Genomic DNA, 57290 nt, shown 5'->3' on the forward strand with positions numbered 1-57290 from the left:
ATGCACAACCTCACCCTCGCCGGATAAGCGAGCAGGCCGCACGGCAGCCCGCCATGCCCGAGGCCACTCGAAGATCATTTACGGGACAACCCTTAGGCCGTTCCGGCCCGGGAGGCCGGGCGGCGCTCACCGCAGCGCGGCCGGTGACGAGCCGCCCGGGACGGCGATACGGGGGTGCGGCCCTGCCGTCCGCCGGGACGGTCCGGATGTCACTCGCACGGCCCTGCGCACCCGGCAGCGCGTAGGCGAGCGTGCCCTCGTCCGGCCAGGCCGCCCGGTCGTCCATGCTGCGCGTCTCGGCGAGCGGGGTCTCGAACGTCACTCCCCCGTAGTTGACGTCAGGGGAGTGGTGGCGGACGCCGTCGATGGTGAGGGGTACCTGCTCCATCGAGGTGACGAGGTCACCCGTACGCAGGTCGGGGATGGCCGTCCGGGTGGAGAAGGCGGTGGTGGCGTACGAGTCCCCGGTCGCGAACCCCGTCCAGGACAGCATCCGCCGACCGAGGTGAGGAGCAGGGCGTACGCGGCGAGCAGCGCGAGGTGCCCGTACAGGAACGACAGCCGGCGCCCGACCCGGTCCCGAGCGCGGCGGTGGCGCCGCCCGCGAGCAGCAGGGTGGCGCGATGCATGCGCCTACGCCCGGCCGGAGTTGCGGGTCCGGCCGCGAGCGCCGAGGGTGATGCCGTGCGGGTGTTGCCGACACGGCCGGCGCCGACCACCGGCCCCCGGGGCAGCGCCCCGTCCCAGAGGAGCGAACATGGCTGAACCGGCCAACGGAACCGCTTGCGAGTACAAGACCGAACACTTCACGGCGACGGAACACCGGACGAGCCACGGCCGGCGCACGGTCAGGGTGAAGGGCGTGGCCGCCTGCCCCACTCCGGGCTTCCGGCTGGCGCTGGAGCTCGCCAGTCCGCCGATCGTGGCCACGCCCGAGGTGCTCCACCTCAACCTGCGGGAGCAGGACCCGACGGGCACCGTCCCCCAGGTCGTGACCGACACCGACGTCGAGGCCGAGTTCCCCGTGGGGGACGAGGTCGAATGGGTGCTGATCCGGAATCTGGGCATCAACATCCCGGTCACCGGCCGGCCCGGACAGCACGGCTAGCCGGTGCACGTGCGCCTCATCCCCCGGGCTGGAGCGCCCCGTTGCCGGTGAGCCGGTACGGCGCGGCCGATCCGATCGTCGCCGTCGGCTCGCAGCGGTCGACGATGGCGAACACTGTCTCGGCCTCCGCATGCACCAGGCGGCGCAGCCCGCGTTCGTCCAGCACCGCGTGGTGGTCGGCGTCCAGCGGTACGCCGGCCGCCCAGGGGCGCTTGTGGTCGTCGGCCCAGGCGACGACCACAAGCTGATCCCGGGCAGCCGGGCCGAGCAGCGGATGGTCCGTCAAATGAGCGGAACGGTGCCCTCTGGCATCGCCGTGCCGGTGCGTGTCGCGGTGACCGCCACCGTGGCGTACGACATCGTGAACCCGCCGCCCATCACGTCGATCGCCGCCCCCACGCGGGCCAGCACCTCGTCCACCGCAGCCGGCGGAAGGCGGGTGAGGGCGCCCAGGGTGGGCATCTGGCCCAGCCACGCGTCGCGCGTGTACGTCCATTCCCAGTCGAACCTCCACTCCTGCGGCGTACTGAACCCGCCCGCCTCGCGGATCCCGCCCGCGGCCTTCGCGAACAGCACCCGGTACCCGTCCAGGGCCCCCGTCATCGCCCGGACGTCGAACGGCGCGTCCGGCGCCACCCTCAGGTACGCCGCCGCAAAGGCCTCCGCCAGTGCGGGCGGCAGCCGAAACACGTTCCAGAACGCCGCCAGGCTGCCACCGGCCCGGAGCACCCGGGCGGCCTTCGCCGCTGCGGCGACCGGGTCCATCCAGTGCCAGGCCTGGGCGGAGACCAGCGCGTCGAATTCCCGGCCGGCCGGGTCCCAGGCTTCGAACGTCGCGACATCGACCTCGACCCCGAGATGCCGCGCCCGGGCGGCCATCCGCGCGTCGGGCTCGACACCGAGCACCCTGCAGCCGACCGCCTGGAACTGCCGGGCCGCGATTCCGGTACCGCAGCCGGCGTCGAGGAGGTCGGGGCCGGGGCTGCCGGCGACGATCCGGCGCACCAGGGCGTCGGGGTAGCGGGGCCGGGCCCGGTCGTAGCGTTCGGCTTCGGAGCCGAACGACTCGGCAGCACGGCGGTGTTGATGGGGCCGGCTCGCGGGCGGGAGCGAGGGCTCCGGAGGTAAAGTGGGCATGCGCCCACTATGAGTGGGCACATGCCCACTCGTCAACGGGTGGGTTCGACGAGGGAAGGCGGGATCCGCAGTGCCGACAGGGGTGGCCTTGCACGACGTACGCGAGCAGCTGTTCGGCGCCGCCGAGCGCGTCCTGCTCCGGGACGGACCGAACGCGCTGACCAGCCGGGCCGTCACGACCGAGGCGGGCTGCGCCAAGGGCGTCCTGCACCGGCACTTCACCGACTTCGACGCATTCCTCGTCGCACTCGTGCACGACCGCATCGCCCGCGTCGAGGGCCAGGCCGCCGCCCTGCGCGAGGGCGCCGGTACCGGCACCGTGGCCGGCCGCCTCACGGACGCGCTGACCAGCCTGTTCGAATCGGTCGCCGTGGCGATCGTCGGCCTCGTCACCTCCCGGGACGACGTCCGCGCCCGGCTGCGCGAGACCACGCCCACCGGCGTCCCGGTACTGACGGAGGCCACCGCCGCGATCGCCTCCTACCTCGCCGCCGAGCGCGACCTGGGCCGCATCGCGGCCGGGGCCGACGTGGAGGTCCTCGCCCCCACCCTGGTCGGTACGGGACACCTGCTCTTCGCAGACCGGAACGGCACCCCGCCGGACCCCGAAGCCGTCCGCAAGGTCGTGACCGCGGTCCTCGCCGGCGCCGTACGGGAACCGGCGCCCGGGAGCACCCCCGAGGCCCGGCCGTAGCCGCCCCCGCCGGCCGAGGGTCGGCGGGGGCGGCTTACGGTGAGGATCTGTCGGCTCAGAGGCCGGCCCTCGGGCCCGTACGGCCGCTCTGGGGTTCCACCTGCCGCAGTTCGGCGAGGAGTTCGCTCTGACCTGCCAGGAGTTCGGTCAGGATGCGGCGGGCCGCACGCAGGAGCTCGGCGACGTCGCCGCCGGCGAGGGCGTAGTTGACGGTCGCGCCGTCGCGCGTGGAGATGACGATGCCGGAGCGGCGCAGGACCGCCAGCTGCTGGGACAGGTTCGACGGCTCGATGTCGATCTCGGCGAGGAGTTCGCGTACGGGCCTCGGACCGTTCTGCAGGAGCTCCAGAACGCGGATCCGGACAGGGTGTCCGAGCATGCGGAAGAACTCGGCTTTCGCCTGGTACAGGGGTACCTGCATGCCCACAAACGCTCCCGCCGTTGCTTGGACCCGCGCTCTCGGCCCGGATCCGTGAGTTCCTGTCCTCCGGCACCCATCATTCCGCCCAATGGGCCCACGCGCGCCCTTGCTTGACCAAATTCGGATGTGCCGGATTGAAGACTTCTTCAATTCGTGGGCATGCGTGGGCCCGAGAGCGCACCGGCTAAACCTCCAGGGCGGATTCGATGCGCTTGAGCTGGTGTCGGGCCATCGCCAGATTGGAGTTGGACTTGGACAGTACGACGTACAGGAACAGCCCGTTGCTCCCCCGGCCCTTGAGGAGCCGGATCAGGTGGTACTGATTCCCGAGCGTGATCAGGAGGTCCTCGATCTCGTCTTTCAGACCCAGCAATTCCATGGTGCGGACCTTGGCCCGGATCACGTCGGTGTTGCCCGCCGCGGCGACCGCCAGGTCGAGATCCTTGCCGCCGCCCAGAGTTCCGAGTGCCATTCCGCTGGTGTAGTCGACCAGCGCGACCCCCAGGGTGCCCTCGATGGAGGTCATCGTCTCCTTCAAGGAAACTTCCACATTTGCCATCGGCGCGCGCTCCCTCATCTCTCGTCCATGCCCGGCGCCCGCTCGCTCGCTTGCCTGCTCGCTCGCCTGCTCCACCGGACCACTTGTGAGGCTGACGTTACTGAGCGTGTGGGGCAGCGCGAGGAGAATGGGAGATTTGACGAAAAACACGCCCCCTTCCGTCTAAGATCCGCCCAGCACCCCTGGCCCCACCCGCCGCACCCGCTCAGCGGCTCCCGGACCGGCCGACGTCAAGCGGGCGGGCTGCTAGAATGACGGTGTCGGCCTTCGGCGCCCCCCAACGGGTGCGTTCGGAGGCTTTTTTCATGCCTTCTGACACGTCAACGTCCACCACGTCCACGTCCCTCACGCCTCCCACCTCTGGTTACCGTGGCCTGCTCCGCAACCGTGAGTTCGCCGGGCTGTACGCCGGCTTCACGCTCACCGTCGCTGCGAGCACCTTGTCGGGCTTCGCGCTCGGCACGCTGGTCAACCAGCAGACCCGGTCCCCGTTCCTGACAGCCGTGAGCATGTACGGCGCCACGTTCGCGACGGTGCTCGGCGCGTTGACGCTGATGTCGGTCGCGGACGGGAGCCGTCCTCGCCGGACCCTCGTCGCGCTCCAGTGCGTCTCGTTGGCGGGTGCTGCCGCACAGGCGGTTCCGGGGCTGCCGCTGGCTGCCCGGTTCGGTCTGCTCCTCGTCGTGGGATTCTTCCAGTCCCTGGGCACCGGAACGCGGATGGGGCTGCTCGCCGAGGTGGTGCCGACCTCTGTGTATGCGCTGGCACGGTCGCTGATGAACATCACTTCGGGCGGAATGGCCATCCTCGGCTACGCCATTGGCGCCGCACTGCTGCGGTACCTGAGCTCGCAGGAGGTCTTCACCGCCTCGGCGGTCCTGACCGGAGTCGGGTTGCTCGTCGTGGCAACGACCGTCCGGGAGCGATCGATCCGTCTGACGCGTCGCCCCGGACTGCGTCAGACCTGGGCTACGAACACCGCGCTCTTCTCCCACTCCGGCCAGCGCGCGCTGTTGCTGAACCTGTGGGTCCCCAACGGCCTGGTCGTCGGCTGCGAGGCCCTGTTCATCTCCTACGCCCCGGAACACGCCGGCGCCCTCCTGGCCGCCGGCTCGGCGGGCATGCTCCTCGGTGACCTGGCGGTCGGGCGACTGCTCACCGCCGACGGGCGACGCCGCTGCGCCTTCGCCCTGCGACTGCTGCTCGCCGTTCCCTACCTGCTGTTCGCCGTCCACCCGCCGATATGGGCGACGACGGCCGCGGTGTTCATCGCCAGTGCCGGGTTCGCCTCCACCCTGCCGCTCCAGGAGCAGCTTCTCGCACTGACGCCCGATCCGGTCCGCGGGCAGGTCCAGGGGGTCGAGTCCGCCGGCCGAATGACGTGGCAGGGCATCGGAGCCGCGATCGCCGGCGGCCTTGCCCAGTACCTCACCCCCGGCACGGCCATCACCGCCGCGGCCGCGGTCTCCGTCGCCGTCACCGTCTCCTCCCGGCGGTTCGTGGTCCGTGCCCGAGCCGCCCGCGTCGAGACGGCCGGTGCACAAGCGGCACCGGGTCGGTAGCCGCTGCACGCACCCACGACGGCATGAGCGGCGGGCGCGGCCGGACGCGCCCGCCGCGCCCCGCCACGCGTCGCCCTCCGGGTGCTACCGCCTCCGGTCCAGCACGGCCAGCAGCTTTCCGCTCGTTTCCGTACGGGCCAGACCGGCTCCGTCCACCCTCTCGACCGTGAAGTCGAGCAGCTTCTCCGCCACGGCCGACCGCACCTCGGGGTAGGCGGCCAGGAAGGCGTCGCGGGCCCTGTCCGGGTCCGGGGCGTGGGCGCTCTCCATCCGCAGGGTGAGGACCTCGCGGGCGGCCCCGCCGGTCAGGACGGCCTGGATCTCGCCGCCGTAGCCCAGGTGCTCCTCCGCGATGGCCACGAAGCGGCGGTAGTTGAGGAAGTACGTCGCCACCCGCATCACCTCGCCCAGCCGGCCCAGCAGCTCGAAGCGCGGGGCGTGACTGCCGCAGGGGCAGCGTCCGGGGAGCGCGCGTCCGAGGTCGCCGATGACGTACCGGTCGAGGTGCTGGCCGCGGCGGGCGCGCGTGGTGAAGACGAGCCGGCCCGTCTCCCCCGGTGCCACGGGGCGGTCCTCGTCGGCGTCGACGATCTCCAGGGTGTGCAGGTCGGCGTGGAGGTGGTGCACGCCGCCGCTGCTGTGCGCGCACTGGTAGCCGAGGGGGCCGAGGTCGGTGCTGCCGTAGGTGATGGAGTGGACGACCTCGATGCCGTAGGTCTCCGTGAGGGTCCGGCGCTGCTCCGCCGTGAAGTGCTCGCCACCGTAGTAGATCTTGCGCAGGCCGCCGTACGAGAGCAGGAGGCCCGCTTCCTCGTGCAGGAGCTGCCAGAGGTAGGAGGGCATGCCGAAGAGGGTGTCGACCTCGTACGCCACGATCATCTCCGCGGTGGCCCGGTGGTCGGAGCCCGCGGCCATCGGCATCTGGATGCCGCCCAGGCGCTCCAGTATGGAGAAGAAGCTGATGAACCCGCCGTACATGCCGCCGCAGTAGAAGAGGTTGGCCGTGCGGTCGCGGGCCGGGTCGTAGCCGGCGGCGAGGAGCCCGCGGGCCGCGGCGTGCATCTGCGTGTCGTAGTCCTCGTACGTGAACAGCGAGAGGGCGGGCGTACCAGTGCTGCCCCCGCTGCGGAAGTACAGCTCGGCGTCGCGGCGGTCGACGCCGCGGTTGAGCTCCTGCACGGCGGCCTTGTCCAGCAGCGGCCCCGCGGCCTGCGGGAAGACGGCCGGGCGGGCGAGGTCGTCGAGGCAGGCGGTGGCGGCGAAGCGCTCGTCGGCCTGGACGGCGACGCGGCGGCTGTAGCGCTGGAGGGCGTAGACGCCGTCGTGCGGTTCACCGGCGTAGCCCGCCGTCATGGCTCCGACGGGGGTGACCCGGGTGGCCCCGGCGGCCAGGACCAGGGCGGAGAGCTCTGCCGTGTCGGTGCGGCTGCCCGCGATGCCCGCCGTCTGGAGGTAGCGGCGCATGGGGCGCAGCGTCGCGATGAGGTCCTTGCGCGGCAGCGGCTTGACCCACACGCTGCGGTGCAGCGGCGAGGCGGTGAGCGCCGGGCGGGTGTCGGCCATGACGCGCCACGTGCCGTCGGGGGCAGCGAGCACGCGGGTGAGGCCGAGGTGCTCTTCGAGGCGGGCGAGGTGCTCGGTGGTGGTCAGTTCCGCGTACTCGGCCGGGTCGAGCTGCGTCTCGGCGGGCGCCGGCTGCGCGGCCAGGGCCGCGGCGAGGCGTTCGGCGAACGCGTGCAGTGCGCCGGTGTTCCCGGTCTCGGTGTCGAGGTAGACGACCTGGGGGCTGGAGCAGGCCTGCTGCTCGAAGAGGCAGATGTCCCGGGCCAGGGCGGTCAGGGTCGCCTCGTCGGTCCAGGCGTCCTGCGTGAGGAAGGCGAAGGAGATCTTGTGGCCCCATTCCACCAGGCGGCAGCCGGCCGGGACATGGGCGGCGACGCCCTCGACGGCGGTCTCGCCGCCCCATACGGCGACGGCGTCGGCGGGGGCGCACATCAGGCGCAGCCAGTCCTGGCGGGAGGAGGGGAAGCGCAGCACGACGATGCGTTCGGCGATGGCGCCGGTGGGGTCCTGCGCGGCGAGTTCGGCGAGGAGGTGCTGGGCGAGGAAGGTGTCGGCGCTGCTGGTCTTGAGGACGTTGACGTTCCCGGCGAGGAGTCCCTCGATCAGGCTGAGCGGGGCGACGGTGGCGGCGTTGCCGGGGGCTATGTGGGCGACCAGGCCGACAGGGGCCCAGGCCTCGTAGACGGTCTCCTTGGCGTCGGGGCGGTTCAGCCGCTGCGGGGCGGTGCCGCCCAGCTCGCGGCGGAGCTTGCGGGTGAGGGAGCTGCGGGCGAGGAAGCCGGCGAGTTCGGCGAGGATCTCCTCCGCGTCGGCGTCGCCGCCCGCGGGCAGGTGCGGGACCAGCCGCTCCCGTACGCGGTGGCCGGGGTCGCGCAGCGCGCGGGAGAGGGCGTCGCAGGCGGCCAGGACGGTCTCGGTGTCCAGCGGTGCGGCGAGGGCGGCCTCGACGGCGGCGGGCAGCGTGGCCAGGCGGCGGGCCGCCTCGTCGTCCCCGATGAAGGTGCCCTGCCAGTAGTGGTGGTTGATGGTGTCGGTCATGACATTCCCTTCATCAGTTCGGCGGCGGCCACGGCACAGCTGCGGTTGCGGCTGACGCCGGCGCGGCCGTGGATGGTGAACCACGGGGTGGTCAGCTCGCAGCCGCACTCCTCGCCCGGGTGGAGCGAGGCGAGGTCGCCCATGACGACGCTCTGCGCCGGTACGGAGGTGATGTACGGGGACACCAGGTGCAGGTAGCCGCGCTCGCCGTACGGGAGGGGTTCGAGGGTGCGGGTGGAGCGGATGAAAACGCGGGACCAGACCGGCGCGTGGAGGTTGTGGTGCGCGCACTCGATGTAGGGGACGCAGTGCTCGACCGAGCCGAAGGTGTCCCGGATCCGCTCCGAGGGGACGCCCAGCTGCTCGGTGACGCGGGCGTACAGCTCGTGCTTGCCGATCTGCCGGTCCGTGTGGCCCTTCCAGCCGCCGCCGAGGATGATCAGGGAGCCTTCCGGGAGCTCCAGCGGCGCCACGCCCATGGCACGCATCCGCTCCAGCGTGAACCAGAGGAAGGCGGGGAAGCCGAGGATGCGGACGGGGACGTCGTCCTCGGCGAAGCGGCCCAGTGCGGCGACGCATCCGAAGGGGTCGAACTCGTGCCCGTTGCCGGTGTTGCGCAGGGCGTACTCGACCTGCCGGGCCGGGGCGAAGTCGCAGAGGTAGTTGTCGGTGAACGAGGTGCCCAGGTTGAGGTCGCGGGCGGGCTCGTAGCTGTAGAGCAGGTAGTTGACGGGCTGGTCGGGGGTGATCCAGCCGTTGTGGTCGAAGATGCGGGCGACCATGCGCTGGGCGGAGCGGATGGTCCACTCGTCGAAGAACATCTGCGACTTCTGTCCGGTGGTGCCGGAGGAGGTCAGGTGGAGGTGGACCTCGTCCTCGGGTATGGACAGCACTTCGTGGCGCTTGAAGAAGTTCGCGTGCACCAGCGGCGCCCGGTACGGGGTGTCCGGCCGGTCCCCGTCGTACAGGCTGCGGAAGAACGGGGACCGGTCGCGGTGCCAGGCGTTGATCTCCGCCATGGCCGCGGTGAACAGCTCCTCCTCGGCGGGACCGGAGGTGTACGGCCCGGGCAGGTCGCAGAGCTGCTGCACCCGGCCGAGGGCCGTGGCGTCGGGGACGTCGACGGGGGCGAGATGGGGTTTCGAGGGGGTCATGAAGCAACCTCACGTACGGGCAGGTGTGTCGACGCCCAGGCCGACACATAGGAATCGAGGAAGGGCTGGAGCGGCGGGTCGACGACCACGCCGCGGAAGTCGATGTGCTCGGTGGTCCGGGACATCACCACGTAGTCGTGGAAGCCGTCCCCGTCCCGGCGCATGGCCGGGTACAGGGCTCCGGCGATGAAGCCCTGGGCGGCGAAGGCCGAGAGCGCGGCATGGTGTTCGAGGGGTACGAGCGCCTCGACGTAGCCGGCGCCGGCGCGGGTGAGGGTCCGGGTGACCGGCTCCAGCCAGCCGGCGGCGGCCACCGGGTCCGGGTGGGCGGTGACCAGGGCGCAGTAGCCGCCGGTGCGGTTGAGGTAGGCGTACACCTCGAAACCGCCGTCGTCGGGGGTGAGGAGGATGTTGGGGGTGTGCAGGGGGTAGAACCAGCGGCCGGTGTCGGGGAAGTGCTCGTGGAAGCGGCGACGGACGAAGGCAGGCGCCTCGATCATCTCCAGGGGCCGCGCGGCGGGCCCGGCGGGTGCCGGCAGGGGCTGCGTGGGCTCGGCGTCCGCGTAGCTGATGCCGAGGCTGGCCCCGGCGGTGCGCAGGAGTGGCACCAGGGAGGCGGGCACCTCGGCGACCGGTACCCGGCGGTCCAGCACGCCGGGCGAGTGACGCGCGTAGAGCGCGAGGCTTTCGCGGCTGCTGAGCTCCACGGCGTTGGGCAGGATGCCGAGCGGGCGGAACCCGTTGCGGGCCACGACGCGTTGGGGGCCCGCGCTGACGGTCCGTACGGTCGCGTAGACGGAGTCGAGGATCCCGGTGTCGAGGGTGCCGGCGCACAGGGCCTGGGTCAGCTGCCCGGCGAGCCCGGATCCGCGCTGGTCGGGGTGGACGGCGAGCCCTTCGAGGCGCCCGACGCGGCTGCCGGGCTCGCTGTGGACCGCGGCCGATCCGGCGAGGGCGCCGGTACGGAAGCAGCGGGCGACGAGCCAGAGGGTGTGCGGGTCCTGGATCAGCCGGGACATCTCGGCGGGGTCGGTGCCGAGGGCCGTCGGGTAGTGCGGCCCGTAGACGGCGTAGTAGAGCTGGCGGAGATCGGCGATGTCGGCCGGGGTGGCCTGCTCGATCGCGGCGGTCATCGTGCGCCTCCTGCGCGGGTCGGCGCCGGCGAGGACGCCGGCGCGGGCGCGGCGGGGGCCGCTGCGACGGATTCGGGGATGCGCGCGGCGTCGGGACCGGTCTCGGTGCCACCGGTCTCGGTCTCGGGCCCGGCCTCGGTGTCGCCGGTCTCGGTGCCGCCGGTCTCGGTGCCACCGGTCTCGGCGGAGGGCCCGCCCGCCGGGTGGGCGTGGCCGGGGAGCAGGGCCAGCGCGAGGGCCGCGGGCACGAGCCCGGCCGCCTGGATCAGGCACAGCGCCTGGGCGGAGAGGTGGTCGCCCAGGAAGCCGAAGAGCAGCGAGGCGACCGGGAAGGTCGCGCCGAGGACGGCTTGCATGACGGCGAAGAAGGCGGGCTTGTCTGCGGCCGGGACCAGCCGCTGGAACAGGGCCACGAAGCGGACCCCGATCACGCCGACGCACCAGCCGGTCACCAGCAGGGCGCCGGCGATGACAGGCCGTGCGGCGATCAGGCCGGGGACGGCGAGGGCCGCGGCCATCGCGCCCAGGCACGCGGTGCCGACCACGGCGGGGCGGCCGGGCACCCGTGCACCGGTGAAGGAGCCGATGAGGGTGCCCACGCCGAGCGAGGCCTCCAGGAGGGCGACGGTGCCGCCGTCGCCGTGCAGCACCGATGCGGTGTACAGCGGCATGACGACGAAGACGGCCGTGGTGAAGAGGTTGGCCGCGGTGAAGCAAAGCAGGATTCCGCGGACGTGCGGCATGGCGCCCAGGATCTGACGCAGTGTCCGACGCGCTGCCTCCTCCCCGCCTGCCCCGGCGTCCAGGGCGGCACCGGCATCGACATCGGCAGCCGCGGTGCGGAACCGTGCGGTCGCGACGAGCAGGGCGGCCGTGGCGTAGGCGGCGGCACAGCCCACGGCGAGGCCGGCCACCCCGGCCGCGTCCACGACGAGGGCGCCGAGCAGGGCTCCGCCGAGGCTCGCCAGCGACTGGGTGGACAGCTCGAAGCCGGTCGCGGCCTCGATGTCCTCGTCGTCCACGAGCTCGGGCACGGAGGTGGTCAGGCACGGGTCGAAGAAGGCCTGGCAGGTGGCCAGGGCCAGGGCGGCGGCGTAGGCCGCGGCGACGGGCAGGTCGCTCGCGCAGGCCCAGGCGGCCAGTGCGGCGGCGGCCGTCCCCGCTCCCCCGGCCGCGGTGCGCAGCAGCGAGCGGTGGGCGAAGCGGGCGATGGCGCGGGCGACGAGCGGGGCCAGGACCACGGCGGGAAGCGTGCTGACGGCCATGAACAGCCCGGCAGCGAAGCCGCCTTCACCGGCAGCGGCGTCGCTGACGAGCCACCAGGAGATGCCCACCTGGAACATGCGTATACCGGCCTGGGTGAGCACCTGGCCGAGCCAGACGGTGCCGAAGGCGCGGTTGCGCAGGACGAGGGGCAGTCGGCGGCTGGCGGCCGCAGCCGGCGGGGTCGGCGCGGTCATGCGGTCGGCCTCTCGTCGATGACGCGCACGAGTTTGCCGGAGCGGGAGTTGACCACGAGGTCGCGGTGGCCGGCCCACTCGACGCTGAGCGGGTGGACGAATCCTGCGGCGACGCTGTCGGGATAGAGGGGCCGGGCGGTGTTCAGCCCGGTGACGACCTCCTTGGCGAAGACCTCCAGGGCGGCCGGGTCCTGGCCGGGAGTGGTGGCCAGGCGCAGTACGAGGCCGTCGCGGCCCTCCCAGCGGCGTACGACGAGCTGCATGCCCGTGACGCGGCCCCCGGTGTCGGCGACGGCGACGGCGGTCGTGACGTCCTGCCAGTACAGCGAGACGGGGCCGACCCGTACGCCTTCCTCGGCACGGCCGAGGATGCGGAACGCGCCCCCTTCGGTGTCGGTCCATTCCGCGCGGTCGCCGGCGGGATAGCGGATGACGGGCATGAGGCTGCGGAAGAGCTGGGTGACGACGACCCGTCCGGGCCGGCCCGGCTCGCGGATCGGTTCGCCGGTCGTCTCGTCGAGGATCTCGACGATGGTGTGCGGGGTGAACGTGCGGTGCGTACGGGTGTCCGGGCCGGGCACCGGCCGGCCGAGGAGGCCGCCGTCGACGCTGGCATAGCCGAGCGAACGGGGTGTGGCGTTGGGGAAGGCGGCCGAGAGGAGGCGGCGCTGATCGGCGAAGAGTGCCTCGCCGCCGAAGAACAGGAGCTCGACGCCGGGCAGTTGGCGGCCGGTGGAGGCGATGTGCTCGGCGAGACGGCACAGCGTGGTCGGCGTGCCCGCGACGACGTGCGCGTCGAAGTCCTCGATCGTGGTGAGTGTCGACTCCAGCGGGGCGCCGCCGCCTATGGGCAGCCGGACGTTGGCGACGGGCGCATGGGCGAGCGAGTCCAGGATGAACAGGAAGCTGGCGTAGAGCTCACCGGCGTAGAAGAGGTCGGCGACCCTGTGGCCGGGCCGCAGGCCGGCGTCGGCCATCCCGGCGCCGAAGGCGGTGACGAACTCCTGCCACTCCTCGCGGGTGTAGCAGGAGAACCGCGGTGTCCCCGTGGTGCCGCCCGTCTTGAACACCACGGCTTCCCCGAGGGGGGCGGTCAGGACGCGGTTGTCGTGCAGGGTGTTGGCGGCCCAGAACTCGTCCTGGTCGACGACGGGCACGTCGGTGATCCGGCTCACGTGCGGCGGCAGGTCCGCATAGAGGCCTGCATAGAAAGGGGAACGGTCACGGGCGAAACGCACGAGGTCTGAAAACTGCTGGACGGGCATGCTGCCTTTACCTCGAAAGATGAAAGTTGAAATAGACGGGAGACAGGCGACGCGTCGGGGCGTGGCGGAACTCACACCACTCTCACCCGTTGATCAGTCAACAATGCGCACATTGCACAGAGTTGACCAGCGCGACTTCAACCTGATGTCTGTTCACATGATGAGACAAGAGGAACGAGCTGCCAAATCGGTCGAGGCCTTCCTCGGCCAAAGGCCACAGATTTCTGGCCTGTGGGGCCGAAATCCCGCCGACGGCGGGAACAATGGAGGCAACTGCACCGTCACCCACCAGCGCAGACGTATCCCCGGTCCGGCAACCGCAAATGTCCGGAACCCTCGGGGTTCCTTGCGGCAGGGATACCGAGGAATCAGCGGTATTGCCGATGATGCCGTCCGGCCATTATGAACCACATCACAAACGGGCCGAACTCGCAGGTGCCGCAAGGCAATTGAATTGCGCTCTGCCCCGGAGGTTCGTCGCCCCCGGGGTGTGCATCACCACCCGGCGGCAGCCACCGAGCCGATGGCACCGTGCCAGACCCGGCGGTACCCCTCGTGCAGCGGTCCCCACCAGGTCGAGGATCTGCGAGGCGGCCTCGGCCAAGGGCTTCGGGTCGCCCGACCGGCACAGACACCGGCGCAACCACACCGGCACGGCGGCGCCGGTGGGGCGGACAGCCGCCCTCGCGCCCGGGCGGTCCGCCGGGCTCAGCCGGCGATCGGGTACATGGTGCCGCGGCGCCCCTCCGCCGAGGTCAGCCACTCCAGCTTCTCCGCCGTGTCGGTGGACGGCAGCGGGGTGTGCAGCACGATCGACAGGTCGGGCCGGGCCGGCACGCGCAGCTGGGTCGATTCGACGAACAGCGTGCCCACGACCGGGTGCTCGATCTCCTTCTGCATCTGGCCGCCGGGCCGGATGTCCCGCTGGTCCCACAGCGCGGCGAACTCCGGGCTGAGGTCCCTGGCCTCCTCGATGACGGCCCGGAACCCCTCGTCCTCGGGCCACTCCGAGCACGCCGCCCGGTACTGGGCGACCACGGAGCAGGCGATCTCCTCCCAGTGCGGTGAACGCGCCTTGTAGATGGGGTCGGTGAAGAACGCGATCAGGCAGTTCTGCACGGTCTCCGGACGCATGCCGAGCACCAGGGCGGCGGCATCGTTGTACGCCACGGTGTTCCAGTACACGTCCATGATGTGCGCGGGGAACGGCATCCAGGCGTCGATCAGCCGCTTCAGCCCCTGGCACATGTCGCGGTCGGCGGGCGCCACTTCGAGCGCGGGCGGGTTGAGCCCCGCCAGTACGTACAGGTGCCGGCGCTCGGCACTGGTCAGCTTGAGGACCCGGCCCACCGAGTCGAGGACCTGCGGCGACACCGTGATGTCGCGGCCCTGCTCCAGCCACTGGTACCAGGACACCCCGACCCCCGAGAGCACGGCGACCTCTTCCCTGCGCAGCCCCGGGGTGCGGCGGCGGGCCCCGCCGTCCGGCAGCCCGGCGTCCGCGGGGCTGACCCTCGCCCGTCTGCTCATCAGGAACTCGCGCAGTTCGGAACGGCGGTGCTTGTCGATCGGTGTAGCCACTCACTCCCCCTGTCGGCTGCCTGGTGGTGCCACCAACAGGATAAGTTCCCACTCTCCACGGCCATTCCCGGACCACGAGGGTGGTGGCCATGGCGATCGATACTCAGACGACAACCACCGGCCCCCGGGCCGCAGTCCCCGGCAACGACCGGCTCACCGGCCGGGCCAAGCTGGTCCTCTTCGTGCTCTGCGCCGCCCAGTTCATGGTGGCGCTCGACTTCTCCGTACTGAACGTGGCCCTGCCGGCGCTCGGCAAGGACCTGGGCCTGAACCAGTCGGCGCTGCAGTGGGCGGTCACCGCCTTCGCGCTGCCCTCCGGCGGCTTCCTCCTCCTCTTCGGCCGGATCGCCGACCTGTACGGACGCAAGAAGCTGTTCCTGATCGGCCTCACCCTCTTCGGAACGGCCTCGCTGCTGGCCACCCTGGCCTGGGACCCGGCGTCCTTCCTCGCCGGGCGCGCCCTCCAGGGCCTCGGGGCGGCCGTCATCGTGCCGACGGGCATGTCCCTGCTGACCACCACGTTCCCCGAGGGCCCGCTCCGCGACAAGGCGCTCGGCATCTCCGGCACCCTGCTGTCCCTCGGCTTCACCATCGGCATGGTCCTCGGCGGCGTGATGACCGACACCCTCGGCTGGCGGTCCACGATGGGGCTGCTCTCCGTCACCGCGGTGATCGTGCTCGCCCTCGCCCCCGGGCTGCTCCCCGAGTCGCGGACCCCCGACCGGCCGCGCCTGGACGTACCGGGTGCCGTCACGGTCACCGGCGGTCTCCTCGCGCTGATCTACTCCCTGTCCACGGCGGCCCAGCACGGCTTCAGCGGCGCGGACGTCCGGGGCACCCTGGTCGCGGGCCTGGCCCTGCTCGCCGCCTTCGTCGTGGTCGAGTCGAAGACCCCGGCCCCGCTGGTCTCGCTGCCGATGCTGAAGCGGCGCACGGTCGCCTGGGGGAACGTCGGCGGCCTGGTGACCTTCGCGATGATGTCGACGGTCATCTTCGTCCTGACCCTGTACCTCCAGGAGACGCTGGAGCTGTCGTCCTTCCGGACCGGCCTGGTCTTCGGCGTCCAGGGCATCGCATCCGCCTTCGCCGGCTCGTACGCACCGAAGGTCATCGGCCGCTTCGGCGCCCGGCGCACGCTGGTCGGCTCGCTGCTCGGCCAGGGCGCGTTCACCGCCGCGCTGCTCACCGTGGGCGCCGGGTCCGGCGCGCTGGTGGCGACCCTCGCCGTCTCGGTGGCCAGCATGTTCCATCTCGGCGCGATCATCTCGTACGGGCTGACCGTGACGAGCGGTGTGCCCGATGAGGAGCAGGGCCTGGCGACCGGCCTGGTCACCACGACGCAGCAGGTCGGCCTGACCATCGGGATCCCCCTGCTCGGCGTCCTCGCCACCACGCAGGGCTCGCTCTTCGACGGGGTCCGTACGGTCCTGGCGATCGACGCGGTGATCGTGGTCGCGGCGGCGCTGCTGGTGGGCATCGGCCTGGGCGGCCGTACGGACAAGGCCTGATCCGAATCGGGCCCGGAGACCGGAGACCGGGGACCGGAAGCGGAGAGCATCCTCCGCGTTCGGTCCCCGTCCCCGTTTCCGGGCCGGCTGCGCACGGGCCGGGAAACCCGTCGGCCGGAGTGCGGGCGCTGGTGCGGTGCTCTAGCGTCGAAAGGGCGGGGGTGACCGATGCGTCGAGCCGGTGGCCCCCCGGAGTGCCCGCTCCGCGCCGCCCCCGCGCGTGGTCCGGCACACGCGCGGATCGCGTGACCGACCAAGAGAGCAGGTGTATCCGCATGCGTCCGTCGGCCCGTATCCCCGGCATCCTCGCCGGCCTGGTCCTCGCCACCGGAGGCGCCCTCTTCGCCGCCCCGGCCGCCACCGCCGCCCCCACCAGCATCCAGGACTGCGAGCAGTACGTCGTACAACACGGCAAGCAGGTCACGGACGCCGTGGTGCAGGCGTGCTACGAGGGCCAGATCGGCAACCAGACCAGCTGCACCGCGAGCCTCCAGGCCGCCGGAATCTCCGCGAACATCGCAGGCGGGGCCTGTCGCGCGGCTCACTAGGCCCTGGCCGCCCCCGGCCGCCGGGCTTCGTCCTCGCTCCCGGTCGGCCCGGTGCCCGGTCTCATGCCCGTCTCCACCGGGGCGGGTTGCCCGGGGAGGCGGGCTCGGGTGTGGGTTCCGGGCCGCGCAGGTGCAGATCGCGGATCGTGGCCGCGGTCTCCCGTTCGAAGTGCTCCCAGGAGACGAGCCGGCGCCAGGCCGGATCCGGCCGCCCCGGCACGGTGGCCCCCCGGGCCGCCCACTCCCGGGCGAGTTGCTCGAACAGCGGGGCGGCCACGGCCGCGTACGTCGGCTGCCGGGGGATGTGGAGGGGGCGGGCGCCGTCATCCGCGGCCCGGTGCCGAGCTTTGGTGGTGGGCGTGGAGCGCGTCGTCGTCATGCCTGCGCAAACGATCCCCCGGGCGGCTGGGACACGCGCGACGGGCCGACTCCCGGGGTCAGGGTTTCCCGGGCGTGAGCGCCGGGAAACCCTGCGGCGACGGCGCTACCAGTTCCGCGCGGTGCTCGTTGCCGCCCGGCGTCGCCCGGCAGGTCACGTCCTTCTCCGGCAGCCTGCCCGTGGCCAGGTAGGCGTTGACCGGCTCGTTGGCGCAGGAACCCCCGTAGGAGAGGTACACGCCGTGGCCCTCACCGCCCTGCGCGAGCACCATCCGCGAGCCCCGCAGCGCCTTGTGCAGGCCCAGGCCGCTGACCAGCGGGGTCTGCGGGTCCCACTCGTTCTGCACGGTCAGCACGTTCGCCTTCGTGTTCATCGGCGTCGCCGGCTCGGCGGGGGGCTGCCAGAAGGCGCACGGCCTGATGTTGGAGGCGAAGTCCCCGTACAGCGGGTACTTGGCCTTGTCCTGGGCGGCCTCCCGCGCGTACTGCCCGGGATCGCGCGGCCAGGCATCCGTGTCCCCGCACGTCACGGCCCACAGGACGGCCATCGCGTTGTCCGAGGGCTCGGCCGGGGTCTGCGGGGCAGGCTCCGCGGCGGGCTTCAGCAGCTCCGCCTCGGGTGCGGACAGGGTGGTGGGCGTGCCGTCGGCCGCCCGTTTCATCGCCCTGACGATGTAGGCGGCCTGGTCCGGGGTGAAGAAGAGGTTCCGGGCCGTGCGGACGTCGTCGCCGGTGAGCGTCTGCGAGCCCATCACGATCGGTGTCCGGTCGGCCCGGGCCACGATGTCCCAGAAGGTTTTGGCCACCGCTTCCGGGGTGTCGCCGAGCTGGTACTCGGCCGCGCGCCCGGCGGTCCACTGCGTCCACCGTTTGAAGGCGGGCTCCGCCTCGGTGGCCCACACCTGGGTCATGCCGCGCCAGACCCGGCCGGGGTCGACGGCGCTGTCGAGCACGAAGCGGTCGGTGCGCTTCGGGAACATCTGCGTGTACACGGCGCCCATGTACGTGCCGTAGGAGTAGCCGACGTACGAGATCTTCTTCTCGCCGAGTGCCACCCGGATCGCGTCCATGTCGCGGGCGGTGTTGCGGGTGGTGATGAACGGCAGCACCGGGCCGGACTTCTCACGGCACTTGTCCGCGACCGTACGGGCCCACGCCACGTCCTTCTGGAACGTCTCCTCCTTGTAGGGCCTTTCCTCGTTCTCCTCGTCCGGGGTCATCCCGCAGGTGATCGGGCTGGAGGGGCCCACGCCGCGCGGCGCGAAGCCGATCAGGTCGTACTGCTCGCGTACTTCCCCGGGCATCAGCCTGTTCATGACCAGGGGCCGGTTCAGGCCCGAGGCGCCCGGTCCGCCCGGGTTGAGGAGCAGGGCCCCGTGCCGCTTGGCCGGGTTCTCGCTCTTCATCCTGGACAAGGCGATGGCGAGCATGGCGCCCCGGGGGTGCCGGTAGTCGAGCGGGACCTTGATGGTCGCGCACTCGAACGCGGCCGGCTGGTCGGGGCTGCAGCGCTGCCACGAGGGTTTCCCGGGTGCGTACTCCTCCACTTCGGCCGCGGACGCCTGGGTGGCGGAGAGCGCGGGGAGTGTGGTCGCGAGCAGACCGGCGGCGGCGAACAGCGGGGCGAGGCGTTTCAGGTTCACGAAGGTGTTTCCTTTGGCTGAACTTCGCTGGCCTGACCACCCTGCTGCGGGAGGAAGTCGGGCGGATCGCCCGAAGGGGCAGGTCGCGTGATCCTCGCGAATGATCTGAATCAGGACAACTGGCCGACACGCCAAGGTTGTCGCGGTTGCGCCGCAATGCCGCGGTCCGGTGCGCCACCCCGGACCCTCCCCCTCGCCGGTCGCAGCGTCGGATGAGGCGTTCGCAAAGGTGCAAAATGCACAAAATACCCACAAAGGACCACCGCGGCGGTACCCCTTGAGTGGTCAATGTGGTGGGGGGTTACCATGTGAGCGCCGCCTAGCTCGAAAGATAAACCTGTGACTGTCAATGACGACTCGTTCACCAACTGGAAGAACCGCGAGGAGATCGCGGAGTCGATGATCCCGATCATCGGGAAGCTGCACCGGGAGCAGGACGTCACGATCCTGCTTCACAGCCGCTCCTTGGTGAACAAGTCGGTGGTCAGCATCCTGAAGACTCACCGATTCGCCCGGCAGATAGCCGGCGGGGAGCTCTCCGTCACCGAGACGCTGCCGTTCCTGCAGGCCCTCACCACGCTCGACCTGGGTCCGTCCCAGATCGACATCGGCATGCTGGCCACCACCTACAAGGCCGACGACCGTGGTCTCTCGGTGGAGGACTTCACCGCCCAGGCCGTCGCCGGTGCCACGGGTGCCAACAAGATCGAGCGCGGCGCCGGCCGCGACGTCGTCCTGTACGGCTTCGGCCGGATCGGCCGCCTGGTCGCCCGTCTGCTGATCGAGAAGGCCGGCTCCGGCAACGGCCTGCGCCTGCGCGCCATCGTCGTCCGCGGTGGCGGCGACCAGGACCTCGTCAAGCGCGCCTCGCTGCTGCGCCGCGACTCGATCCACGGCCAGTTCAACGGCACGATCACCGTCGACGAGGCGAACAGCACGATCATCGCCAACGGCAACGCCATCAAGGTGATCTACGCCAACGACCCGTCCGAGGTCGACTACACGGCGTACGGCATCAAGGACGCCATCCTCATCGACAACACCGGCAAGTGGCGCGACCGCGAGGGCCTCTCCAAGCACCTGCGCCCCGGTATCGACAAGGTCGTCCTGACCGCCCCGGGCAAGGGCGACGTCCCGAACATCGTCCACGGCGTCAACCACGACACGATCAAGCCGGACGAGCAGATCCTGTCCTGCGCGTCCTGCACCACCAACGCGATCGTCCCGCCGCTGAAGGCCATGGACGACGAGTACGGCGTCCTGCGCGGTCACGTGGAGACCGTCCACTCGTTCACGAACGACCAGAACCTGCTGGACAACTACCACAAGGCCGACCGCCGCGGCCGCAGCGCGCCGCTCAACATGGTCATCACCGAGACCGGTGCCGCCTCCGCCGTCGCCAAGGCGCTGCCGGACCTCAAGGCCCCGATCACCGGCAGCTCGATCCGCGTCCCCGTCCCGGACGTCTCGATCGCCATCCTGAGCCTGCGCCTGGGCCGCGAGACCACCCGCGACGAGGTCCTCGACTACCTCCGCGACGTCTCGCTGAACTCGCCGCTGAAGCGCCAGATCGACTTCACCACCGCCCCCGACGCCGTCTCCATGGACTTCGTCGGCTCGCGCCACGCCTCGATCGTCGACGCCGGCGCCACCAAGGTCGACGGCGACAACGCGATCCTCTACCTCTGGTACGACAACGAGTTCGGCTACTCGTGCCAGGTCATCCGGGTCGTCCAGCACGTCTCCGGTGTCGAGTACCCGACGTACCCGTCCCCCGCGGTCTGATCTCGTCGCACCCACGGCTCGTTCCGCCGCCCACCCCGGGCGGCGGGGCGAGCCGCGTGCGTTGTGGGCCCCGGCCCGGCGCCGCCCGCCACCGCCACCGCCAGGCGCGAAATACTCGGATGTGCGCCGGACTGATGTGTGCTGCGCGCGACGGCGGGGACGCTGACGCGGCTGTTCGACGTGACAGCGACGAAGGACTGGGCGAACCGCACGGCGGCCGCGGACGTCGTGGTCGACGGAACGGTCCTGCTGCCCCAAGTGCCGGTCCCGTACCTGCTGTTCCTTGAGAAGCAGCTCACCGACCTGCACACGTTCGTACGCAAGCTCCCCGTGCTGGACGCGTCGGAGGCGTGGAACCTCGACCCCTCGACGGACGCGTGGAAGACCGACCCGGTCCGCACGATCCGCACCAAGAAGGTGCCGCGCAACCACGTGAAGGCCGAGGCCACCGAGAAGCACCCGGCCCAGGTCGAGGTGTACTACGAGGACGTCCCGGTCGGCTACTGGACGACGGTGAAGTTCTCCGGCGCGCTGTCGGCCCGCCGGGCGACGCCGCCGATGTGCGCAAATGGGTGGCAAACAGGAGCCCGGGAGCTGGATACGCTCCCGGGCTCCGTCACGTTTCCCGCCCCTCCCGGTAGCGCAGCAGGAGAAGGGCGATGTCGTCGGTCCGGGGCGCGCTGCTGCGGGCGTGGTCGATGAGGTCGTCCGCCAGGGTTCCCAGGGGCTGGTTCCCGGAGGCTGCGGTGACGTGGGCTGCGACTTCGGCGATGGCTTCCTCCAGGTCCCGGCCGGGGACCTCGACCAGCCCGTCGGTGTACAGCGCGAGAAGGGTCGCGGGGGTGAACGGGATCTCGACGGCCGTGTACGAGGTGCCGGGTTCGATGCCCAGGAGCAGGCCGGGCGGGAGGCGCAGCATCTCGGCCGGGCCGTCGGCGCGGCGCAGCAGGGGCGGCGGGTGGCCGGCGGTGGCCAGGTGGGCGGTCCGCGCCGCAAGGTCGATGTGGGCGTACAGGCAGCTGGTGAACAGTCCGGGTTCGAGGTCGGTCAGGAGCCGGTTGGTGCGCCCGAGCACCTCCGCCGGTGGTGCGCCGGCGGTGGCGTGGACGGCCGTGCGGACCTGGCCCATGAGGGCGGCGGCGTTCACGTTGTGCCCTTGGACGTCGCCGATGGCGGCCGCGACGGTGGTGTCGTCGATCCGGATGAGGTCGTAGAAGTCTCCGCCGATGTCGAGCCCGTGCGCGGCGGGCAGGTAGCGGGCGGCCACGTCGAGGTCCGGGATGCCGGGCAGGGCGCGGGGCAGCAGGCCGGTCTGCAGGCTGTGGGCGAGCTGGTGGGTGGCGTCGTAGAGGCGGGCGCGGTCCAGGGCCTGGGCGATGAGTCCTGCGATGGAGATCAGGACGGCCCGTTCGCCGGGGGCGAAGGTACGCGTTCGGGCGTAGGACAGGACGAGGGTGCCGATGGGGCGGTTGGACGCGATGAGGGGCAGAAAGGCCCAGGCGGCCATGTTGTCCGCGATCCGGATGGCCGGGTAGGCGGCGCGGAGCTCTTTCGCGTCGCCGAAGAACAGGGGGTTGCCCGTGTGCAGGCCGTGGGTGGTGGCGGTACGGGTGCTGAGGGGGATGCCGTCGTACAGGGCCATGAGCTCGGCCGTGTAGCCGCGGTAGCCGACGATGTGCAGGCGCTGCTCCTCCTCCACCAGGAGGGCCAGGGCCTGGGCTCCGAGTGCGGGGACGAGCTGGTCGGCGGCTTGCTCGACCACGTCCCGCATGTGGGCGGCCTCGGTGAGGGTGGCCGCCAGGTGCATGAGCTGGTAGAGGGCCGTGGCACGGCTGGGCGCCGGCTCGGCCGAAGGGGGAGGCGGGGCGGCGGGCGGCGGGGCGGACAGGTCGGCGGCCGCCGTGATGCGGACGCTGATCCCGGTGTCGTCCGGGTAGAGGTCGAAGCGCACGCGCCGGCCGGCCGGTGGCGCGGCGGTGAAGCTCCGGGGCACCCGGCTGATCACTGCGGCCCGGTAGTGGTCCTCGATGGCGGGGGTGTCCATCCAGGGGAGGGCTTCCCAGGGCAGGGCTCCGAGCAGCCGGGAGACGGGTGCGGCGAGCAGCTCGGCCGCCTCGGGGGTGATGAAGGTGATCGTGCCGTTCAGATCGAGTGCGCAGTTGCCTCCGGACAGCCGGCGGACGAAGGCCATGACGGCGGCCGCCTCGGCCGGTCCCGGGGTGGGAGGCGGGAGCGGCCGCAGGATGACCGGGTGCGCCGGGGGACGGATCGGGCGGCCTGCGTCGGCGGCCTGTCGCAGGATGTCCGCGAGACGGCCGCAGAACTCTTCCACCGCCCGACGTTCCGGGGCGCTCAGGTGGGGCTCGTGGGAGCCGGGCCACAGGAGCACGATCCCGGCCCTCGTGGATCCGGTCCGGTCGGAGGCCTCGGCGGCGATCGGGGCGGCCGCGAGGGCGAAATCGTACGGCAGGACGAGGCCGAGGCGCGGGTAGCGGCGGGCCGACTCCTCCCGGTCGCCCAGCCAGACGAGCCGGCGCTCACGCACCGCGTCGGCGACCGGGATGGGGTCGTCCAGACCGACCCGGGACCAGGGCAGGGCGAACTCGCGGGACACCCCGGTGACCATGGCCAGGCGCAGGACGCGCCGGGTGGGGTCGGGCAGGTAGAGCATGCCGATGGACGCCCCCGTGTCACCGCGGCCCTGGCGCAGCGCCTCCCCCAGTGCCCGCTGGTCGGCCCGCTCGGCCTCCTGGTCACGCCCCGGAAGGTTTCCCACCCGACCATGTTCCCTCCACACCCGCCCGCACGTCTGCACCCGCCCGCCCGGCGAGCCCGGGTCGCTGCCGTCGCGCACCGCACGGTGAGCCGGGTCCTGCGCCCGCAGGCCGTCGCCGAACCGTGGCTCCGGGGTGTCCCTGTGAGCCTGCTGTCGCATACCCGAGCGGCGCCGCCGGACCGGTTCGGCGACGGCGGCGCTCGGTGCGGGCACGTTACGCGTAGGGGTCGAAGGGGATCGGGGGCTTGGCGGCGTTCAGGGCGTCACGGAAGCGGCCATCGGTGATCTTGATGGTGGCGGAGCCGAAGTCGGCGGTCATGAGCTTGTCGCGCAGGCCGGCCGGATAGCCGTTCCAGCCGACGAGGCGGGGGTAGAACCAGTTCCCCGTGTGGTTCTCGGCGGGCTCGTCGTTGCCGTTGGCGAGGCGGTAGAAGTGCGTCGAGGCACCGTCCTTGTGGTAGACGACCTTGGCGTGCGTCCCGTCGAAACGGACCTGCGAGCGGGGGTACCACTTCCAGCCGCTGTGCTGCGAAGTCGACACGTACTGGACCTGGTTGTCCTTGATCCAGACCACGACGTGCTCGAAATCGTGGCGGTGTCCGATGGCCAAGGGGCCGATCGTGGCCTGGTCCTTCTCGAAGTAGCCGGCGTACATGACGGCGCACCAGCCGTTGTTGCACTTCTCGCGGGAGTACGTGTTGGAGTTCTGGAGCTGCGCGAGGTCCCGGCAGTGGCCGTTGACCGCTCCGCCGGGCTTGAGCCCGGGGTTGAGGGCGCCGCTGCTGCTGATCGCGGCAGTGGCGTAGCAGCCGTCCCCGTCGTAGTCGAAGGCGGGTGAGAAGGTCTGTTCGAGGCCGTCCGCGTTCTGCGGCAGGGCCGGTATCACGCTCGCGACGGCGACGGCCGGAAGGGTCATCACGAGCGCCGCGGCGCCGAGGCCGGCGGTGGTCAGTGTCCGGCGGAGTCCGGCTGCCCACCGCCCGGGGCGGGAGGAGCTTTCCGGCTCTTCGTCCGTGTCGTTCGTCGTGCTCGTCGTGCTCGTCGGCGACAGCAGGCTGCGCACATCATCTCCTTGACGTGTGGATCCGGGCACCGTCGCGCTCCCCTGCGGCGCGAACGGTGTCACGCTAGCCCGTCGGCGTTCAACCCCGGTCCGGGTCGGGTGAATTGCGGATGTACTCCGATGCGGCGTCGAGCAGCCACTCGGCGAGGTAGCCGGCGAACGAGGACCGCACCAGGACCCGGAATCCGGGACGGGGTCCGTCGCGGCGGACCAGCACCACCTGGGCCCGGGCCAGCGTGGTCTGGGCGCAGTGCCCGGCGCCGAAGGAGCGGGGATGCAGGTCGAGGGAGCAGCCGTGCGCGAGGAGTTCGGCGGCCCGGGTCCCGCCGACGAGGAGGGTGGTGCGCTGCGCCGAGACGTCGACGACGGCGGCGTGCGCGTCTCCCACGGCCTCGCGCAGCCGGGCTTCGAGGTCCGTCCGGGTGCCGGGCGGTCCCACGACGAGCCATTCGTCCGGGCCCAGCCACAGTGCCGTGAACTCCCCGCCGCGCGCGACCGTGTTGGGCACCAGGGGCAGGGGGAGGCCGAGTGCGAGTCCGACGGCGTCCGCGGCCGGGCCCTTGGGGTCGAGCCGGACGTCGACCTGGGCGAGGAAGGGGAGTTCCGCCAGCCGCAGGGCGGCGCCCGAGGCGCGGGTGGCGGCGGCGAACCGTTCGGCGTACCGCGACAGGGGGCTCAGCCCGTCGCGGCGGGCGGCGGTGTCAGCCATCGCGGCGTGCCCCCTCGGGGTCGTGGAGGACGGGACCGGTGACGGTGACCGGGACGAGACCGCCGCCCACGGGTGCGTAGAGGCGCTCGCCGATGCGGTCCCGGCCGCCCTTGACCAGGGCGAGCGCGAAGGTCCGGCCGAGCGCCGCGCTGCGGTAGCTGGAGGTGACGTGTCCGAGCATCGGCACGGGTGGTTCGGGCAGCGGGGCGGCGGCGACCAGCTGGGTGCCTTCGGGCAGCAGGATGCCGGGGTCGTCCGGCAGCAGTCCGACCAGGTGCTTGCGGTCGGGCCGGGCGGTGTCGGTCCGGGTGTGCGAGCGTTTGCCGATGAAGTCGGGCTTCTTCCGGGACACCACCCAGCCCAGGCCGAGGTCCTGCGGGGTCACGGTGCCGTCGGTGTCCTGGCCGACGATCGGATAGCCCTTCTCGGCGCGCAGGACGTGCATGGTCTCGGTGCCGTACGGGGTGATGCCGAGGGGGCGGCCCTCCTCGCACAGCGCCTCCCAGAGCTCGGGGGCCTGCCACGGCAGTACGTTGATCTCGTACGCCAGCTCGCCGGAGAAGCTGATCCGGCAGACTCGGGCCGGGATCTGGGCGACGGGCGTGTCCCGCCAGGCCATGAACGGGAAGTCGGCGGCCTCGACGGCGAGTCGGGGGGCGAGGGCGCGCAGGACGTCCCGGGAGCGCGGCCCGACGAGGGCCACGGTGGCCCACTGCTCGGTGACCGACGTGCAGTGCACGCGCAGTTCGGGCCACTCCGTCTGGAGCCACTCCTCCATCCAGTCCAGGACGGCCGCGGCGTTGCCGGTCGTGGTGGTGACGAGGAAGCGGTCGTCGGCGAGGCGGACGGCGGTGCCGTCGTCGAAGACCATCCCGTCCGCCCGGCACATGACGCCGTAGCGGATCATGCCGACCTTCAGGGTGCTCATCAGGTTGGTGTAGAGCCGGTCCAGGAAGGTCCCGGCGTCCGGCCCCTGTACGTCGATCTTGCCGAGGGTGGAGGCGTCCATGAGGGCCACGCCCTCGCGGGCGGCGCGGCATTCGCGCAGCACCGCCGCCGTCTTGTCCTCGCCGGCCCGGGGGTAGTACCAGGGCCGTTTCCACTGGCCGACGTTCTCGAACACGGCCCCGTGCGTGATGTGCAGGTCGTGCAGTGCGGTCACGCGTACGGGGTCGTGCAGCGGGCCGCGGTCGCGGCCGGCGAGCGCGGCGAAGGAGACCGGGGCGTACGGGGCGCGGAAGGTCGTCGTGCCCAGCTCACCGATGTCGACACCCAGCAGGTGGGCGACGACTCCGGCGGCGAGCACGCCGGAGGTCTTGCCCTGGTCGTTCGCGGTGCCCGCCGTGGTGTACCGCTTGAGGTGCTCCGCCGAGCGCAGGCCGGCGCCCGTCGCGCGGGCGAGGTCGTCGACGGTGACGTCGCGCTGGAGGTCGACGAAGCAGCGGGCGGTGTCCGCCCCGGGGACCAGCCACAGGTGCCGGGCGGGTGTGCGGGGCCGTTCGGCGACGGGTGGGAGCGGGAGCGCGTCGTGGGCGGCGAAGCCCTCGGCCGCGAGTGCCCGGGATCCTGCTGCCCGGCCGTCGGCCAGGCAGCGGGAGAGGTCGAACTCACCGCGTGCGGAGCCTGCGGCCTCCACCGCCCGGCGGCGGCCGTCCGGTACGAACGTCCCGAGCTCCGGGTCGTGGCGCAGGCGCCCGCCGGCCTGGCTGAACAGGTGGACGACCGGGTTCCAGCCGCCGGAGACGAGCAGGAGGTCGGCAGCGATCTCGCGGACGGCGGGGCCTTCCCCGAGAGCGGAGGCGGTCACCGAGCAGACCCGGGGTGCGCCGTCGGTGCCCGTCACCGCATGCGCGGCGAGCACTTCGATGCCGGCCTGTGCGGCCCGGACCGCCCACTCCCCCGGCTCGGAGCGCGCGTCGGCGATCGCGGCGATGTCCACGCCCGCCGCGGCCAGGTCCAGTGCGGCCTCGTACCCGCTGTCGTTCGTGGTGGCCACGACCGCGCGGCGGCCCGGGACGACGCCGAACCGGTGGAGGTACGTACGGGCGGCCCCGGCGAGCATCACGCCGGGGCGGTCGTTGTCGGCGAACACGAGCGGGCGTTCGTGGGCCCCGGTCGCGAGCACGACCCGGCGCGCCCGGATCCGCCACACCCGCTCGCGCGAGACGTGGGCGGGGGCCTGCGCGCCGAGGTGGAGGGTGCGGCGCTCCACGGCCAGCACGTGGTTGTCGTCGTAGTGGCCGAAGACGGTGGTCCGGCGCAGTACGCGGACCTCGGGCGCCGCGTCGAGCTCCGCTCCCGCCGCGGCGACCCAGTGCGGCAGCTCGCCCGTGCCGAGCAGGCTGCCGCCCGGTTCGGGCAGGTCGTCGGCGAGGATCACCCGCGCCCCGCTGCGGGCGGCCGCCGTCGCCGCGCCGAGGCCGGCCGGGCCCGCGCCGACGACCAGGAGGTCGCAGTGGGCGTGCACGGCGTCGTAGCGGGCGGGGTCGGGTGCGGTGGCGAGCCGGCCCTGCCCGGGCAGGCTGCTCGCGACGAGCCCGTCGTACAGCTCGATGGTGGTGGCGGGCAGCATCGGTTCGGGGAACGGCGCCTCGATCTGTACGACGGCGTTCGGCTCCTCGACTCCGGCGGTGAGGATCCCGCGCGGGCGGCCGAGTCTGACACTGGTGGCGGCCTGGTGGACGCCGTGTGCGAGCAGGGCCGAGGCGAGGGTGTCACCCCGGTAGCCCTGGTACTCGATGCCGTCGAAGCGGAAGCGGAGCGGCTGGTCACGTCGGATGCGGCCGCGGTCGGGCAGCCGGAAGGGGTGCGTCGCGGTCATGAGGTCACCGGTCCCGGCTCGCCGGTCCGGTAGACGGCGAGGATCTCGTTGGTCGCCGTGTCCCGGACGGCGTTGAACCAGCGGCGGCAGCCGTCCGCATGGCTCCACCGCTCGGCGAAGGGCCCTTTGGGGTTGTCGCGGAAGAAGAGGTAGCGGGCCCACGCCCCGTCGCTCAGGGCCGCGGGGTCCGCGGGGTACGGCACGTGTGCCTGGCCGCCGTAGTGGAACTCGGCCTCGTCGCGGGGTCCGCACCAGGGGCAGGGGATGAGCAGCATCGTCTCGCTCCTCAGTGGGCGACCGCGGCCGCGCCGTGCTCGTCGACGAGCGCGCCGGTGGTGAAGCGTTCGAGGGTGAAGGGGGCGCCCAGCGGGTGGGGGGCGTCATGGGCGATGGTGTGCGCGAAGGCCCAGCCGACTCCCGGTGTGGCCTTGAAACCACCGGTTCCCCAACCGCAGTTGAGGTAGAGGTGCTCCACGGGGGTGAGTCCGGTGATCGGTGAGGCGTCGGGGCTGACGTCGACGATGCCGCCCCAGGTGCGCAGGACGTGCGCACGGGCGAAGACGGGGAAGAGTTCGAGGGCGGCCGCCATCTGGCGTTCGACGATGTGGAACGCGCCGCGCTGCGTGTACGCGTTGTACGCGTCGATGCCGGCGCCCATGACCAGCTCGCCCTTGTGGGCCTGGCTGACGTACACGTGCACCGCGTTGGACATCACGACGGTGGGGTGCACCGGCTCCAGCAGCTCGGAGACCAGCGCCTGCAGCGGGTGGCTCTGCAGGGGCACCTCGAAGCCGGCCATCGCGGCCAGTACGGAGGTGTGGCCCGCCGCGCAGAGGGCGACGCGGCCCGCGGCGATCGGGCCGAGCGAGGTCTGCACCCCGGTGACCCGGCCGCCGTGTACGTCGATGCCGGTGACCTCGCAGTTCTGGATGAGGTCGATGCCGGCGGCGTCGGCCGCGCGGGCGAGGCCCCAGGCGACGTGGTCGTGCTTGGCGATGCCCGCCCGCGGCTGGTACGTGGCTCCCATGACCGGATACCGCACGTCCGGCGAGGTGTCGACGATCGGGCAGACCTCCTCGACCTGCGCGGGGTCGAGCCATTCGGCGTCCACGCCGTTCAGCCGGTTGGCCTCGACGCGGCGCACGCCGTCCCGGACGTCCTGGAGGGTGTGGGCCAGGTTCAGCACGCCGCGCTGGGAGAACAGGAGGGGGTAGTCGAGGTCCTCCTCCAGTCCCTCCCACAGCTTCAGGGCGTGCTCGTAGATCCCGGCGCTCTCGTCCCAGAGGTAGTTGGAGCGGATGATGGTGGTGTTGCGGGCCATGTTGCCGCCGGCGAGCCAGCCGCGTTCGAGGACGGCGACGTCGGTGATGCCGTGGTTCTTCGCCAGGTAGTGGGCGGTGGCGAGGCCGTGTCCGCCGCCCCCGACGATCACCACGTCGTAGCTGCGCCGGGGCTCGGGCGTGCGCCACAGCCACGCGGGGTGCCCGGGCAGGCCGGCGCCCGGGGTCCGGGGGCTCATCGGGCGTCTCCCGGCAGGCCGCGCAGGCGCCGCATCCGCGGGTCGAAGAGCGGTTCCCCGGCGACGACGGCGGCGATGCGCCGGTCGAAGTAGCCGATGTCCAGGGGGCGGCCCGGGGTGGCGAGCTCGGCGGGCAGCCAGGCGTAGGCGATGCCCTTGCCGATCGTGTGGCCGTACGCCGCGCTGGTGACGTGGCCGACGGGCCGGTCCCCGTCGTACACGGGCTCCTTGCCCATGACCACGGCGGCCGGGGCGTCGATGGTCAGGCAGGTGAGGCGGCGCCGTACGTCGGCGGCGCGCCGCTCCAGTGCGGCCCGGCCGATGAAATCGCCCTTGCCGGGCTTCACGGCGAAGCCGAGGCCCGCCTCGTACGGGTCGTGCTCGTGGCTCATGTCGGTGCCGAAGGCCCGGTATCCCTTCTCCAGGCGCAGGCTGTTGAAGGCGCCTCGGCCGGCTGCGATGCCGCCGTACGGCTGCGCGGCCTCCCAGAGGGTGTCCCAGAGTTTCAGCCCCATGTCGGCGGTCGTGTACAGCTCCCAGCCGAGCTCTCCGACGTAGCTCAGGCGCAGGGCGGTGACGGGGACGGCTCCGATGTGGGCGCTGCGGGCCCGGAAGTAGCGCAGGCCCTCGTCGGAGAAGTCGGCGTCGGCGAGCGGTTGGAGCACCTCGCGCGCCTTCGGGCCCCACAGGCCGATGCAGCAGGTGCCCGCGGTGATGTCCCGGACCGCGGCCGATCCGTCCTCCGGGAGGTGGCGGGTGAGCCAGTCGAGGTCGGCGTTGCCGTTGGCCCCGATCTGGAAGCGGTGCCGGGCGAGCCGCGCCACCGTGATGTCGCTGCGGATGCCGCCGTCCTCGTCGAGCATCAGCGTGTACGTCACGGAGCCTACGGGCTTGTCCACGTCGGAGGTGGTCAGGCGCTGGAGGAAGGCCGCGGCGCCGCGGCCGGTGACCTCCAGCCGCTTCAGGGCCGACATGTCGTACAGGGCGACGCCCTCGCGCGTGGCCAGGGCCTCGGCGCCGACGATCGGCGACCACATCCGGGCGGCCCAGTCGTCGGGGACCGGGATGTCCCACCGGTCCAGGAGGGGCTCGTTGGCGGCGTACCACTGGGGCCGTTCCCAGCCGGATGCCTCCAGGAAGAAGGCGCCGAGCTCGCGTTCGCGGATGTGGAACGGGCTGGTGCGCAGCGGCCGCGGGGCACCGGCGGGTTCGAGCGGGTGGAGGATGTCGTAGACCTCGACGAAGTTCCGGGAGCTGCGCGCGCGTACGTACGCGGGGGCGAGCTGGTGCGGCTCGAAGCGGTTGACGTCGCACGCGTGCAGGTCGAAGGACGAGCAGTGGCCGTCGACGAGCCATTCGGCCATGGCACGGCCGACGCCGGCGGAGTGGGTGACCCAGACGGCCTCGGCGACCCAGAAGCCCCTGACGTCGGGTGACTCGCCGAGCAGGGGCATCCCGTCGGTGGTGAAGGAGAACAGCCCGTTGATGCCCTCCTCGACCTTGGTGTCGCGGGTGGCGGGCAGCAGGGACCGGGTCTCGGTCCAGGCGTCGGCGAAGTCGTCTGCCGTGAACCGCAGCACGGACGGCATCTCGGGGGCGGAGGCGAGGGGGGCTATGTCGTCGGCGGAGACCGGCATCGGGCGGTGGCCGTAGAAGCCGATGCCGAGCTGGTCGAAGCGCTCGCGGTAGTAGAGGTCGGCGTCCTGGTGGCGCAGGATGGGGCGGACCGCCTCCTCGGCCTGTCCGGCGAGTGCGGGGACGGGGCCGGTCCATGCCAGCTGGTGGGCGAGGGGGGTCAGCGGCAGGCTCATCCCGGCCATGCGGGCGACCTTGGGGCCCCAGATGCCGGCGCAGCACACGACGATGTCGGCGGGGATCTCGCCGCGGTCCGTGACCACGGCGGTGACACGGTCGGCGCCGGTGGCGGCGTCGGCCTCGGTACGGATGTCGAGCACCTCGTGGCGGTCGAGGACCCGTACGCCCCGCTCCCGCGCGGCCCGGACCTGCGCCTCCACGGCGAGCACCGCCTTGGCCAGGCCGTCGGTGGGGACCAGCAGTCCGCCGAGCACCCGGTCCCGGTTCACCAGGGGGTGCAGCGCCACGCATTCGTCCGGGCCCACGAGCCGGCCCTCGACACCCCAGGAGGTGAGCCAGCCCTGCCGGCGCCGCAGGTCGGTGAGGCGCTCCGGCGTGGTCGCCAGTTCGAGTCCGCCGACCTGGAGGAAGCACGGCTGCCCGTCGACGTCGAGGGAGCAGAGCTTCTCGACCGTGTAGCGGGCCAGTTCGGTCATGGTCTTCGAGGGGTTCGCCTGGAACACGAGGCCCGGGGCGTGGGAGGAGGAGCCGCCGGTGGCGGGGAGCGGGCCCTGGTCGACGACGGTGATCCCGGTCCATCCGCGGGCGGACAGTTCGTCCGCCAGTGCCGCGCCCACGACCCCCGCTCCGATGATGACCACGCGCGGTCCCGCCATCTCCGCCCCTCCGATTCGCAAGAAGTCGAGTCGAGTTGCCGTCAGCGCAACGTGGTGCAGGTTGCGCAACTCACACTGCCGGTCGCCCCGGGCGGTGTCAAGAGGATCGATTGCGACGCAACTCCCCTGCGCAAAGGGCGGGAACAGCCCTGCCCGGCAGGCTGCCGAAGCAGCCCGCCGGGCAGGGTGCGGTACGGGGGAACGGGGGCCGGATCAGCTCTTCTTCGCAAGCCAGGCATCGACTTTCACCCGGTTGGCCTCCACCCACTTCCCGGCGGCGTCCTCCGGCGACATCTTGTCCTGCGCGATGTACTTCGCCACGAGGTTCTGGTCCTCGTTCGACCAGCTGAAGTTCTTCACCAACTGGTAGGCGGGGCTGCCGGAATCGGCGAACTTCCTGCTGACGACCTTGTCCAGCGCGTACACGGGGTAGTCGCAGGCGACCTTCTCCGGATCGTCGTCGCAGCCCGCCGTGTACGGCGGCAGCTCCACCTTCACGGGCTTCAGCTCGTTGAAGAGCCACTGCGGTTCGTAGAAGTAGCCGATGAGGGGCGTCTTCTTGGCCTCGGCCTGGCGGAACGCCTGGATGAGCGCGGCCTCGCTCCCCGAGTACACCACCTTGAAGTCGAGGTTCAGGTTCTTCACCAGGGCGCCGTCGTTGGTGACGAACGACGGGTCCCCGTCCAGCAGCTGCCCCTTGTCCCCGGACTCGGAGGTCTTGAGCTGGTCCGCGTACTTGTTGAGGTTCTGCCACGTGGTGATGTCCGGGTACTTCTGCGCCATCCACGGCGGAACGTACCAGCCGATGACCCCCTTGTTGCCCGTCTCCCCGGCCGCGACGGCGGTCTTCTGCTGCTCGATGTACTTCTTCTTCAGGTCGGGGTGGCCCCAGTTCTCGACGATCGCGTCGACCTCGCCCGTGCCGAACCCCTGCCAGGCGACCTCTTCCTTGAGGTCCTTCTTGGTCACCTCGCAGCCGAGGTCCTTCTTCGCGACGTACGCGATGACCGCCGCGTTGGCCTCGTACCCGACCCACGGGTTGACGGCAAGGTTGAAGGAGCCGCACTTCCCTGCGCCGCCGCTCCCGCCCGAGGGCCCGGCGCCCGCCTCCCCCACCTTCGCCCCGCTGCACCCGCCGAGCACGAGGACCAGCGCCGACAGGCCGGCCAAGGCGGCCGGCCGGGCCGGGCGCCGCCGCGGGACCCGTCCTTTGTTGCGGATTCCTGCCATGTGTCCTGTCCCTTCTTCCGCCTCAGCGCCCGCCGGGGGCTCTTGCCGCCCGGTGCGCCGCCGCCTGGGTGATCCGGTCGAACATGACCCCGAGCAGCACGATGGCCAGGCCCGCCGCCAGCCCCTTGCCGTACAGCTGGCTCTGTGAAAAGCCCGCCACGACGTCGTAGCCGAGGGCGCCCGCCCCGACCAGTCCGCCGACGACGACCATCGACAGGACGTAGACCAGCCCCTGGTTCACGGCGAGCGCGAGGGCACCGCGCGCCATCGGGAGCTGCACCTTCGTGATGACCTGCCAGGTGCCGGAGCCGGCCGACACCGCCGCCTCCACGGTGCTCTGCGGCACCCCTCGCACGCCGTCCGCGATGATCTTCACGGTCACCGGGGCCGCGTAGACGATCGCCGCCACGATCGCCGTGAACCGGCTCGCGCCGAACAGGGCCAGGAACGGCACCAGATAGACGAACGCCGGCATCGTCTGGCCCGCGTCGAGCACGGGGCGGATCAGCCGGTCGGCCAGGGCGCTGCGTCCCGTCCAGACGCCCACCACGACGCCGAGGGCCAGGACGATGACCGTGGCGACCATGCTGGAGGCGAGCGTCGTCATGCTGTCCCGCCACAGGCCGGTGCCGACGATCAGGGCCACGCACACCGCCGCGGTGGCCGCCGCGCGCGGGCCCCCGAACAGTGCGCCGAGGGCCACCGCCACCGCGCCGACGAGCCACCACGGGGAGCCGGTCAGCAGCGCCTCGAAGGGGTTGAGCAACAGGGTGGTGACGACCTCGCGCAGAGCGCCCGTCACGCCGGCGAAGCCACCCTGCACCCACGCGGTGGCGGAGTCCGCCGTGCGGGCGATCGCCGCGCCGACACCGGTGCCGGCGGGGAACTGCGCCGCCCATACGTAGGTGTGGGACAGCCAGATGCACACGCCGGTGAGCACGGCGCCGGCGAGGAGCAGCGGGCGGCGCCACCGGGCCGCGCGGCCGGCGCGGCGCCTGGCGTCCTCCGCCTTCCCCCGGCCTTCGGCCGGGGGGACCCCCGTCCCGCTCCGCTCGCTCGCCGCGGTGGTCACGCGGTCGAGCACGATGGCCAGTACGACGATGGCGAGGCCGGCATTGAACGCCGTACCCACGTCGAGCGTCTCCAGCGCCTTGACGACCGTCTTGCCGAGCCCGGGCGCGTCGATGAGGGCGGCGATGGTGGCCATGGAGAGCGCGGCCATGATGGTCTGGTTCACCCCGAGTACGACGGTCCGCTTCGCCATCGGCAGGAGCACGGTCGTGAGCGCCTGGCGCCGGGTCGCTCCGAGCGACTCGGCCGCCTCGACCGCGGCGGCGGGCACCGAGCGGATCGCGTGGGCGGTGATGCGTACCGCCGGCGGCGTCGCGAAGACCAGCGTGGCGATCGTGGCGGACGCCGGGCCGATGAGGAAGAACAGGGTCAGCGGGGCCAGGTAGACGAAAGTCGGCATCGTCTGCATGAAGTCGAGCACCGGGGTCGCCACGCGGTGGACCCGGTCGGACAGTCCGGCCCAGACACCGAGCGGAATGCCGATGAGCAGGGAGACGAGAACGGCCGCCAGGGTCAGGGCGAGCGTGTCCATGCTCTCGCGCCACAGCCCCTGGAGGCCGAGGAGGACGAACCCGGCGACGGACAGCGCCGCCACCCGTGCGTTCCCGAACACCCACGCGACGTATCCGACGAGGGCGACGACGCCCAGCCAGCCGACCACGGGGACCGGGCGGCCGTACGAGGGCTGCGCGATCAGCGCCTGGAGGAAGGTGACGAGGTTGTCGATGACCAGCCGGATCTCGTTGAAGACGTAGAGGAAGACCGGGTTGCTGTTGCGGCCGGCCCCGACGGCGTCGTTGATCTCGTTGAACCGCCGGTGGAGCGAGGTCAGTTCGGCCGTGCCGAGAAACAGTGTGTGGACGCCGTGCAGAACCGGCCACAGGGCGATCCAGCCGAGGAGGACCGCGGCCGCCATCCGTGCGCGCCCGCCGCGCACCGGCCACCGCTGCTCGGTCGCCGCTGCCGGAACGGCCATTACGCGCCGCCCTCCGGGCCGGCGACGACCGCGAGGATCTCCTCGTCGCCGACGAGGCCCAGCAGCCGCCCGTCCTGCACGACCTTGACGGGCCGGTCCGCCGCGAGGACGGTGCGCGTCGCCTCGCGGACGACGGTGTCCGGGCCGAACTCCGGTCCGTCGAGTGCGTCGTCCGGGCGGGCCGGGCGCATGATCCAGCGCAGGGTGAGCACGTGCGCGCGCGGCACGTCCGCGACGAAGTCCCGGACGTAGTCGTCGGCGGGCGCCCCGACCAGTTCGTCGCCCGTGCCGCACTGGACCGTGCGGCCGTCGCGCATGATGAGGATGCGGTCGCCGAGCCTCAGCGCCTCGGACAGGTCGTGGGTGACGAACACCATCGTCTTGCCGACCTCGCGGTGCAGCCGGACGACCTCGTTCTGCATGTCCCGGCGGATCAGCGGGTCGAGCGCGGAGAACGGCTCGTCGAAGAGGAGCACGTCCGGGTCCCCGGCGAGGGCGCGGGCGAGCCCGACCCGCTGCTGCATGCCGCCGGAGAGCTCGTCGGGGTAGGAGTGCTCGTACCCGGCGAGGCCGACCAGCTCGATCACCTCCATGGCCCGGAGGGTGCGCTCGGCCCGGCCGGTGCCGCGGATCTCCAGGCCGTACGCCACGTTGTCCAGGACCCGGCGGTGCGGCAGCAGCCCGAAATGCTGGAAGACCATCGCGAACTTGTGCCTCCGCAGCTCGCGCAGTCTCTTGCGGTCCGCGGCGAGGACGTCCTCGCCCTCGAAGACGAGCTCGCCGGCCGTCGGCTCGATCAGCCGGGTCAGACAGCGCACCAGCGTCGACTTCCCGGACCCGGACAGGCCCATGACCACGAAGACCTCGCCGGGCGGCACGTCGAAGGCCACGTCCCGCACGGCCGCCGTGCAGCCGGTGCGCACCATGAGTTCGCGGCGGGAGAGAGCGCACAGTTCGGGCGAGGCGGGAACCCGGGCCGCCTGGGGCCCGAAGACCTTCCACAGGCCGCGGACGGAGATGACGGGGGTCCCGCCGCCGGACGCGCCCCGCTGCGACGGCAGTTCTGTCTTCGTTGCGGTCACTGTCGGCCTCTCTTCGGACGGCACCGGTTCAGCCGCGGGAGCGGAACCAGTGCTGCGCCCGGGGCTGGATGTTCTGCCAGATGTGTTTCGGTTCGCGGTACTCGTCCAGGCCGGCCGGTCCCAGCTCGCGGCCGATGCCCGAATGACCGAAGCCGCCCCATTCCGCCTGGGGGACGTAGGGGTGGTAGTCGTTGATCCAGACCGTGCCGTGCCGCAGCCGCCGGGCGACCCGCTGCGCCCTGCCCGCGTCCTGGGTCCACACCGCCCCGGCGAGCCCGTACTCCGTGTCGTTGGCGGTCCGTACGGCATCGTCCTCGTCCGTGAAGCGCTCGACCGTGAGCACGGGGCCGAAGGACTCCTCCCGTACGACGCGCATGTCCCGGCGGCAGCCGTCGAGCACGGTCGGAGGGTAGTAGAAGCCGCCGGCGAGCGCGGGGTCGTCGGGGCGCCGGCCGCCGCAGCGCAGTACGGCGCCCTCGGCGAGGCCCGCCGCGACGTACTCCTCGACCTTGGCCCGGTGCCCCGCGGAGATCAGCGGCCCGGTCTCGGCGGCGGGGTCGAAGGGGCCGCCCGGCCGGATGGTGCGGGCGCGGCGCACGACCTCGTCGACGAAGGCGTCGTGCAGCCGGTCCTCGACGATCAGGCGGGCGCCGGCCGAGCAGACCTGTCCGGAGTGGAGGAAGACGGCGGTCAGGGCGAAGTCCACGGCCGCCTCGAAGTCGGCGTCGGCGAAGACCACGTTGGGGTTCTTGCCGCCCAGTTCCAGCGCGACCTTCTTCACGGTGGCCGCGGCGGCCGCCATGACCCGCTTGCCCGTCTCCAGGCCGCCGGTGAAGGAGACCATGTCCACGCCCGGGTGCTCGGCGAGCGGTGCGCCGGCCTCGGCCCCCGCTCCCAGGACCAGGTTGGCCGCGCCGCCGGGCAGTCCGGCCTCCTCCAGCGCGCGCATCAGCAGGATGGAGGTCGAGGGGGTGAGCTCGCTGGGCTTGAGGACGAGGGTGTTGCCGGCGACGAGGGCGGGCGCGACCTTCCACGCGGCTTGGAGCAGGGGGTAGTTCCACGGGGTGATGAGCCCGCACACCCCGACCGGCTCGTACACGACCCGGCTGACGGCGTCCTCGCGGCCGGTGTCGACCACCCGGCCCGCGTCGGTGCCCGCGATCCCGCCGAAGTACCGGAAGCAGGCCACCACGTCGGCGACGTCGTACTCGCTCTCCACCAGGCGCTTGCCGGTGTCGAGGGATTCGGCGCGGGCGAACTCCGCCGCCTCGCGCTCCATCACGTCGGCGGTGCGCAGCAGCAGCGCGCCGCGCTCCCGTTCGGGGGTGCGCGGCCACGGCCCCTCGTCGAACGCGCTGCGCGCCGCGGCGATCGCGGCTTCGGTGTCGTCCCGCGTCCCTTCGGACACGGTCCGAACGAGCGCGGCGTCGGCCGGGCAGTGAATGTCCCGACGGCCGCCCGCCACCGCGTCGCGCCACTTCCCACCGACGTACAGATCTGCCACGCGCGGAGCCCTCCATGCGGGTAACACCGGTATGTGCGTTGCGTATTGCGCATCGTATTGCTCGGAATGGAACGACACGATCGCCCACGGGGTGCGGTACGTCAAGGGGACGGGCGGCCCGGCGGCCGGGTACGGACGCTCCCGCGGCGCCCGCTCAGCCGCCGAGGCGCTCCAGCATCGCGCGGCGCCAGCGCTCGGTCTCGGCGATCTGGTTGAAGGTGAACAGGTGCAACCCGGCCACCGCGGCCTCGGGCGCGCCGAGCGCGGGGGCGCTGCGGCGCAGCAGCCGCTCCGGGTCGTAGCCGCCGGGTGCGGCGAAGCGCAGGAACCACGAGGGGTGCCGGGTGAGGAACCTGGCCGACTCCCCCACGCCGATCTTCGTGGCCATGGACAGCAGCTTCGCGCGCTCGACGGGGCCGGCGACGCCGACGTGCACGGGCAGCACGATCTGCCGGCGGCGCACCCGCGCGAGCCAGTGGCGCAGGGTCGCCGGGTCGAAGCACAGGTTGCTGACGATGTACGTGGCGTGCCGCTGCTTGTCCCACATCGCCTGGACGGTGACGTCGTCGTCGATGAGGGGATGGCTCTCCGGGTAGCCGGTGATGCCGACGTGCGCGAACGGGCTGCCCAGCTCGCCGAGCCGGCGCAGTACGGGCAGGGCCGCGTCGAACGGCCCGGCCGGCGGGTCGGCGTCGCCGGCCGGTACGAAGACGTCCTCGATGCCGGCCGCGACCAGCCGGTCAACGATCTCCGCGAGGTGACCGGCATCGGCGATCTGCCGGGCCGGGACGTGCGGGACGACCCGGTAGCCGTGCCCGGCCAGGCGGGTGGCGAGGTCCAGGGTCGGGCCGAGTCCCTTGGCCGGGGAGGCGGTGACCGTGACGGGCACGTCCGCCGGGACGTGGGCGAGGACCTTGTCCTCGGTCGCCGTCGCCGGCAGGACCTCGTAGCGGACCCTGCGCAGGAGCTCCGCCAGGCCTCCCCCGGTGACCGGGGCCTGTACGGGGCGTTCGGAATTCGGCGTGGGCCGGGCGGACATGCCGCTCCTCCTCAGGTGTGGCCGGGGCTCTGCCCCTGCTCTGCCTCGCTGCCGAGGCGGTGGTGCCGGTGGAACTCGGCCTTGGACGGCGGCAGCGGCTCGTTGCCCAGGATGAGATCGGCGGCCTTCTCGGCCACCATCATGACGGGTGCGTAGATGTTGCCGTTCGTCACGTAGGGCATCACGGAGGCGTCCACGACGCGCAGCCCCTCCAGGCCGTGCACGCGCAGGCTCGCCGGATCGGTGACGGCCCCCTCTCCGGTGCCCATCCGGCAGGTGCAGGACGGGTGCAGGGCGGTCTCGCCCTCCCTGGCCACCCAGTCGAGGATCTGCTCGTCGGTCTCGACGTCCGGTCCGGGTGAGATCTCGCCGCCGTTGTACGGGGCCAGGGCGGGCCGGCCGAGGATGGTGCGCGCGGTACGGATCGCCTCGACCCACTCGCGGCGGTCCTGATCGGTGGAGAGGTAGTTGAACCGCAGGGCCGGGTGGACGCGGGGGTCCTTGCTCCTGATCTTCACCGAGCCGACGGCGTCGGAGTACATGGGGCCGACGTGCACCTGGTAGCCGTGGCCCCCGGCGGGTGCGGATCCGTCGTAGCGGACCGCGATGGGCAGGAAGTGGAACATCAGGTTGGGGTAGGCGACGTCCTCGTTGCTCCGCGCGAAACCGCCGGCCTCGAAATGGTTGGTGGCGCCGGGGCCCGTGCGGAAGAGCCACTGGAGGCCGATCCAGGGCCGGTGGCGCCATTTCAGGTAGGGCTGCATCGAGACCGGCTGCTTGCAGGCGTACTGGACGTACACCTCCAGGTGGTCCTGGAGGTTCTCCCCCACGCCCGGCAGGTCGTGGACGACCTCGATGCCGAGGGCCCGCAGCTCGTCGGCGTTGCCGACGCCGGACAGCTGGAGCAGCTGCGGGGAGTTGATCGCACCGCCGGACAGGATCACCTCCCCGGCCCGCACCTGCCGGGGCGCCCCGCGGCCGCGGCGGTACTCGACGCCGACGGCGCGCTTGCCCTCGAAGAGGATCCGGGTCACGAAGGCCCGGGTGCGCACGTGGAGGTTGGGCCGTTTCATGGCCGGGTGGAGGTAGGCCCGGGCGGCCGACAGCCGCCGTCCGCGGTGGAGGGTTCGGTCGAAGGCGGCGAAGCCCTCCTGCCGGTGGCCGTTGACGTCGTCGGTCAGCGGAAGGCCCGCCTGTCGGACCGCTTCCATGAAGGCGGTGAAGAGCGGCCCGGACGCCGGGCCGCGTTCCAGGACCAGGGGTCCGGAGTGGCCGCGGAACTCGTCATCCGGGTCCGCGGCCAGGCAGTTCTCCATGCGCTTGAAGTACGGGAGGCAGTGCGCGTAGTCCCAGGTCTCCATGCCGGGGTCGGCGCCCCAGCGCTCGTAGTCGAGGGGGTTGCCGCGCTGGAAGATCATTCCGTTGATGCTGCTGGACCCGCCCAGCACCTTGCCGCGGGCGTGGTGGATGCGCCGCCCGTTCATGTGCGGCTCGGGTTCCGACTCGTACTTCCAGTCGTAGAAGCGGCTGCCGATGGGGAAGGTCAGCGCGGCCGGCATGTGGATGAAGACGTCCCACGGGTAGTCGGGCCGGCCGGCTTCGAGGACCAGGACGCGGTTGGCGGGGTCCGCGGAGAGCCGGTTCGCCAGGGCGCTGCCGGCCGAGCCGCCGCCGACGATGACGAAGTCGTACTGCTGGGGCACCATCGGAGTCTCGTCCCTCCCCGTCGTGTCCGGCCGAGGGCTGCCCCCAGCCGTCAAGATGCGGCGCATGCTAGTACGGGTATCTCCATGCGCACCAGGTTGCGTTCCGCGCAACTTTTCGGCCGCGATGGGCCCGGGCTGCCCGTTGGTGACGGCGAGTATGGTTTCGCCATGAGCAACTACGAGGCAGCCACCGAAACAGCAGGCGCCCCGGCGGGCGGGGTGCAGTCCGTCGACCGCGCGATCAGCGTGCTGGAGATCCTGGCCCGGCGCGGCGAGGCCGGCGTCAGTGAGGTGGCGGCGGAGATCGACGTCCACAAGTCGACGGCGTTCCGGCTGCTCGGCGCCCTGGAGGCGCGTGGTCTGGTCGAACAGTCCGCCGAGCGGGGCAAGTACCGGCTCGGCTTCGGGATCGTGCGGCTGGCCGGCGCGGTCACGGGGCGGATCGACATCACCCAGGTGGGCCGCCCGGTGTGCGAGCGGCTGGCCGAGGAGCTCGGCGAGACGGTCAACATCGCCATCCTGGAGGAGCAGTACGCGATCAACCTCTGCCAGGTGCGCGGACCGGGCGCGGTCACGGCGCACAACTGGGTCGGCCAGCTGACACCGCTGCACGCCACCTCCAGCGGCAAGGTCCTCCTCGCCCATCTGCCGGCGAAGCAGCGCGTGCAGCTGGTGGCGGAGGCCGGCCTGAAGCGGTACACGCCGAACACCCTGACCGCCAGGACGAAGCTGGAGAAGAACCTCGTCGAGGCCCTGGACCGCGGCTACGCCATGACGTTCGAGGAGTACGAGATCGGGCTGCACGCCATGGCGGCCCCGATCCGCGACCGCGACGGCGTGGTCATCGCCGCGATCAGCGCATCCGGGCCGAGCTACCGCTTCACCGAGGAGCGCATGCGCGAGCTCGCCCCGCTGCTGATGCAGGGCGCGCAGGAGATCAGCCACCGCATGGGCCACCTGGGCTGAGCCGTCACCCGGGCCGGCCGTCGGCGGCGGCGCCGCTCCTACCGCGGTTGCCGCTGCCCGGTGTCCAGGCGGTCCCGGACCCAGTCGTGGAACGCCCCGATGTGGTGCTCGCTGGGCACCAGCACACCGCCCTTGGCGTACATGCGGGAGCTCATGGCGGGCTGGCAGCGCTCGCAGGCGTCGAAGTCCTGCCGGTTGACCCGGTCGAAGAGCTCGACGGAGCGGCTGAGGTCCTTGCCGCTCTCGACGACGTCCTTGACGTACAGCCAGTCGCATTCGACGATCGTGCGGTCGGCCGCGACCGGGTACATCCGGTGGAAGATCACGTGGTCCGGCACCAGGTTGACGAAGACCTGCGGCCGCACGGTGATCGCGTAGTACTTGCGGTCCTGCTCCGGGGAGACGGTGGGGATGCGGTCGACGCCCTCGGACCCGTCGACCGTGAACCCCTGGATCCCCTCGCCGAAGGCGGCGCCGTGTCCGACGTAGTACTGCGCGGCGTAGCCTTCGGCGAACTCCGGCAGCACTTCGGTGAGTTCGGGGTGGATCGTGGCGCAGTGGTAGCACTCCATGAAGTTCTCGACGATGAGCTTCCAGTTCGCCTTGACGTCGTAGACGATCCGCCGCCCGACCTCCAGGTCCGCAATGCCGTACCGCTCGATGGACTCCGCGTCGCCGAGCCGCGCGACGGCCGCGCCCACGACCTGCTCCTCGAAGGACGGCGGGTGCTCCGCGAGGCAGACCCAGACGTACCCGAGCCACTCGCGTACGGGCACGGGCGCGAGCCCGAACTCGGTGCGGCCGACGTCCGGCATCCTGGTGAGGTTGGGGGCGGCGATCAACCTGCCGTCGAGATCGTACGTCCAGGCGTGGTACGGGCACCGGAACGCCCGCCTGACCTCGCCGGCCCCTTCCGTGCACAGTTTCGCGCCGCGGTGGCGGCACACGTTGAAGAAGGCGCGGATCGTACGGTCGCGCGAACGCGTCACCAGGATGCTCTCGCGGCCGACGTCCACGGTCCGGAAGGCGCCCGGCGCGGCCAGCTCGGACGCGCGCCCCACGCAGAACCACATCGCCTCGAAGATGCGCTCCTGCTCCAGCCGGAAAACGGCCGGGGCGGTGTAGTAGTCGCCGGGGAGGGTGGCGATCAGGCTCTCCGGCAGTCCGGTCGTTGTCACGTGCACTCCTCGCGGAACGTCGTGGTATGGGGCGTCGGGGCCGGGCTGTCGGTGGGCACCGGGGCGCAGGAGGCCCCGGCCCCGGCCCCGGCCCGGTACAAGGCACGCCGGCGGGTCAGCCGGCCGTCCGGGCCCCGGCGGTGGACAGCCGGCGCCTCCATCGCGTGAACAGCCGCGGCTGGTTCAGCCCGAGCACCGCGACCGGCCGGCCCGCACTCCGGTAGACCGCGAGGAAGCTGCGGTCCGCCGCCGCGCCCTCCTCGACCGCGACGCTGTCGGCTTCCGCGGCGTACCCGGCGAACTGGATCCGGGTGCCGTACTGGTCCGACCAGAAGTACGGGGGCCGGGGCGGCTCCGGTACGCCCTGCCCGCCGGACAGCAGGGCGGCGACCGCCGCCGCCGGGCGTTCCCGTGCGCCGGTCCAGTGCTCGACCCGGCGGTGCGCCCCGGCCGCGGGCTCGTACCAGGCCGCGCAGTCCCCGACGGCGACGATGCCGGGGATGCTCGTACGGCCGGCGGCGTCGCAGCGGACTCCGTCGCCCAGGTCCAGTCCGGACCCCGCCAGCCAGTCGGTGCACGGGCGTGCACCCACCCCGACGACCACGGTGTCGGCTTCGAGGCGGCGGCCGTCCCGAAGCATGACGGCCTCCACCCTCCGCGGGCCGGCGAGGGCCCGTACGCCCGTCCCGCACAGCAGGCGGACGCCGTGGTCGGCGTGCAGGCGGGAGACGAGGGAGCCCATCTCCCTGCCGAGCGGGCCGGCCAGCGGTGTGGGCGCCGCCTCCACGACCGTCACGTCGAGGCCGAGCCGCCGCGCGGTGGAGGCGACCTCCGCTCCGATGAAGCCGCCGCCGACGACCACCAGGGGGCCGCCGCGGGCCAGATCCGCGCGCAGCGCGCGGGCGTCGTCCAGGGTGCGCAGGACGTGGACGCCGTCGAGGCCATCGCTGCCGGGCAGTGTCCGGGCGGCGGCGCCGGTGGCGATCACGATGCCGTGCGCCCGGACCGACCTGCCGTCGGCGAGCCGTACATGGTGCTCGGCCCGTGATCCGGTGTCGAGCCCGACGGCCCGCACGCCGAGCTCCCACACGGCCGCGAGGTCCTCACCCTCCGCTTCGAGGGCGAGGGCGTCCTCGTCGATCTCGCCGGCAAGGAACTCCTTCGACAACGGGGGCCTGTCGTACGGGCGGTGGGTCTCCTCACCGATGAGGACGAGCCGTCCGTCGTACCCCTGCTCGCGCAGCGAGCGGGCGGCGGACAGGCCGGCCAGCGAGGTGCCGACGACGGCCACGGTCTTCACGCGCGGCCTTCCACCCGGCGGACTTCCGCACAGGGCGACGGGTGCGGAAGGTCCGGCCGTACCGCCGCCGATTCCGCCGCCGCATCCGACGGCACGACGTACACCGTGCCGTCCTCCACGAGTACCCGGTGGGTACGGACGGGGCGCTTGGCCGGCGGGGAGTCGACGCCACCGGTGCGCAGGTCGAACTTCGAGGCGTGCAGCGGGCATTCGACCTCGCACCCCTCCAGCCAGCCGTCGGACAGTGCGGCGTCCTGGTGGGTGCACGTGTCGTCGATGGCGTACACCTCGCCGTGGTCGGTATGGAACACCGCGATCGGGGGATCGGATTCGAGCCGGAAGGCCTCGCCTCGCGGGAGATCGGCGAGTCGGCACACGGGAATCTTCATGACACCTCGGTGCGTATAGCGAAACGGATTGCGGTGAACGCAACGCCAGTGTGCGGGCGCCCCCATACCTTGTCAAGGAAGGGTTCGCGACATCGGGAGGGCCTCGTCAACGACCTTGAAAGGCCGCAGGCTTGGGCCATGGAACACGTTGCCGCACTGACCGCCGAGCTCCTCGAAACGGACCGGACGGCGGGGGCCCGCCGGGCCGCCCCGGCGGCGCTGCGGGCGGTCTGCTCCGTCGAATGCGCCGCATCCGCAGGCCGGCCGCTCCGGACCGCGTCCGCGGCCGAACGGTCCGCCCTCATGGAGCTCTTCGAGGTCGCAGCCTGGATCCTCTTCGACGCGGAGCAGCACGGGACGTCACGGCGGCTGAGCCGCCGCGCCCTGGCCCTGGCCCGCACCCTGCCCGAGGAGTCCCGCTCCGTCGAACTGCTCGTCCTCTCCGTGCTGTGCCTGCAGGCCGCGCACCTCGGGCGCCCCGCCGACTCACTGCGCATGTCCTCGTCCGTCCTGGCCCGGAGGGACCTGCCGGGGCGGGTGGCCGCCGTCTTCCACGTACGGGAAGCGCGCGCCCAGGCCCAGCTGCGCCGACGGCAGGGGGCGGTGCGGTCCCTGACCACGGCCCGGGAACTCCTGGCGGACGGGCCTTCGGAGCGCGATCCGTCCTGGACCTGGTGGTTCGACCGGGCGGAACTCGACGGCCACCACGGGCTCGCCCTCGCCGACCTGGGGGACCTGGACGGGGCGGCGTCCCTCCTGCACGGGGCGACGGCGGCGGGCGACGCGCCCGCCTACCGCTCCCTCTTCTCCACCGAGCTGGCGTCCGTACTGGCCCGGGCCGGCGCCTGGCGCGACACGGACGCGCTGTTGTCCGGCCTCGTCGAGTCCGTCCCGGACATCGGCTCCGTCCGCGCTCTGGGCGCCCTCGTGCGCACGGTCCGCCTCATCGAGCGCGGCCCCCGCGTCCCGCGCGCCCTGCGGGACACCGGGCGGGACCTCGCCGAGGCACTCCGCGAGGAGAGTCGGCCGGACCCCCGGGTTCCGTGCGGTCCGGCGGCCGTGAGATGGTCGCCCGGGTCTGCGACGAGGCCGTGCGAGGAGGGCTTGTGACCGGCAGTACATCCACCGGACTGGTACTGGTGGCGGACGACGACGCCGCCATCCGCCGCTCGCTGGAGCGCGGGCTGCGGCTGAGCGGCTTCACCGTGCTGCTCGCCGAGGACGGCCCGGCCGCGCTGGGCCTGCTCGGGGGGCAGGACCCGGACGTCCTCGTCCTGGACGTGTCGATGCCTGGCCTGACCGGTACGGAGGTCTGCCGCAGCCTGCGCGCCGGGGGCGACGAGACTCCCGTCCTGATGCTGTCGGCCCTCGACGAGGTCACGGACCGGATCGCCGGGCTGCAGGCCGGGGCCGACGACTACCTGGTCAAACCGTTCGCCCTGGAGGAGCTCGTGCTGCGCCTGCACGCCCTGCTGCGGCGCCGGCCGGACCGGGCGCCGTCGGACGTCCTGCGGGCCGGCCCGCTCGTGATCGACGAGGCCCGCCGGCAGGTGCACCACGACGGCGGCGAACTCCACCTCACCCGGCGCGAGTTCGAGCTGCTGGTCCAGCTGGTGCGCAACGCCGGGATCGTCCTCACGAGGGACCAGCTGCTGGACCGGGTGTGGGGCTACGACTTCGAGGTCCGCAGCGACGCCGTCGACACCTTCGTCAGTTATCTGCGCCGGAAGCTGGAGGAGGGCGGGCGCCCGCGCCTGATCCACACCGTGCGCGGTGTCGGCTTCGTGCTGCGCGTCCCCGAAATCCGGAGCGGATCGTGAAGCTCGCCACCCGCATCGCACTCTCGGTGACCGTGGTGGTGCCCCTGCTGGTGCTCGCCGCGGGCCTGCTCGTGCTCGGGCTGGTCAGCCGCGACCTGCACCAGCAGCAGGACACCCGGCTCCAGGACCGGGCCTCCGCCGTCCTCCCGGACGTCAAGACGATGCTCACCGCCGACCGCAACGGGCGGCCCAAGGCCGAGCAGAACCAGCACCGCAAGGTGCTCGGCGACGTCCTCGACGCCGGCATCCGGGTCCGGACGGCGGACGGAACGGTCGTCCTGGAGGGCGGCCCGCAGCCCGCCGAACCGGTGCGGCTGCCCGAGACGACCCCGGACGGGCCGGTGACCGTCCGGGCCAAAGGCCACGCCTGGCGGGTGCTGACCGTCCCGGTGACCGGGCCGGCGCCGGGCACGCTGTGGCTGTTCACCCCGGCTTCTGCCGCCGACCCGCAGGTGGTCGCCGTGCGCCGCCGGGTTCTGCTGGTGGCCCTGCTGGCGGCGCCGGTCTCCGGGCTGCTCGCCTACGGGCTGGCCGGCCGCGCCACCGCCTCCGTACGGAGGCTGAGCCGTCGGGCCGCCGAACTCGACCCGCGGGCGGGCGCGGGCGCCTTCGCCACCGCGCCGTCGAACATCGCCGAAGTGGATGAACTGTCCACCTCCATAAGCCAGTTGCTGTCCCGGTACGAGGAGCAGGCCGCCCGGACGGCGCAGGCGCTGGACACCGCCCGCTCGTTCTCCTCCGCCGCCTCGCACGAGCTGCGCACACCGCTGATGAGCATGCGGACCGACCTGGACGTCCTCGCGGCCCACCCCGACCTCTCCCCCGCCGAACGGGCTGAGATCGTACGGGACCTGCAGGGCGACCACGCCCGCCTGCTGGACCTGCTCACGGCACTGCGGATGCTCGCCCGGGGTGATCTGGTGGAGGTGTCCGCCTTCGCCGCGCTCGACCTCTCCGAGCTGGTGGACACGGTGGTCGGCGAGACCGCCCGCCGCCATCCCACGGCGCGGCTGGACGTGGAGCTCCCCGCAGAGCTGCGGGTGTTCGGGTGGGACGCCGGGCTGACCATCCTGCTCGCCAACCTGCTGGGCAACGCGGTGGTGCACGGCCACCTGCCGGACGAGCCGTCCAGGATCGCGGTACGGCTGCACGACGAGGGCGGGTACGCGGTGCTCACCGTGGACGACGCGGGGCCCGGCATCGCGCCCGGTGACCGGGAAGCGGTCTTCCGGCGGTTCCACCACCGTCCGGGCAGCCCCGGCTCCGGGCTCGGGCTGACGCTCGTCGCCCAGCAGGTCGCGCTGCACCAGGGCACGGTCGCCATCGGGACGCCGCCCGGCGCCGCGGGCACCCGCTTCGAGGTGCGCCTGCCCCTGTCGGCGGCGGACGCCCCGACCCTTCGGCTGCCGAAGCGGCGCGACTGGATCTCCCGGGGCGACTGAGCGGGGCCGGCCGCCACGGGGCCGGACTCACAAAGATTCCACAAAGAGGCTCCTTACCGTCCTGTCCTGTCGGCCGACCGTGAGCCGACCGTTCGCACTGCTCGTCATGAAGGAGACACGACCATGCTCCCGAACCGTAGGACCGCCGCTGCCGCGATCGGCGCCGTCGCACTGGCCGGCGCTCTGCTCTCGGCCGCCCCGGCACAGGCCGACTCCGCAAGCCCCGCCCCCGCCCCCGCGAAGACGGCCAAGTCCGCACCGAAGGGAGACGGGGCCAAGGCGATCTGCAAGCGCCTGCCGAAGACCGAGGCCCGGATCAGCGCCGCGATCACCCGGCTCAACGGCGACGTCACCGTCGCCGGCTCCGTCGCGCGGCTGGAGCAGCGCGTCGCGGACGCGCAGACCGCCGGCCACACCGAGATCCACACCTACCTGAACGACCGCCTGACCTTCCGCAAGAGCCTGCTGCCCACCCTCCAGAAGCGGCAGGACGACCTGAAGGCCGTCAGCACCTGGTGCTCCGCGCAGGGGTCCAAGTGACCGTGCCGCGCCGCGCCGCCGCAGGTCTCGCCGCCCTGGTCGCGGCCACGGCGCTGCTGCTCACGGGCTGCACGCCCGGCGCATCCGCCCAGCCCACGGGGAAGCAGTCCGTGAGCGGCGACGACGCCCAGGCCAAGGACATGCAGCAGAAGCTCGACGACGCCGAGAGCGCGGCCGCCCAGGCGGACTCGGACGCAGGCCAGAACAACTGATCCACACCCGCATCCGGCCTGTTCCCGATCCTCGGGGGCGGGCCGGTTCCGGTGTGTGCAGGGATCAGGTCTGCTTCCCGTGCAGGAACCTGCGCAGGCGCGCCCAGGGCCAGGTGTTGACGACATCGTCCTTCGTCAGCCAGCCGCGCTGCGCCGTGCCCACCCCGTAGCGCAGGTACGCCAGGTGCGTGGTCGCGTGTGCGTCCGAGTTCACCGCGAACTTCACGCCGTGGCGTTTCGCACGCAGGATGTCCTCGTCGCCCAGGTCGAGCCGCTCCGGATGCGCGTTGATCTCCAGGGCGGTGCCCGAGCGCGCACACGCCTCGAACACGGCGTCGAAGTCGGCGTCCACTCCGGGCCGGCGCCCGATCCGCCGGGTGGTGGGGTGGCCGATGACGGCGACATTGGGGTTCTCACAGGCCCGGATGAGGCGCCGGGTCATGGCGGTCCTGCTCTGGCCGAAGTGGGAGTGGACCGAGGCCACGCACAGGTCGAAGTCCGCGAGGAAGGCGTCGGGCCAGTCGAGGCCGCCGTCCGGGCCGATGTTGAGTTCCGTGCCGTGCAGCAGCCGCATCCCGCGCACCGTGCCGTCCAGTGCCCGTACCTGTTCGCGCTGCGCCAGGATCTTCTCCCGGGTCATGCGCTGCATGGCGAGGTCCGGTGCGTGGTCGGTGACCGCGTAGTACGCGTAGCCGCGGGCGGCAGCGGCGGCCACCATGTCCTCCAGTGGGGCGAGGCCGTCGGTGAGGTCCGTGTGGGTGTGCAGGTCGCCCCAGATGTCGCCCTCCGCGACGAGGGCGGGGAGTTCACCGCGCAGCCCGGCCGCGACCTCCCCGCGGTCCTCGCGCAGCGGCGGCGGGATCCAGGGCAGGCCGAGCCGGGCGTAGATCTCCTCCTCCGTCTCCGAGGCGAGGTTCTCGCCGCTCTCCGCGTCGAAGAGCCCGTACTCGGAGAGTTTGAGCCCGTGGCGCACCGCCAGCCCGCGAGTCCGGATGTTGTGCGCCTTCGAACCGGTGAAGTACTGGAGGCCCGCTCCCCAGGAGGCCGGCGGCAGGACGCGCAGATCGACCTGGAGGCCCGTGCCGGTGCGGATGGAGGTCTTCTTCGCGCCGTGCGCGATGACCTCGGCCGCCTGCGGGAGCCCGGCGAGGGCCGTCATGAACGGCGCTGACCGGTCGGCCGCCACCAGGATGTCGATGTCGCCGATGGTCTCCCGCATCCTGCGCAGCGACCCCGCGTACGCGCACCGCACGCACCCCGGGATCCGGGCCATCTCCTCGACGATCTGCTCGGCGATGTCCGTCGCGGCGCCCAGCAGGATGCGGCCGTCGGCGTTCCGGAGTACGGAGATGCCGTGGAGGATGTTCTGCTCGGTCTGCTCGCCGAAGCCCTTCAGATCGCGCAGCCGCTCCTGCCTGATGGCGTCCTGCAGCTGCGCGACGGACGAGATGCCCAGCTCCTCGTACAGGACCAGGGCCTTGCGGGGCCCGAGCCCGGGGACGGCCGTCAGCTCCCGCACCCCGGCCGGGACGGCGGCCCTGCTCGCCTCGATGTCCGGGACGCGCCCGGTCCTCAGGTATTCCACGACCTTGTCCGCGATGGACCGGCCCACGTGCGGGATCTCCCGCAGGCCCTTGGCGTCGAGCTGCGCGATGTCGGCCGGGTGGCCGCCTATGGCGCGGGCGGCCTTCTCGTACGCGCGCGCCTTGAAGGCGTCGCCGCCGCTGATCGCGATCAGGTCGGCGTACTCGCGGAGCAGTGCCTCGACCTGTTCGTTGGCCCTGGCCATGCCTCCAGGGTACGGGCCGCAGCAGCCCGCGGATAAGTTGAGGATTGTTCACTTTCCATTGACAGGGCAGGCTCCCGGGCCCAAAAGTGTGCCGTCAGCGATGCATCCGACAGTGGTGGTGCACAGCCCTGTTGGCGACCCGTACGCGCACCCGTGACCGAAGTGAGCCCGTATGACTGCGCCCGTACCCGCGTTCCCCGCCGACTTCCTCTGGGGCGTCTCCGCCTCGGCGTTCCAGATCGAGGGCTCGCCCACCGCCGACGGCCGCGGCCCCTCCTCCTGGGACGCCTTCACCGGGGAGCCGGGGCGCATCAGAGACGGCTCTCACGCGGCCGTGGCCACCGACCACTACCGCCGCTACCGCGAGGACGTGGCCCTGATGGCCGGACTCGGCGTCGGCGCCTACCGCTTCTCTGTTTCCTGGTCGCGGGTCCTGCCGGAGGGCCAGGGGCAGGTCAACCGCAAGGGGCTGGACTTCTACGACCGCCTGGTCGACGAGCTGTGCGCCGCCGGCATCGCCCCGGCGCCCACCCTGTTCCACTGGGACACCCCGCTCGCCCTGGAGGAGAAGGGCGGCTGGCTCAGCCGCGACACCGCCGAGCGGTTCGCGGCGTACGCCTCGGTGGTCGCGCAGCGGCTCGCCGACCGCGTCCCGATGTGGATCACCATCAACGAGCCCGCCGAGGTCACCCTCCTGGGGTACGGCCTGGGCGAGCACGCCCCCGGCCGGCGTCTCGTCTTCGACGCCCTGCCCGCGGCCCACCACCAGCTGCTGGCCCACGGCCTGGGCGCAGCGGCCCTGCGGGCCGCGGGCGCCCGCCGGATCGGCATCGCCGTCTCGCACAGCCCCGTGTGGACCGCCGGGGACGGCCGCGGCGGAGCCGCCGAGGCCGACCGGGCCGCCGCCGAGCTGTACGACGTACTCACGAACCGCCTCTTCGCCGACCCCCTCCTGACGGGCGCCTATCCGGACGAGGGCCTGGCCTCGCTGCTGCCCGGACCGGTGGCCGAGGACCTGAAGGCGATCTCGGCCCCGCTGGACTGGTACGGCGTCAACTACTACAACCCGATGCTCGTCGGCGCCCCGCAACCCGCATCCCCCGCGGGCGAGTTCGGAGGGATCGAGATCCCGGCGGACCTCCCCTTCGGCATCCGCCCGATCGAGGGGTGCGAGCACACGGACTTCGGCTGGCCGGTGGTCCCGGACGGGCTGCGCGAACTGCTCGTCTCCCTGCACGAGCGCTACGGCGACCGGCTGCCGCCGGTGTACATCACCGAGAACGGCTGCTCGTACGGTGACGGGCCCGATCCCGTGACGGGGCGGATCGCCGACACGCGCCGGATCGCCTACCACTCAGGACATCTGGACGCCCTGCACCGGGCGATGGAACAGGGCGTCGACGTCCGCGGCTACTTCATCTGGTCGATCCTCGACAACTTCGAGTGGGCGGAGGGCTACCGGCAGCGGTTCGGGCTGGTCCACGTCGACTTCGAGACGCAGCTGCGCACTCCGAAGGCGTCGTACGCGTGGTACCGCGACCTGATCGCAACTCACCGGAAGTTCCAAGCGGGGTAATTGGGCTCAGCAGTGGCGATCGAGCTCGTCGAGATCGGTCCGGGTTGATGCGGTGCCGCCGAACAGGACGCCTGCGGCTTCCCAACATGTGCTTGTTCAACCCGATGACGTGCGGGGCGACCGGCCATGGGACACTCGGGCGAACGTCGGCAGGGGGCGATCGGTTCGACCCGGCGGCGGGCTCGTCACCAAAGTCCGCGTTCACACGGTGGGGTCTCGCGCCGAGATGGCGGCTGGGGAAGGCAGGGGGATGGACGTCGAGGAGACCGAGAACTTGCACGCGGTGGGGCCGGTCCGCGCGGTCGGGCAGGGCCGTTACGTCCTGCAGGAACCTCTCGGCGAGGGTGGCATGGCGTCCGTGTACCGCGCCCAGGACACAGTGCTGGGACGCACCGTCGCGGTGAAGACGCTGCACGCGGACCTGGCCCGCGACCCCTCATTCCGCGAGCGCTTCCGCCGTGAGGCCCGGGCGGTCGCGGCGCTCAGCCACGTCAATATCGTGGCCGTGCACGACAGTGGCGAGGACACCGGGCCCGACGGCGTCGTGCCGTACATCGTCATGGAGTACGTACAGGGCCGATCGGTGCGCGAGCTCATCCGGGACCGGGCCGCGGACCCGGCCGGTGGCAGGTTCCCGCTGGACCGCGCGCTGGCCGTGACCGCGGCCGTGCTGGACGCCCTGGAGTGCAGTCACCGGCAGGGAATGATCCACCGGGACATCAAGCCCGCCAACGTGATGACGACGGGCGACGGCACGGTCAAGGTGATGGACTTCGGCATCGCCCGTGCGCTGCAGTCGGACGCCACCGCGATGACCCGGACCGGCACCGTGCTCGGCACACCCCAGTACCTCTCGCCCGAGCAGGCGCTGGGCAAGCCCGCCGACGCCCGCTCCGACCTCTACTCGGTCGGCTGCATGCTCTTCGAACTGGCCACCGGCACACTGCCGTTCGACGGCGATTCGACGATGAGCGTGCTCTACCAGCACGTCCAGCAGCCGCCGCCGGTCCCGTCCTCGATCAACCCGGCGCTGCCCCCGGCCGTCGATGCCGTCGTGGCCCGCGCCCTCAGCAAGGAGCCCGCCGGACGCTACCGGAGCGCCCGCGCCATGGCCGATGACGTCCGCCGGGTCGCCGCAGGCGAATCGCCCACCCGGGCGCATCCGCCGTACGCCGCCCCCACTGTCGCGGAGGAGAGCGTCACTGCCGGTGACGGTGCAGCCGAGACCTTCGGGGCGCCGACCCGTGACGCCGACGACGCCTTCGCAGCAGCAATCCGCTCCAGGCAGGAGTACATCCGACGGACTGTGCGCAACCGCAGAATCCTCGCCCGGGCCTCGTTTCCCGTCCTCGGGTTCATAGCGGCCGCGAGCGTGTTCGGCATGCGGCACGCGTTTCCCGGCTCCGCTCACAACCCGGACCCGCGGGCAACCGGGCCGTACATCGAATGCGAACCGGTCACCACCGGGAACGGCGGGCTCTACCCGCCCTCGTTCACGGGCATGTCGCCCGCCGAGGCGCGTACCTGCGCGGAGATCGCCGGACTGAAGATCGACCAGAAGACCACCACCGGGGTCAAGCGCAACAAGGACACCGTCGCGCGGCAGGAACCGGATCAGGGTCAGTCGGTCAAGCGCGGCAGCACCATCACCGTCTGGGTGTCGACGGGCGGTGATCCCAGGGCCCAGGGCGACCTTGCCAACTGCGAGGTCGAGGAGAACCAGGGCAAGGTCTCCACCCCCTGGCTCAAGGACAGGACCCCGGACGCCGCCCGGATCTGCGCGGACATCGCCCACCTCAAGATGGAGGAGGCCGGGAAGGTCCAGGACTCGCGCATACCGGCCGGCCAGGTGGCACGACAGGAACCGGGAACGGAGAGCATCGCCGTCGGCGGCACCGTCAAGGTCTGGATCTCCACCGGCGGTGACCCCAGGGCCGTTGGCGAGCTCTCCGACTGCGACAGTACGACCGATGGACAACCCCAAGAAGTGCCGTCACTTGAGCACATGACCGTGGCGAACGCCCGCACCTGCGCGGAGATCGGGCATTTCAAGCTTGAGGAGCAACTCGTTCCGGACAAGGTCTGGCCGAGCGGCGAGGTCGTCAGGCAGGAGCCGAGAAGCTTCAGCCGCATCGGTCCCGGTAGCACCATCAGGATCTGGGTCTCGTCCGGCGCGCCGTGACCGGGCCTCCCGCCGTCCGAGCAACCCGCACCGAGGTCATCGGTCGCACCGGACCGAAGGGCGTGTGCCGGCTGAAGGAACGGAGTGCGGCTCTGCCTCTCCGGGAGCAGCCGCACGCCGGGAACCGGCGCCGGGCGAATCAACGGTGCCGAACCCATGTCCTCCAAACCCCGGAGCGCCAGTGCGCGTGGGTCAATTGAGCTCGCATTCCCACGGCTCGATGGCCGGCTGGCCCGGGGGCAGCTTCCCGGTGCAATAGGAGTACAGGTACGTTGCGGCCCGGCGCTCGGCGTACTTCTCGTTGACCGGCTCTCCCTGCTCGTCCAGTTCGAGGACGTTGGCGAAGATGGCGAAGCAGATCTCCATCTGGGAAGGCGACTCGCGCAGTTCCTCCCAGTAGTCGATCCCTTCCAGCATCGGGTAGCCCACCGAACTGCGGGCAACCCATCCGGCAAAGCGGCGAAGGGCTCCCGAGGCACCGGGACTGAGATGTGATGTCATTCGAACACCCTAGCCACGGCCGCCCCAGGGTGCATCGCCGATTTCATGCGCCGTCAGCACCGGGAGTGGAAGGCCTCATCCGAGCGAAGCGGACCTGCGACCTCGATCTGCCCGGGGTGGGACGACAGCGACGTGATCAAGAGCGGCAGATGACCGTCGGGCAGTCGGACGCGAAGACCGCCGGCCCGGTCGACGGGCGGTGGGTGGGTGCCCTGTCCCTCGCCAGTCTCGGGGTCTGGGTCGGCTGGTTCGGCCCGCTCCAGCTGCTCCTGGCCCGCCAGGCGGAGCAGCTCGCCCCGCAGCACAAGGCGACCACCCTCGCGCTGGTCACGGGGGTGGGAGCAGCCGTCTCGATGGTGGCCAACCCGGTCTTCGGGGCCCTGTCCGACCGTACGACGGCGTCGGTGGGCCGGCGGATCCCCTGGGTGGCGGCCGGGGTCGCCGGCGGGGCGGCCGGACTGGTCCTCCTCGCGAACGTCATCGGGGCGGGGCTGGTCATCTCGGCGGCCACCCTGCTGCTCGCCGTGTGGCAGACGTGGACCGGGGCGATCGTCGCCTCGCTGGTCCTCGGGGTCGGCTTCGGCGTGTACACGTCGGTGGACTTCGCTCTGCTGACGGATGTGCTGCCGACGGCTGAGGACCGGGGCCGGGATCTCGGCGTCATCAACATCGCCAACGCGCTGCCCCAGGTCCTGGCTCCGGTGATCGCCGCGCCGGTGGTCACGCACTTCGGCGGGTACACCACGCTGTACGCGCTCGCGGGCGCTCTGGCACTGGCGGGATCGGTGCTGGTCCGCCGCATCCGCGGGGTTCCCTAGCGCCACCCGGCGGTGTCACCGGACGGGTCCGGTGACACCGCGGGCGGGGTGTGTCAGGTGTTGATGCAGGTGTTGGCGGCGGCCGGGTTCAGCATCCCGATGAGGCCGATGCCGTTGCCGCAGACGTTGATCGGGATGTCGATCGGGACCTGGACCACGTTGCCCGACAGGACGCCCGGCGAGCCGATGGCGTAGCCGTCGGCGGTGGCGTCGGCGGAAGCGGCGCCGATCCCGCCCAGCGTCGCGCCGACGACCAGACAGGCCGCAACGGCCAGGGTACGGATCTTCATGTGGGTCTCCCATCGAATTCGGGTGTGCCGGGCCATCCCATACCAGAACGGCCTGAACCCTGCAGATTCACCCGGTCGTGGGCCCCGTCCGCGGCGCGATGCCGGTCGTGCGTGGCGCGGTGCGGTCGTGCGCGCCGCGGTGCCGATCGGGAGAATCTTCCGGAATCCGCAATCTCTCGAGCGTTCTGGTGCGTATGCCCCTGTAGAAGACTCTCCGGGAGGAAAGCTCATGGCGATCTTCACTCATCTCATCCCCGCGAAACACCGTCACGGAAAGAGGGACATGACGTCGGAGCATGACAGCACCAACAGAAGGCGCCGTCACCGCCGCCGTACCAACACCCAAGGCCACCAGGGCCATCACCACCACGGCCACAACTGGTGACCGCCGAGAACGGCCGGGCGGCCCCCGCTTCCTGATCCGCCCGGTCGGCGATCGTCGAGGACCGTGTCCATGAGGCGTATCGCGCGGCATGCACTGCGGCGACTGCTGTCGGTGGCCGATGACCCCGACGCGGTCGTCGCGGCGGCGCCGCCCGTCTCCCCGCGCGAGGCGTTCCGGCGCTTCTGGCCCTACACCCGGGGCGGCCGGCGCTGGCTCGTCCCGATCCTCCTCTTCAGCATGATCGGCCCGCTGATCGACGCGGCCGAGATCTGGCTCTTCAAGATCGTGGTGGACGAGGTCCTCGTTCCGCGCGATCTGCGCCCGTTCCTGTGGATCGCGCTGGCCTACCTGGGTCTCGTCATCTGCTCGGGCGCCCTGGAGTTCGCCGACGACGTGATGTCCACCTGGGTCGGCGAACGCTTCCTGCTGGCCCTGCGCTCGGACGTCTACCGGCACGTCCAGGGGCTCTCGCTCGGGTTCTTCGAACGGCGCCGGCTGGGAGACGTACTCTCACGGATCACCGGCGACGTGGACGCGATCGAGACGTTCCTCCTCTCGGGCTTGGCCAACGGCCTTTACCACGTGATCCGGTTGGGCGTCTTCCTCGGCCTCCTCTTCTACCTGCGCTGGGACCTGACCCTCCTCGCGCTCGTCATCGTGCCGCTCTTCTGGGGCGCGGCCCGGCGCTTCTCCCGACTGGTCAAGGCCGCGTCGCGGGAGCGGCGGCGGCGCAGCGGCTCCATCAGCGCGATAGCCGAGGAGTCGCTGGGCAACATCGCGCTGGTGCAGGCGTACAACCGGCAGGCGACGGAGGAAGGCCGGTTCGCACGCGAGAGCATGGGCAGGTTCCGCGCGGCGATGGTCTCGGCCCGCATCCGCTCCGTCTACGGCCCGATCGTCGAGGTGATCGAGCTGACGGGCGCACTGGCCGTCATGGGCCTGGGCACGTGGAAGCTGGCACAGGGGCAGCTCACGCTGGGCGGGCTGCTGGTGTTCCTCGCCCTGCTGGGCAAGCTCTACAGTCCGATCCGCGATCTGTCCCAGCTCACGAACACGTTCTACGCGGCGTCCGCGTCGGCCGAGCGGATCATCGAGCTGCTCGACCAGCGCCCGCAGGTCGCCGAGGTCGAAGCCGCCCGTGCCCGGAGGATCGGGCGCGCCCGGGGCAATGTCGAGTTCCGCGGCGTCTCCTTCCGCTATCCGGGCACGTCGCGGTGGGCGCTGCGCGACGTGTCGTTCCGGGTGCCGCCCGGTACGACGCTGGCGCTGGTCGGTGCGAGCGGCGCCGGGAAGTCCACGGTCGGCAAGCTGCAACTGCGCTTCTACGACCCGGACCGCGGGGCGGTCCTCCTCGACGGCGCCGATCTGAGGGAGCTGCGGCTGTCCGAACTGCGGGAG

The 57290-nt window shown here is 72.1% G+C and carries 46 protein-coding genes and 2 pseudogenes (1 of these 48 running past the window's edge); 17 read left to right on the forward strand and 31 right to left on the reverse strand.

Going from position 1 to position 57290, the window contains the following annotated elements; genetic code table 11:
• Positions 1–10 precede the first annotated feature (10 nt).
• Positions 11–493, reverse strand: a complete 483-nt coding sequence (locus ABTY04_RS28995; RefSeq protein WP_352216359.1) for a hypothetical protein — start codon at positions 491–493, stop codon at positions 11–13.
• 264 nt (positions 494–757) lie between these two features.
• Here ABTY04_RS28995 and ABTY04_RS29000 point away from each other — a divergent pair, with 264 nt between their 5' ends.
• Complete coding sequence (locus ABTY04_RS29000) at positions 758–1108, forward strand: hypothetical protein (RefSeq protein ID WP_352216360.1); 351 nt, start codon at positions 758–760, stop codon at positions 1106–1108.
• 16 nt (positions 1109–1124) lie between these two features.
• On the opposite strand, the gene ABTY04_RS29005 is transcribed toward ABTY04_RS29000, so the two are convergent.
• The gene (locus ABTY04_RS29005) at positions 1125–1349 is read right to left on the reverse strand and encodes a hypothetical protein (RefSeq protein ID WP_352216361.1); all 225 of its coding nucleotides are present in this window, start codon (positions 1347–1349) and stop codon (positions 1125–1127) included.
• A 41-nt stretch (positions 1350–1390) separates the two neighbouring features.
• Positions 1391–2245 (reverse strand): class I SAM-dependent methyltransferase, encoded by an 855-nt coding sequence (locus ABTY04_RS29010; protein ID WP_352216362.1) that lies wholly within the window; start codon positions 2243–2245, stop codon positions 1391–1393.
• Between the two features lie 70 nt (positions 2246–2315).
• Between ABTY04_RS29010 and ABTY04_RS29015 the strand changes: the two genes are divergently transcribed.
• On the forward strand, positions 2316–2939 hold the full coding sequence (locus ABTY04_RS29015; RefSeq protein ID WP_352216363.1) for a TetR/AcrR family transcriptional regulator: 624 nt from the start codon (positions 2316–2318) through the stop codon (positions 2937–2939).
• A gap of 55 nt (positions 2940–2994) precedes the next feature.
• Here the strand turns inward: ABTY04_RS29015 and ABTY04_RS29020 are convergent, their stop codons facing one another.
• Entirely contained in the window at positions 2995–3360 is a 366-nt protein-coding gene (locus tag ABTY04_RS29020) for an ArsR/SmtB family transcription factor (protein WP_352216364.1), read from the reverse strand.
• A gap of 184 nt (positions 3361–3544) precedes the next feature.
• Positions 3545–3919: a hypothetical protein gene (locus ABTY04_RS29025; RefSeq protein ID WP_352216428.1), complete on the reverse strand. Its 375-nt coding sequence runs from the start codon at positions 3917–3919 to the stop codon at positions 3545–3547.
• A 305-nt stretch (positions 3920–4224) separates the two neighbouring features.
• Here ABTY04_RS29025 and ABTY04_RS29030 point away from each other — a divergent pair, with 305 nt between their 5' ends.
• Complete coding sequence (locus ABTY04_RS29030) at positions 4225–5481, forward strand: MFS transporter (RefSeq protein WP_352216365.1); 1257 nt, start codon at positions 4225–4227, stop codon at positions 5479–5481.
• Positions 5482–5565: 84 nt separating this feature from the next.
• Here the strand turns inward: ABTY04_RS29030 and ABTY04_RS29035 are convergent, their stop codons facing one another.
• From ABTY04_RS29035 to ABTY04_RS29060, 6 genes are all read right to left on the reverse strand, one after another.
• The gene (locus ABTY04_RS29035) at positions 5566–8082 is read right to left on the reverse strand and encodes an aldehyde dehydrogenase family protein (RefSeq protein WP_352216366.1); all 2517 of its coding nucleotides are present in this window, start codon (positions 8080–8082) and stop codon (positions 5566–5568) included.
• Positions 8079–9236: a LuxE/PaaK family acyltransferase gene (locus ABTY04_RS29040; protein WP_352216367.1), complete on the reverse strand. Its 1158-nt coding sequence runs from the start codon at positions 9234–9236 to the stop codon at positions 8079–8081. Before ABTY04_RS29040 ends, ABTY04_RS29035 begins: the two co-directional genes overlap by 4 nt.
• Positions 9233–10369, reverse strand: a complete 1137-nt coding sequence (locus tag ABTY04_RS29045; RefSeq protein WP_352216368.1) for a GNAT family N-acetyltransferase — start codon at positions 10367–10369, stop codon at positions 9233–9235. Before ABTY04_RS29045 ends, ABTY04_RS29040 begins: the two co-directional genes overlap by 4 nt.
• Positions 10366–11829, reverse strand: a complete 1464-nt coding sequence (locus ABTY04_RS29050; RefSeq protein ID WP_352216369.1) for an MFS transporter — start codon at positions 11827–11829, stop codon at positions 10366–10368. Before ABTY04_RS29050 ends, ABTY04_RS29045 begins: the two co-directional genes overlap by 4 nt.
• Complete coding sequence (locus ABTY04_RS29055; RefSeq protein ID WP_352216370.1) at positions 11826–13094, reverse strand: phenylacetate--CoA ligase family protein; 1269 nt, start codon at positions 13092–13094, stop codon at positions 11826–11828. The genes ABTY04_RS29050 and ABTY04_RS29055 overlap by 4 nt, the downstream gene beginning before the upstream one ends.
• Positions 13095–13802: 708 nt before the next feature.
• A complete protein-coding gene (locus tag ABTY04_RS29060) occupies positions 13803–14624 on the reverse strand; it encodes a helix-turn-helix transcriptional regulator (RefSeq protein ID WP_352216429.1) in 822 nt (273 codons plus the stop codon).
• A gap of 140 nt (positions 14625–14764) precedes the next feature.
• On the opposite strand from ABTY04_RS29060, the gene ABTY04_RS29065 reads away from it, so the two are divergent.
• Together ABTY04_RS29065 and ABTY04_RS29070 are read left to right on the forward strand one after the other, a co-directional pair.
• Entirely contained in the window at positions 14765–16183 is a 1419-nt protein-coding gene (locus tag ABTY04_RS29065; RefSeq protein WP_352216371.1) for an MFS transporter, read from the forward strand.
• Positions 16184–16458: 275 nt separating this feature from the next.
• Entirely contained in the window at positions 16459–16731 is a 273-nt protein-coding gene (locus ABTY04_RS29070; protein ID WP_352216372.1) for a hypothetical protein, read from the forward strand.
• A 61-nt stretch (positions 16732–16792) separates the two neighbouring features.
• On the opposite strand, the gene ABTY04_RS29075 is transcribed toward ABTY04_RS29070, so the two are convergent.
• Entirely contained in the window at positions 16793–17110 is a 318-nt protein-coding gene (locus tag ABTY04_RS29075) for a hypothetical protein (RefSeq protein WP_352216373.1), read from the reverse strand.
• 58 nt (positions 17111–17168) lie between these two features.
• Positions 17169–18752, reverse strand: a complete 1584-nt coding sequence (locus ABTY04_RS29080) for an alpha/beta hydrolase (RefSeq protein WP_352216374.1) — start codon at positions 18750–18752, stop codon at positions 17169–17171.
• Positions 18753–19091: 339 nt separating this feature from the next.
• On the opposite strand from ABTY04_RS29080, the gene ABTY04_RS29085 reads away from it, so the two are divergent.
• Positions 19092–20537, forward strand: coding sequence for a glyceraldehyde-3-phosphate dehydrogenase (locus ABTY04_RS29085; RefSeq protein ID WP_352216375.1), 1446 nt, complete (start codon positions 19092–19094; stop codon positions 20535–20537).
• Positions 20538–20675: 138 nt separating this feature from the next.
• Positions 20676–21239: pseudogene (locus ABTY04_RS29090) on the forward strand (DUF7873 family protein); the annotation flags it as partial.
• On the opposite strand, the gene ABTY04_RS29095 reads toward ABTY04_RS29090, so the two are convergent.
• The 12 genes and pseudogenes from ABTY04_RS29095 to betA form a co-directional block, all read right to left on the reverse strand.
• Positions 21154–23313 (reverse strand): SpoIIE family protein phosphatase, encoded by a 2160-nt coding sequence (locus tag ABTY04_RS29095; protein ID WP_352216376.1) that lies wholly within the window; start codon positions 23311–23313, stop codon positions 21154–21156. The pseudogene ABTY04_RS29090 and the gene ABTY04_RS29095 overlap by 86 nt on opposite strands.
• A 214-nt stretch (positions 23314–23527) precedes the next feature.
• A complete protein-coding gene (locus ABTY04_RS29100; RefSeq protein WP_352216430.1) occupies positions 23528–24229 on the reverse strand; it encodes an NPP1 family protein in 702 nt (233 codons plus the stop codon).
• Positions 24230–24455: 226 nt separating this feature from the next.
• Complete coding sequence (locus ABTY04_RS29105) at positions 24456–25085, reverse strand: sarcosine oxidase subunit gamma (RefSeq protein WP_352216377.1); 630 nt, start codon at positions 25083–25085, stop codon at positions 24456–24458.
• Positions 25078–28181: pseudogene (locus tag ABTY04_RS29110) on the reverse strand (sarcosine oxidase subunit delta family protein). The gene ABTY04_RS29105 and the pseudogene ABTY04_RS29110 overlap by 8 nt, the downstream one beginning before the upstream one ends.
• Positions 28182–28192: 11 nt before the next feature.
• Positions 28193–29425 carry a sarcosine oxidase subunit beta family protein gene (locus tag ABTY04_RS29115; protein ID WP_352216378.1) on the reverse strand — a complete coding sequence of 411 codons (1233 nt, stop codon included), beginning with the start codon at positions 29423–29425 and terminating at the stop codon, positions 28193–28195.
• Positions 29422–31896 carry a GcvT family protein gene (locus ABTY04_RS29120; RefSeq protein WP_352216379.1) on the reverse strand — a complete coding sequence of 825 codons (2475 nt, stop codon included), beginning with the start codon at positions 31894–31896 and terminating at the stop codon, positions 29422–29424. The genes ABTY04_RS29115 and ABTY04_RS29120 overlap by 4 nt, the downstream gene beginning before the upstream one ends.
• Positions 31897–32109: 213 nt before the next feature.
• Positions 32110–33126, reverse strand: coding sequence for an ABC transporter substrate-binding protein (locus tag ABTY04_RS29125; RefSeq protein WP_352216380.1), 1017 nt, complete (start codon positions 33124–33126; stop codon positions 32110–32112).
• Positions 33127–33148: 22 nt separating this feature from the next.
• Positions 33149–35173 carry an ABC transporter permease gene (locus ABTY04_RS29130; RefSeq protein ID WP_352216381.1) on the reverse strand — a complete coding sequence of 675 codons (2025 nt, stop codon included), beginning with the start codon at positions 35171–35173 and terminating at the stop codon, positions 33149–33151.
• Positions 35173–36255 carry a quaternary amine ABC transporter ATP-binding protein gene (locus ABTY04_RS29135; RefSeq protein ID WP_352216382.1) on the reverse strand — a complete coding sequence of 361 codons (1083 nt, stop codon included), beginning with the start codon at positions 36253–36255 and terminating at the stop codon, positions 35173–35175. The genes ABTY04_RS29130 and ABTY04_RS29135 overlap by 1 nt, the downstream gene beginning before the upstream one ends.
• A 28-nt stretch (positions 36256–36283) precedes the next feature.
• Positions 36284–37759 carry an aldehyde dehydrogenase family protein gene (locus ABTY04_RS29140; protein ID WP_352216383.1) on the reverse strand — a complete coding sequence of 492 codons (1476 nt, stop codon included), beginning with the start codon at positions 37757–37759 and terminating at the stop codon, positions 36284–36286.
• A gap of 154 nt (positions 37760–37913) precedes the next feature.
• Complete coding sequence (locus ABTY04_RS29145; RefSeq protein ID WP_352216384.1) at positions 37914–38798, reverse strand: methylenetetrahydrofolate reductase; 885 nt, start codon at positions 38796–38798, stop codon at positions 37914–37916.
• A gap of 11 nt (positions 38799–38809) precedes the next feature.
• Positions 38810–40504, reverse strand: a complete 1695-nt coding sequence (gene betA / locus ABTY04_RS29150; protein WP_352216385.1) for a choline dehydrogenase — start codon at positions 40502–40504, stop codon at positions 38810–38812.
• A gap of 168 nt (positions 40505–40672) precedes the next feature.
• On the opposite strand from betA, the gene ABTY04_RS29155 reads away from it, so the two are divergent.
• Positions 40673–41470 carry an IclR family transcriptional regulator gene (locus tag ABTY04_RS29155; protein ID WP_352216386.1) on the forward strand — a complete coding sequence of 266 codons (798 nt, stop codon included), beginning with the start codon at positions 40673–40675 and terminating at the stop codon, positions 41468–41470.
• A gap of 38 nt (positions 41471–41508) precedes the next feature.
• Here ABTY04_RS29155 and ABTY04_RS29160 read toward each other — a convergent pair whose 3' ends face one another.
• From ABTY04_RS29160 to ABTY04_RS29170, 3 genes are all read right to left on the reverse strand, one after another.
• Entirely contained in the window at positions 41509–42648 is a 1140-nt protein-coding gene (locus tag ABTY04_RS29160; RefSeq protein ID WP_352216387.1) for an aromatic ring-hydroxylating oxygenase subunit alpha, read from the reverse strand.
• 115 nt (positions 42649–42763) lie between these two features.
• Positions 42764–43948, reverse strand: a complete 1185-nt coding sequence (locus ABTY04_RS29165; protein ID WP_352216388.1) for an NAD(P)/FAD-dependent oxidoreductase — start codon at positions 43946–43948, stop codon at positions 42764–42766.
• Complete coding sequence (locus ABTY04_RS29170; RefSeq protein WP_352216389.1) at positions 43945–44337, reverse strand: bifunctional 3-phenylpropionate/cinnamic acid dioxygenase ferredoxin subunit; 393 nt, start codon at positions 44335–44337, stop codon at positions 43945–43947. The genes ABTY04_RS29165 and ABTY04_RS29170 overlap by 4 nt, the downstream gene beginning before the upstream one ends.
• On the opposite strand from ABTY04_RS29170, the gene ABTY04_RS29175 reads away from it, so the two are divergent.
• The 5 genes from ABTY04_RS29175 to ABTY04_RS29195 all read left to right on the forward strand — a co-directional run bounded on the left by ABTY04_RS29175 (position 44251) and on the right by ABTY04_RS29195 (position 48351).
• The gene (locus tag ABTY04_RS29175) at positions 44251–45447 is read left to right on the forward strand and encodes an NsdA family TPR-like regulatory protein (protein ID WP_502996741.1); all 1197 of its coding nucleotides are present in this window, start codon (positions 44251–44253) and stop codon (positions 45445–45447) included. The two genes, ABTY04_RS29170 and ABTY04_RS29175, sit on opposite strands and share 87 nt — an antisense overlap.
• A complete protein-coding gene (locus tag ABTY04_RS29180) occupies positions 45444–46157 on the forward strand; it encodes a response regulator transcription factor (protein WP_352216391.1) in 714 nt (237 codons plus the stop codon). The genes ABTY04_RS29175 and ABTY04_RS29180 overlap by 4 nt, the downstream gene beginning before the upstream one ends.
• Positions 46154–47599, forward strand: a complete 1446-nt coding sequence (locus tag ABTY04_RS29185) for a sensor histidine kinase (RefSeq protein WP_352216392.1) — start codon at positions 46154–46156, stop codon at positions 47597–47599. Before ABTY04_RS29180 ends, ABTY04_RS29185 begins: the two co-directional genes overlap by 4 nt.
• Before the next feature lie 123 nt (positions 47600–47722).
• Entirely contained in the window at positions 47723–48139 is a 417-nt protein-coding gene (locus ABTY04_RS29190) for a hypothetical protein (RefSeq protein WP_352216393.1), read from the forward strand.
• Positions 48136–48351, forward strand: coding sequence for a hypothetical protein (locus tag ABTY04_RS29195; RefSeq protein ID WP_352216394.1), 216 nt, complete (start codon positions 48136–48138; stop codon positions 48349–48351). Before ABTY04_RS29190 ends, ABTY04_RS29195 begins: the two co-directional genes overlap by 4 nt.
• 64 nt (positions 48352–48415) lie before the next feature.
• On the opposite strand, the gene polX is transcribed toward ABTY04_RS29195, so the two are convergent.
• Positions 48416–50140 carry a DNA polymerase/3'-5' exonuclease PolX gene (gene polX, locus ABTY04_RS29200; protein ID WP_352216395.1) on the reverse strand — a complete coding sequence of 575 codons (1725 nt, stop codon included), beginning with the start codon at positions 50138–50140 and terminating at the stop codon, positions 48416–48418.
• A gap of 172 nt (positions 50141–50312) precedes the next feature.
• Between polX and ABTY04_RS29205 the strand changes: the two genes are divergently transcribed.
• Both ABTY04_RS29205 and pknB read left to right on the forward strand, forming a co-directional pair.
• Positions 50313–51716, forward strand: a complete 1404-nt coding sequence (locus tag ABTY04_RS29205; RefSeq protein WP_352216396.1) for a GH1 family beta-glucosidase — start codon at positions 50313–50315, stop codon at positions 51714–51716.
• Between the two features lie 250 nt (positions 51717–51966).
• Positions 51967–53898: a Stk1 family PASTA domain-containing Ser/Thr kinase gene (pknB, locus tag ABTY04_RS29210; protein ID WP_352216397.1), complete on the forward strand. Its 1932-nt coding sequence runs from the start codon at positions 51967–51969 to the stop codon at positions 53896–53898.
• A 192-nt stretch (positions 53899–54090) separates the two neighbouring features.
• On the opposite strand, the gene ABTY04_RS29215 is transcribed toward pknB, so the two are convergent.
• The gene (locus tag ABTY04_RS29215) at positions 54091–54399 is read right to left on the reverse strand and encodes a DUF7677 family protein (protein WP_352216398.1); all 309 of its coding nucleotides are present in this window, start codon (positions 54397–54399) and stop codon (positions 54091–54093) included.
• A 149-nt stretch (positions 54400–54548) separates the two neighbouring features.
• Between ABTY04_RS29215 and ABTY04_RS29220 the strand changes: the two genes are divergently transcribed.
• Complete coding sequence (locus tag ABTY04_RS29220) at positions 54549–55217, forward strand: MFS transporter (RefSeq protein WP_352216399.1); 669 nt, start codon at positions 54549–54551, stop codon at positions 55215–55217.
• Between the two features lie 53 nt (positions 55218–55270).
• Here the strand turns inward: ABTY04_RS29220 and ABTY04_RS29225 are convergent, their stop codons facing one another.
• Positions 55271–55507 carry a chaplin gene (locus tag ABTY04_RS29225; RefSeq protein WP_352216400.1) on the reverse strand — a complete coding sequence of 79 codons (237 nt, stop codon included), beginning with the start codon at positions 55505–55507 and terminating at the stop codon, positions 55271–55273.
• A 454-nt stretch (positions 55508–55961) separates the two neighbouring features.
• On the opposite strand from ABTY04_RS29225, the gene ABTY04_RS29230 reads away from it, so the two are divergent.
• Positions 55962–57290 carry the 5' portion of an ABC transporter ATP-binding protein gene (locus tag ABTY04_RS29230; protein ID WP_352216401.1) on the forward strand. The gene runs 549 nt beyond the window's last position, so only the first 1329 of its 1878 coding nucleotides appear in the window; its start codon is at positions 55962–55964; its stop codon lies beyond the right edge, outside the window.

Origin of the sequence: Streptomyces sp. NPDC097981 (assembly GCF_040302565.1) — a bacterium.
GTDB lineage: Bacteria > Actinomycetota > Actinomycetes > Streptomycetales > Streptomycetaceae > Streptomyces.

Bases quoted from the DNA above. Each gene is read 5' to 3' on its own strand.
- ABTY04_RS29215 (WP_352216398.1), bottom strand. From the start codon at position 54,399: ATGACATCACATCTCAGTCCCGGTGCCTCGGGAGCCCTTCGCCGCTTT.
- ABTY04_RS29030 (WP_352216365.1), top strand. From the start codon at position 4,225: ATGCCTTCTGACACGTCAACGTCCACCACGTCCACGTCCCTCACGCCT.
- ABTY04_RS29020 (WP_352216364.1), bottom strand. From the start codon at position 3,360: ATGCAGGTACCCCTGTACCAGGCGAAAGCCGAGTTCTTCCGCATGCTC.
- ABTY04_RS29220 (WP_352216399.1), top strand. From the start codon at position 54,549: ATGACCGTCGGGCAGTCGGACGCGAAGACCGCCGGCCCGGTCGACGGG.
- ABTY04_RS29070 (WP_352216372.1), top strand. From the start codon at position 16,459: ATGCGTCCGTCGGCCCGTATCCCCGGCATCCTCGCCGGCCTGGTCCTC.
- ABTY04_RS29120 (WP_352216379.1), bottom strand. From the start codon at position 31,896: ATGGCGGGACCGCGCGTGGTCATCATCGGAGCGGGGGTCGTGGGCGCG.
- ABTY04_RS29060 (WP_352216429.1), bottom strand. From the start codon at position 14,624: ATGAGCAGACGGGCGAGGGTCAGCCCCGCGGACGCCGGGCTGCCGGAC.
- pknB (WP_352216397.1), top strand. From the start codon at position 51,967: ATGGACGTCGAGGAGACCGAGAACTTGCACGCGGTGGGGCCGGTCCGC.
- ABTY04_RS29065 (WP_352216371.1), top strand. From the start codon at position 14,765: ATGGCGATCGATACTCAGACGACAACCACCGGCCCCCGGGCCGCAGTC.
- ABTY04_RS29055 (WP_352216370.1), bottom strand. From the start codon at position 13,094: ATGCCCGTCCAGCAGTTTTCAGACCTCGTGCGTTTCGCCCGTGACCGT.
- ABTY04_RS29170 (WP_352216389.1), bottom strand. From the start codon at position 44,337: ATGAAGATTCCCGTGTGCCGACTCGCCGATCTCCCGCGAGGCGAGGCC.
- ABTY04_RS29190 (WP_352216393.1), top strand. From the start codon at position 47,723: ATGCTCCCGAACCGTAGGACCGCCGCTGCCGCGATCGGCGCCGTCGCA.
- ABTY04_RS29010 (WP_352216362.1), bottom strand. From the start codon at position 2,245: ATGCCCACTTTACCTCCGGAGCCCTCGCTCCCGCCCGCGAGCCGGCCC.
- ABTY04_RS29145 (WP_352216384.1), bottom strand. From the start codon at position 38,798: ATGTCCGCCCGGCCCACGCCGAATTCCGAACGCCCCGTACAGGCCCCG.
- ABTY04_RS29075 (WP_352216373.1), bottom strand. From the start codon at position 17,110: ATGACGACGACGCGCTCCACGCCCACCACCAAAGCTCGGCACCGGGCC.
- ABTY04_RS29025 (WP_352216428.1), bottom strand. From the start codon at position 3,919: ATGGCAAATGTGGAAGTTTCCTTGAAGGAGACGATGACCTCCATCGAG.
- ABTY04_RS29205 (WP_352216396.1), top strand. From the start codon at position 50,313: ATGACTGCGCCCGTACCCGCGTTCCCCGCCGACTTCCTCTGGGGCGTC.
- ABTY04_RS29175 (WP_502996741.1), top strand. From the start codon at position 44,251: ATGGAACACCGCGATCGGGGGATCGGATTCGAGCCGGAAGGCCTCGCC.
- ABTY04_RS29000 (WP_352216360.1), top strand. From the start codon at position 758: ATGGCTGAACCGGCCAACGGAACCGCTTGCGAGTACAAGACCGAACAC.
- ABTY04_RS29040 (WP_352216367.1), bottom strand. From the start codon at position 9,236: ATGACCCCCTCGAAACCCCATCTCGCCCCCGTCGACGTCCCCGACGCC.
- ABTY04_RS29035 (WP_352216366.1), bottom strand. From the start codon at position 8,082: ATGACCGACACCATCAACCACCACTACTGGCAGGGCACCTTCATCGGG.
- ABTY04_RS29155 (WP_352216386.1), top strand. From the start codon at position 40,673: ATGAGCAACTACGAGGCAGCCACCGAAACAGCAGGCGCCCCGGCGGGC.
- betA (WP_352216385.1), bottom strand. From the start codon at position 40,504: ATGGTGCCCCAGCAGTACGACTTCGTCATCGTCGGCGGCGGCTCGGCC.
- ABTY04_RS28995 (WP_352216359.1), bottom strand. From the start codon at position 493: ATGCTGTCCTGGACGGGGTTCGCGACCGGGGACTCGTACGCCACCACC.
- ABTY04_RS29115 (WP_352216378.1), bottom strand. From the start codon at position 29,425: ATGAGCCCCCGGACCCCGGGCGCCGGCCTGCCCGGGCACCCCGCGTGG.
- ABTY04_RS29045 (WP_352216368.1), bottom strand. From the start codon at position 10,369: ATGACCGCCGCGATCGAGCAGGCCACCCCGGCCGACATCGCCGATCTC.
- ABTY04_RS29130 (WP_352216381.1), bottom strand. From the start codon at position 35,173: ATGGCCGTTCCGGCAGCGGCGACCGAGCAGCGGTGGCCGGTGCGCGGC.
- ABTY04_RS29105 (WP_352216377.1), bottom strand. From the start codon at position 25,085: ATGGCTGACACCGCCGCCCGCCGCGACGGGCTGAGCCCCCTGTCGCGG.
- ABTY04_RS29100 (WP_352216430.1), bottom strand. From the start codon at position 24,229: ATGACCCTTCCGGCCGTCGCCGTCGCGAGCGTGATACCGGCCCTGCCG.
- ABTY04_RS29125 (WP_352216380.1), bottom strand. From the start codon at position 33,126: ATGGCAGGAATCCGCAACAAAGGACGGGTCCCGCGGCGGCGCCCGGCC.
- ABTY04_RS29050 (WP_352216369.1), bottom strand. From the start codon at position 11,829: ATGACCGCGCCGACCCCGCCGGCTGCGGCCGCCAGCCGCCGACTGCCC.
- ABTY04_RS29225 (WP_352216400.1), bottom strand. From the start codon at position 55,507: ATGAAGATCCGTACCCTGGCCGTTGCGGCCTGTCTGGTCGTCGGCGCG.
- polX (WP_352216395.1), bottom strand. From the start codon at position 50,140: ATGGCCAGGGCCAACGAACAGGTCGAGGCACTGCTCCGCGAGTACGCC.